The sequence below is a fragment of the Rhodococcus sp. FW305-130 genome (genome assembly GCF_058788335.1).
The window spans coordinates 115344-173014 of the sequence record NZ_JBYTAP010000010.1 but is presented as its reverse complement, the minus strand read 5'-3'; the positions used below and the strand labels follow the sequence as shown (position 1 = coordinate 173014).

The window sequence follows — 57671 nt, the reverse complement described above, 5'->3', positions numbered from 1 at the left end:
TCCGGATGTAGGGGATGGTAGAAATCATCGACTCCCGATCACCGCCCGTTCGCGCGACTAGACCTGCGGGATGGGTGAAACTGTTTTGGATGTCTATAGCAAGGACAACCGTGCGAGCAGCATCCAGGGTTAGAGGTGCAGTCTTGGGCATGATCGTCACTGTCCCATTCCTGCCGACGTGGTGGTGGTGGTGGAGAACTGGATGCCGAGACGCTCCATCTCCGGCTTTACCTCCAGATCCATCCGCCGCAGGCCCTCCATGTAATCCGGGAACGTCAGCAGTAGTGCGTCGATCTGACCGTCCAACGCGATCTTGGCTAGCTTCTCGGCCACCGTCTTTGGGCTTCCGTAGACAGGTAAAGCTGCGTAGAAAACGTCGTTCTTCGCCTGTTCGAGGAGTGCCTGCGCCATCTTCCCATCCGAATCCTCGGCGTAGACTTGCGTGAGGTTCTGCCAACCCGCAACGTCTACTCCGTCCCTGTAGTACTGAACTTCAGCCTCAGCCGCTTCGTCGGTGTCAGCGATGATGATGACGAGGACTGTTGCTGTTTCGTTGAGCTTTCCTACTCGACTCGAAACGGCCTTCGACTGCAACGCCACTGCTGTGAGGTCGCCAAAGTTCTTCCCGGCGAGGAAGTTCATGTCTGCGTTCTTTGCGGTGAAATCCATGCCGCGTTCCGACATGCCTGCGCAGACCAAGAGCGGCCTCGGCTTCTGGATTGGTTTCGGGCTGCATTGGCAGTCCTCAAGTTGCCAGTAATTGCCCTTGTAGGTGACGCGCTCCTCGGTCCACGCAAGGTTGACGATGTCGAGCCACTCCTGGAGTCGATCGTACCGTGTGGTCGCATAGTCGTCCGGGAGAATCCCCATCTGCGCGAACTCACCGAAATACGTTCCACTGACAAGGTTTACGCCGAATCGTCCGTCGCTGATGTCATCGATCGTCGCCACCATCTTCGCTGCAACCACCGGATGCAAGTAGAGAGGCACCATTGATGCAATGATCTTGATCCGGCTGGTAACTGCCGCGATTGCGCTCATTTCGGTCACTGGTTCCAGGGTGTGGTTCCAGTGCTGTGTCTCGCCGTCGAAACCGCGCCACTTCACTGCCGAGAACAGGAAGTCGAAGCCGATCGACTCTGCATACCTTCCGATACGTTGGTTCATCTCCCAATTCGGCATGAACTGTGGAGCGTTCTTGGAGATGATCCAGCCATTGTTGAAGACGGGCATGAAGACGCCGAGTTGGACGGTATGGGACATGGGTTCGCATCCTTTTCTGAGCCATCGCGGCTCGTCATGAAATCGGAGGTGGCAGGCCGTGTTCGGTTCTTCAAGTAGAGACTTGGTGTGCCGAATTGAACTCCACCGGAAGCAATTTGACGGGATTCGCCCAACCGGTGGTTCTTGCCGATATCAAGCAAGGGAGCGGAAACGGAGCGATGCCAGTCTGTTGAACTGGTAGGCGGGTGCGTTGATGTGACGGTGCATTCGGAGTTGGTAGCTATCTTGCTGTGCTCTACTTCACACTGCGCCACCTCGGGTGGGTGGTTTGGAACCGCGATTCTGGTCACCCGTATCACCCAATTGAGGTGATACGCATTGCGTCGCGGTTTGTGCATGATGTGGTGCGTGCGCTGTCCTCGCCGCCGCGCGCCTTGTGACGGGCTCAATGACGGATTCGGCGTCTACAAGAGCCACAGCCTCTGGCAAGTATTGCCAATGACGGAACGGAAAAGTGTAGTGCCTATTCCTCTCGAAGGTGTTCGCGTCGTGGACTTCACGCAAGCCCTGTCCGGCCCATACTGCACATTGTTGCTTGCAGACTTGGGTGCTGATGTGATCAAGGTGGAGCGCACCGGAAGTGGCGATGATTCCCGGCGTTGGGGGCCACCCTTCGTTGGCGACACCTCCGCTTATTTTCTATCGGTAAACAGGAACAAACGCAGCATCGAACTTGACTTGAAGAGTGAACATGATCAGAAACTCGCAGTCGATCTGATCGACTCAGCCGACGTTGTCGTGGAGAATTGGCGTCCGGGAACCGCAGACCGCTTGGGGCTTGGCCAAGAGCAGATGCGAACGATGAACCCGGGTCTGGTGTACTGCTCGATTTCAGGATTCGGGGATAAGTCTGAACGCCCCGGGTATGACCAGGTTGTTCAAGGAACATCCGGATGGATGAGCATTACCGGAACGCAGAGCGGGGGACCAACCAAGAGCGGTATCCCCATCGCGGACATAGCATCCGGAATGTTCGCCTCGCAGGCAATCCTCGCCTCGTTGGTGCGCCGGGCGGGAACCCACAAAGGATGCTATATCGACCTTGCGATGCAGGACTCACTTGTCTCGATGCTCACATACCAAGCCGGGGCTTTCTTCGCGACTGGACAGAGCCCAAGAAGAAACGGAAATCAGCACACGACGCTTGCGCCATACGGCACATTCAACACCGCGAACGGCCAGATAAATATATCGGTTGGGAATGATCGGCAATGGGAGCACCTCTGCGAAGCAATCGGCATGCCTGACTTGGCCACTGACGCGCGTTTTGCGAGCAACGGTAGTCGCGTCGTAAACGTCGATGAACTTCGTGGAGCCCTCGAATCGAAATTGATGTCCATGGAAACGGAGGAGGTGCTTGTCGCCGCCGGCCTTGCCGGCGTTCCCGCAGGAGCAATTCGGAGCCTCGCGGAAGTATTGACTGACACGGACTTACGCAACCGCGGAATGATTTTAACATCTCGCCATCCAAGGTTCGGAGAACTGAATTATCCTGGCTCGCCGTGGCATATCGACGGAGTGTCCTCAACGGCCCGAATGGCGCCGCCTGACTTAGGACAGCACACCGAGGAGGTGATCGAGGAACTGCGCCAGCTCCGGATTTCCACATAGCGATCCCGATCACGGTAGGGAATGCGAACATGCAGATTCAGCGTGGGCTGTCGACCGGTGTTGCCGATGGTCGCGGTGTGACGGTTGCTATTGCCGATGTCGATGCCAATCCATCCGAATTCGATTATTCTGTCGCAGAGGCACTTTCGCTGAAGATGGACTCCCGCCGAGATTTCTCTAAGTAGCGACTTTGTCGCAGATGTACGTGTCTCAATCAGCGGCCGGGGTGCCCGCGGCGGACGAGGTGGCCACCCCAGACAAGTCACAAGTGCGGCTGGTGATTGTCTGCCTCGCCTCGAACGTCGTCGGGCGCCTGAAGTGATCACCTCCGGGTGGTGATTGTGGGGTTGATGGCTGTTCACGCTGAGCCTGAACTAGCGAACTGTGTGGCGTGTGCTTGTTTTATGCGCCCTGAGGGGGTGATGGCGCGTGGTGGATGTCGGCGTGGTGTTTGTTTGGTTGGTGCGGGTGTGGTGCCGTCGGATTTAGGTGCCGGCGGGTGTTCGGGCTCGGCGGGCGGGGGAGTGGTGTGCCGGCGGGGGGCGGTGTGTTGCCTGATGTTGAATGATTCTGAATATAGTTGTGTATCAGTAAGTGTCGAAATTCTTGTGGTTTGGACTGTGTTCGGCGGGTGTTCACGGTGTTGTTTGGCTAAACGTCAAATGTTGTTGCAGCAGTGCTGGTTTCGGTGTCTTGTTTTCGAGTTGGTTTGTCGTTTGGCGGGTGGATGCACAGTTGGGAGCAGGGGGCGCACTTTCTGCCCCTCCTGTCTGGTCTCATTCGGATGTCGGGTGCCGATTCAGATGTTGCGATGAATTCAATCGTCAATAAGCAAGATTCGGAACTCTTAGGAGCAAACCGGCGAGATCGACCGCAACGGCGCTCGATCCACTGCGAGCTGCACAGCGGCTCTGCGGCGCGAGCGAAGCGACCTAACCTCCAATCCGGACGAGCGCCGGTGCTCGCGGCGGCGAGTTTGAACATCAGCACGGCGACCTCGTAGGAGAGGCCAGCGTTGCCACGTTCTAGTATGGTCGCGCAACGGGAATGGCCCTTCCCTCCTCAGCAGCGACGCACCTTTCAGTTGGCGCCTGATCGTACGCGCTGATACTGGACCAAGCCCACACTTGCGCTTCGCAATTCTCTCAGCTGTTGCTAATAAACCGAAGATTCTTCGAACTAGGGGCCTCTCTTTGCGTAATTGGTGAAACTTCGAGAGAGATGTACGCGAATGTCAAGCTAATCTTCCTAAGGGGCATTGTAGCGTCAAAGGCGTGAGATCTTTGCACTGCACTTGAGTGGTTGGGATGTTCGCGGCGCTGAGCGCGCACCAATGCGATGACTGGGAGGAGGGCGCCGTAATCGACGCTCACGGTCGAAATCCTTGTTATTGGTTGAGATTTCGCACCGCTCGCGGGAAGCTATGTCGAGGTCAATGTGTTCAGCTGGGGTGACATTTTCGTCCTGATTACCTCGTGATGATCTGCTATTCACCCCGAGTAGATCTCTATCGCCTTCGCTGGCTGAGAACGAAAGCCTCTCTTCGCACTGTAATTTCGTGAAATCAACCACTCATCAGACTGTGATCTATTCAAGTCATAGTCGGAGTTTTCCGGGGTAAGGAGAGAGTCGGCACAGTGGATAGAAGGTTGGTCGATATTCATTTGTCCATGACTGCAGTGTCGGTCGCGGTTTGGTGCCGACGCTTCCGGTGAGGACCTAGTTGAAAATGGAGTGTGAGCGCATGAGTGAAGTGGTAGCGATTGGTGAGACCTCGGTTCCGAGCACACCAAGTACGCGTAAGCGCTGGTTCGTCTTGGGAACATTAATCGCGGTAAATCTCGCCATGTGGCTGGACGAGCTGAAGTTCTCCGCGTTGTCGGCATTTTGGTCGGAATCTCTTTCGCTGAATTCCGCACAAACCGCAACTATTCTGTCGTCGTATTACATCGGTTACGCTCCAATGCTGTTCTTGGCTGGCGTTCTGGCGGACCGCTTCGGGCCCCGGTTACTTCTACTCGTTGCCTGCGTCGGTGTGACCGTGTTATCGGTCAGTATGGCCTGGGTAACGACATTCTCCGAGATGTACATTCGAAACATGATTTTCGGTGCGTTCTTCGGACTGGTTTGGGCGCCGAGCAATCGGATGATCGCGAACTGGTTTCCTCTCCACGAGCGCACCAAGGCAACCTCGTACTGGATAGCATCGGCAAACGCTGCAGGCATCGCGACTCCTCTGATTGCGCTGCCTATTGCAAACCACACGACGTGGCAAACTGCGTTTATCGTAATCGCAATCATTTGTGTACCTGCTTTTGTGGCGCTGATTAAGGTCACGGACCGTCCGGTCGACACCAAGGCGGGCGCCGAATCGGTTGCGTCCTCAGTTGAGAGGGAGGAGTCGCTGCCACTCGGCGAGCTCTTGTATGTCTTGCGCAACAGGAATGTGTGGCTGGTGTGTATGGCCGGCTTTTGTGCGGCGTCCTTTTCGCTGCCGCTCGCCTGGGTGAGTTATGGATTGATTAAGCTAGACAAGATCGATCCTGATGTGGTCGCTACGGTGTCCTCCTTGACGTTCGCAGTGCCCTTCCTGTTTGCGTTCGTCAACAGCCCGATACTAAGTAGGGTGTTCCGGGGCCGAATCAACCTCTACATGAGCACGGGGCTGGTATTCGCGGGGCTGTGCTTTAGCATCTCTGCGGTCCTGTCGGTCCACTGGATCGTATGGGCGGCCCTCACCACGTCGTCGATGGTCGTTGCTAACACCATCTTCTACGGTTCACTTACCGCGTACTCCACGCAGATCGTAGGCGCGCGTGCCACCGGAACGGTGGTCGGCCTGGCGACCTGTCTGCAGATTCTCTGCAGCCTCGTCTTGATCCACCACAGCGGCGAGTGGTTCGACGAGAGCGTGTCAGGCCATCACCAACTCAACTTGGTCTTCCTCGTCGGCGCTGGGTTGCTCTTCATCGGCGCATGTCTGGTCATGGTTGCAAAGCGGGTAACGATCGATCCCGATGTCAAAGTCGTCGCACGTACGTATTGAACGTCGCTCGACGAAATCTTGCACGATTGAATGGAGTAGAAATGTCTCAAGTTTCGCTAGCCGGTTACCTGGACCGGATGTCCTACGAACCAGGTCAACAGATTGCTGTGCATGCCAGCGGTCATGCGTCCTCCGTCGAGGTAAGCCTAGTCAGAATCGGACGTGGTCCAATCCCCGGCCGCGACGTCAGTGGAGCAGTCGAAACCATACCTTGGACTGGGGCCGGGTCTTATCCGCTGTCTAGTCAGACCGGCTGTATCGGAAGTTTCTTCGTTGCCGAATTGCCCATGCCAGTATCCGCGCACGTGGGTTTCACAATTGGTGCTTGGGTACACCCCACCGATCTTGGAGCAGGTAGTGCGCAGACGATCGTCGAGGTCGTTGGAGAAGGCGGCCGGACTGTATTGTTGGAAATGGTTGGTGGCACCCTGGTTGCGTGCGTTGTCTCGCCAGAGGGTCGCACCCACGAGGTTCACTGCCCGGATGTCATGTGCGAGCGAGCCTGGTCATTCGTCGGCCTACAAATCTCTCGAGATGGAATCGAGGTGGCAGTCGTCGGCCGAGATCCAAGCTACGCGCCAAGTGACCGAACTGCCTCCCGCGCAGACGAAATGGTGTCGTTCACTGGTCAGCAAGTGACTTTCGGGGCGCGAAACTCACGCGATATCGTTGATCGCAAGGGTTACTCGCGGGGCCGCGCCGACAACAATTTTGAGGGAAAGTTGTCTGCTCCCGTCGTGGTTTTCGGAAGTCACCTCGATGACCTCTGTGGGAAGGAACTCCACGAGATCGCCCTGGTCGTTCGCAGCGCCGGCGGTGCGGTCTGGGATCTCGCGCCGCAGCGCTCCGGGGCGACCAGGTACTTCTGCCCTGCGCTGGCGGGAGCCGCGTCACCCGGCCGGTTGGTGAACCTGCCAAACCAGGGTGTCACTGGACCAAACTGGGACGCCACGACCGACTCGTTTAGGGAGTGCCGGGATCAATATTCCGCCGCGCACTTTCATTCAACCGACCTCATAGACAGTGGGTGGGATCCGCTGTTTATCGATGCGCTTCCATCCGATCTGCCGAGCGCGGTCTATGGAATCGAGCTTCGGACGGCGGCGGGAGACAGTGACACGGTGCCACTCTTCGTTGTACCTGGATCAGGAACACGCCGAAGCCGTATCGCTTTCCTTGCGTCCACTTTCACCTATCTCGCGTACGGCAACGAGAACCTCATCGAATTCTTCGCTGCTGAAGGTGCATTCGGGCTTACGGACCCCGAAGCCGTCGCCACCGCCCGTAGTCAGCATGTCCCTGTTGGGCGAGAGTTTGGTCTATCTCTATACGATACGCACCCCGACGGAAGCGGTATTCACTACTCGTCCGGGCTTCGCCCGTTGCTCGACTTTCGGCCCGAATACCGTACCTGGACATTCGGTTGCGGACGCGGGTTCGGCGGGGACCTCTATTTGATCGAATGGCTGGAGTGGGCGGGCTACGAGTACGACGTACTGACCGATCTCGAGTTGCACAACGGAGGGGCAGCCGTACTCGACGACTATGACGTAGTTATCACTGGTTGCCATCCTGAATACCACACAAGTCAGATGCTTGACGGTCTCCAGGCATTTCGCGACAATGGCGGCAAGCTTGCTTACCTCGGAGGAAACGGGTTCTACTGGGTAACAGGGCTGATCAACTCCGAGTCGCCAGTGGTGGAGATTCGGCGCGGGCACGCAGGAATCCGTACTTGGGCCTCCGAACCTGGAGAAGTCGATCTGGTGAGCAGTTGGGAAGCAGGCGGTCTTTGGCGACTACGGGGCCGCGCTCCTCAGAGGCTTGTCGGCGTCGGTATGGCGGCCCAGGGCGGCGGCTCCCGGCCGTTTGTCGTCAATCCTGCGGCCAAACGGATTCTGCCCTGGTTCTTTGAAGGGATTGAGGGTGACCTCATCGGAGAACGAGGTCTGCTACTTGGCGGCGCAGCGGGCGACGAGCTCGATAGAGTAGACGCGAGACTGGGCACACCGCCTGGCACGGTAGTGCTGGCGTCGTCGGAGAATCACCCTGAGGGCACCCAGCGGGCTATCGAGGAGTTGCTTCAGGTCTACCACGGCTCCACAAGCGGCCCGAACGACACGGACATTCGTGCGGACATGGTCTACTTTGACGTGCCGGAAGGCGGCGCAGTGTTTTCGGTGGGCTCGATTGCCTTCATCCCATCGCTGCTTGTCGACGAGGGGGACAACACTGCGTCAAAGGCTCTTCACAACGTGCTGGATCACTTCCTGCTCACCGAGTGCAAACGCACCTAGCACTGCGAGATTTCGCGGCAATCGGGCCCGGACACTCGGCGGTTAGTGGAGACGAGCATCGGGACCTGAATCGCACCGGCGAGTCCGGAGACTTTGATGTACCCCGAGTTTTCCGGAGTTCGTTTTGTCTAGTTCAGGCATTGATGCACCGAGAGAGGTTGACGATGCTCCGACGTTATCCGCCCGAGGTTCGCCGAAAGTCCTCGGTTTCCAGATGAAACGCTTTGTCGCGCAACCTACCCCGGAACCCTACCGTATCCCGTCAAAATAGACTGTGTGGTACGGTTTGTTCTTGCTTAAGCATCAACTCGTCCTGTTTGGGGGCTAGCTTCGTTGATTAGCCGATGTGCAGGGTGCTCAGCGAGTTCGGCTGCTCATAGGCGCTCTCCAGGGATTCGAAGACGAGCTATCGGTCGAATGGTGCCGCCGACGTCGACGCGGTTTCGAACGTGCCACTCAGACAGGCGGTCTCATGTTCTCGTCGGAAGGGCGCGCAACCCTGTAGCGGCTGCAAAGGTGGGCGGAGCACTCATCAGTTGTGGGTGATGCCGGTCAGCGCGCCATGGGACATTATTCTCGTATCACTGCTTTCTGGCCGGGAGACGATGATGCGCGGACCACAAGCACAGACGGGCCCTTCATGGCTCTTGCCGCGGGGACTCATCGTGCTGCTCGGTCTCACCGGGTTGGTCGTAACTGTCACCGGCATACGTGCATTCTCTGGGATCGTAGGACCCGTTTTCCTCGCGCTGATGCTCACCGTGGCGGTCCACCCGCTTCCGGAATGGCTGCACCGTAAGGGATTACCTCGATGGCTCTCAACCCTGCTGGCGCTCGTCGCGGTCTACGGAATTCTCGTGACGCTGGTGCTCGTTCTTGTGTACTCGGTCGCCGAACTCGGAACGCTTTTCCCTACCTACCAGGACGAATTCGACAGATTGCTGGGCTCAGCGCAGTCGGCCCTTGGCAACGCAGGGATCGGTTCAGATCAGGTCCACGCGCTGTTCTCTCGTCTGGATTCGGACGTGATAGCCAGAATTTTGACAGGCCTCCTCGAAAGCACGCTCGCGCTTGTTTCCAACCTGGTATTTCTGGTGGTGCTGCTGCTGTTCATGGCGTTCGACGGAAGCGGATACCCCGAACGCATGCGCGTCCTCGTCGTCGACCGACCGGATATCGTACGGGCCTTTACCCAATTTTCAACCGGCACAAGACGGTATCTGATCGTATCGACAGTATTCGGTGCCATCGTGGCGGTGCTCGACACTGGTTTGTTGTGGCTGCTCGGAATTCCGTTACCCATTCTGTGGGGATTGCTCTCCTTCATCACCAACTACATCCCGAATATCGGTTTCGTTCTCGGTCTGATCCCTCCGGCCCTCCTGGCACTGTTGGATGGAGGCTTCGGACCGATGGTCACTGTCATCGTCTTGTACAGCACTGTCAACGTCGTCATCCAGTCGATTATTCAGCCGAAATTCGTCGGTGACGCGGTCGGTCTTTCGGTGACACTGACCTTCTTGTCACTGGTCTTCTGGTCGTGGGCCCTGGGCCCTTTGGGCGCTATCCTGGCGATTCCTCTGACATTGTTGGCGAAGGCTTTGCTGATCGACATCGATCCCTCGACTCGTTGGATGGATGTACTCCTACGCGACACCGTCGAGTCCGGCGAGAGTTCCGGTGCATCGACGCAGTTGACCGACGCGGTGCTCCAACACAATTCGTCCGGACAGGAAGACGCTGGTGAGAAGTCGGCGACACCGGCGGATGACGGGGATGATGAGACACAGGATGTGCGCACGTAAGGGCAAGGACGCACCTCGCACCTGGATTGTCGGTTGGCGTGTATCGATGGCGTGCTGGTGGTCGCCGGCATTCGCTGTGGGCGTGTTCAACCCGGTGTGTGTTCGGCACTTCTGTCGTGATGCTTCATTTTTTCGCTGGAGCGCGGTCAGATGCCGGCATTCGTCAGAAGTGGTAGCTCATCCTGTAGGGATGATGTGCCCGTGAAGGTTTCGTTTGACAATGCCAGTGTCAGCAGGCTTTGACGAAAGGACGTTTCATGTCTACTTCCGTGGGTGCGCAGTCGAACAGTTCGGTGAAACAAGGATTTGCTGCCGGAACGTCGTTTCTTGCTGCGACCTTTCTGCTCGTTGCCGCAATGGTGTCGGTTTTTCAAGGGATAACCGCCTTGGCCGACAACGACCTGTTCGTCGTCGGCGTCGATTACACCTACGAATTCGACGTCACGGCGTGGGGCTGGATACATATCGTCGTGGGCGCCTTCGGAGTGGTGGTCGCGCTGGGGATGTTCGCGGGCACGACATGGGCCCGCGGACTGGCTTTCGTCATTGCGGCACTGTCGATCGTGGCGAATTTCTTGTGGCTGCCGCACTACCCGGCATGGTCGATGGTGATCATCGCCCTGGACGTCGTGGTGATCTGGGCGGTCGCGACCTGGCGCCCGGCTCCGTAGGGTAGAAGGTGCAATCCACCATGGATGATGTTCAGAGCGCCCATGATGAGGGCTGCGCTCTACCGTCGCCCAGTGAAGGTGGGGGGCCTTTGGATGCGGCGCGCAGTGATCGTACGAGCGACGCACGCTCGGATGCGTTACGAGAGAACCCCTCTGAAAGCTCCGGATCTTCTCAGGCGAGTAGCCAGGGCTCGGATGCGCTCATTCTCGATGCTGTGGTGTTCTACCCGATGTTGGTGCTGGTCTTGGCGATCACCACGCTCTTATTGCTCGCATGAACATGTGAGAGGACATGATCAGGCCGGTCGCTTCGTCACCGGCGACCCGCGCAGCGCGGGGAAGCCGGCAATTGTCACAGAGCCGCTCAGGCTCAGTCCGGCAAGCGTCGTAGCTCTGCCACGGTGAGTCCGAGCGCGTCGAGCCGAGCCATGATGCTGCGCATACTCGTTCGGTCGGCGACGGGACCGTAGAGCGTGGTGAAGCCACCTACGGCGTGCCCGACCTGCAGCTGCGGAAAAGCAGCTTGCACACGCTCTGATACTTCCCCGTCGATCAGAAACTGGTAACGGGTAGGAAATGTCAGTGCCATCGTCGTCCTTTCTCGCCGAAGAGACTCATGCCCACCAATTCGTGACGGCGACTCGGGTGACCGGCGATCAGGTGCCGCGACGGTATTCGACCAGTGTGCCGATAGGCCTGCCACTGCGCTTCATCCTCATGGGGTGAGTGAGGCGGATGCTCACATTTCATCCTTCACGTATGAGGCTCCGCATCCCTGGTATCCCTAGTGTCGATGCTGTCCGGCAGCCCTTCGCTGCAAGCGCCACATCGTTGGAGGCAAGTATGGCTGGCACGTTGACAGTGTGGAAGTTCCCGACCGAGCACGGAGCGCATGATGCGGTCGAGACGTTGAAAGAACTGCAAAAGCAAGAGCTGATCACCATCCGTGACGGCGCCGAAGTGAGCTGGCCGGAAGGAGCGAAGAAGCCTAAAACCCATCAGCTCAACGACGTCAAAGGTGCCGGAGCGCTCGGGGGCGCCTTCTGGGGTCTCTTTCTCGGGCTGTTGTTCTTCGTCCCTCTCCTGGGTGCGGCACTGGGAGCCGGATTGGGAGCTTTGGCTGGCGCGTTGACCGACGTCGGGATCGACGACGGATTCATCAATCGGGTACGCGAAGAAGTCACCCCCGGTACCTCAGCGCTGTTCATCCTCACCACCGACGCGACGGTGGACCGAGTGCACGAGGCCTTCGCCGGGCAATCCGGTGAGCTGATCTCGACGAATCTCTCGCATGCCGAAGAGGCACAGCTCCGCGAAGTTTTCGCGGACTGATACCGAACTGACTGTTCGAGCACCTCGGTCCGCACTGGACCGAGGTGCCGTATTCGGTAAAAGGCATCTGTTCTCGATTTGCCCTGCAGGGCAATAGGCCCCGCCAGTGCAGGTGGTCCTGTGAGGTACGTGCGGCGGGAACTGGTTGCGCTGCAGGCGGACTTGAGACCTCCCGGTGCGAAGCCTGTCTGCAGTTCGCTCACGATGCTCCGCAGGCGCTGTCAATACTCGGGTGTGTTCTTCGCTCACACAAGGCCGTGTCGGCGGCCCACGCGCACGGCATCACGGCGGGTGTTGACATCGAATTTTCGATAGATCCCGCGAAGGTGGGTCTTGACGGTATTGACCGAGACGAACAGGTCAGCGGCGATTGTTTCGGTGGTATCACCAGAGATGAGTTGTTGCAATACTTTCTGTTCACTGGGGGTCAGGAGCGCTGGCGGCGACTCAGGTGCGGCGAGTAGCTCCTGTAACTGTCGAGCGAAATCGTCGAGGTCACCGAAGTGTCCACTGAACGTGTCGAAGGCAGGGCGCAATATTTTCGCGTACCCGAGAAAGGGGCGTATGGTGCGGCGGGGTGCGGCTATCGACAGTGCCGTGGACAGTGCTGACAACGCTTGGGTTCGGTTTCCCGTTGCCAGTTCGATGCTTGTTTCGAGTACCGACCGGTAGATCGGGTGTGCCAGGGAGGTGGAGTTCGCCGATTCGGCCGCGAGGAGGTCCTTTCGGGCCTGTGTCAGGTTCCCGATCGCGAGATGGATGGAAGCGCGAGCTAAGTGGGCGCCGCCGGATGAGCTGTTCCGCGCGAGTACGTCGGAGACCAGCTTCTTCGCCCAGTCCACTTCGCCGATCTCGAGAAACGCGTTCACCACTAGCGGTACCAGCGCCTCGGTGAGGGTCTCCCACGTGTGGTTTGAGATCACCCCCGCTGTAGCGTCGCGCATTCGGGCAGCGTGAATCCGGCGATCCTCGCCTGCGGTATCGAAGCGATGCAACTCGAAGACGATCAGTGCATGCGAATCGTACGGTGAGCCGTTGTTGTCTGTGCAACCGCTCATCGCTCTCAGCGGCGAAGAGATCTCCTGTCCGCGCAGGTATGTGGACAAGATAGAAGCAGCAGCACTGAGTGCGAGTTCAGGGGACTCTGTCAGATGGTGGCCGGCGGCGTAGTCAAGTCCCGAGGCGCCGTATCGGCGCATCGCGTCGAGGTCACCGTCGAGGCCGGCAGTGATCGCCAAACGCCCTACAGCATCCAGAATCAACAGGTTGCGACTTCGCAGTTGCGCGGCGGCGATCGCCCGGCGAAATTCGACCTGGGCCTCGTCGAAGACGCCCTCGTATGACAAGGTCGACCCGAGCTGCAAATGGGAGTACGCATCGATGTCCGGGTGCCCAGTGGGCGGTAATTCGGTCAACCGAGTCGAAAGTGTCCGGTATGTCGGATCGTCGAGCGTTCGCGTCATCTCGAGTTTGAGGGCGACCAGAAGTGCCCGGTGATCGGAATCGAGGAGTGCGGCCTGTTCGGCGAATTCGAGGTAGACCGCAGCTGCAGTCGGTTCGCCGGTGGACAGAGCTTCGGCGGCGTGGAGAAGCTTCACCACAGTGCTTTCCGCTACCTCGGTTGGACTGCGCTCCAGTTTGCCGACGAACTCTTGGCCGTGACCATCCAAAATTATGCCCAGCCCACGCCTTTCGAGGAACTCTTCGATGTTTCCGTCCGGGGTATCGAGGACATGATCGAAGGCGGCGAGGTCGAGATGGTGTGATTCGTACCAGGCGGCAGCGCGCAGGTGCAGGTGAAGATAGGTATCTTTGTCAGTTCGGTACATCTCCGCTCGGAGATGTTCGCGCAGTAGCGGATGGTACGAATACCACGTGGTGTGGTATTCGTCGTGCCGATGTATGAGCGGGAAGTTTCGTCGTAACAGTGTGTCGAGCTGAGCGCTGGCGTCGGATCCACCCACGAGGGTATCGGCGAGTTCGGCGTGAAACGAGTCCACCACGGAGGTGGACTTGAGGAAGTTTTGGACTCGGCCGGAGAGGGCAGCCAACACTTCCCCGACGAGGAAATCCGACACGGGCCGGGGAGTATGAGTGAATTCGTGCAATGCCTGGGGGAGGTCGTCTCGTTCGGAGATGTACTGGGCCGCCAGTCGGATGAGCGCTCCCCAGCCTTGTGTTGTCTGTTCGATCAGCGCGAGGTGCTCTGGTTCGATGTCGATGTCGTATTGTTCGACGAGAGAGCGTATTTCGTGTAGATCGAACGCGAGATCGACGGCTTCCAGTCGTGTCAATCTGCTCTCGAGTGCCACCGTATGCAACGTCAGGGGCGGCTCGTATCGTGCGGCCATGATGATCGACAGTGACGGGGGCGCGTGCGCGAGGAGTTGGTCTAGTGCAGCGAGCGCGAGGCCGTCGTGCAGGTGGTGAACGTCGTCGAGTACCAGTACCAGGTCACGCCCGGTGGCGGCGATCGCCGCGCACAGTTGCTCGATATAGGTCTCTACGACAGTCGACGGCCGCGGAGGCGGCAGATCGATGTCGAATTCGTAGGCATCGGCCACCGCGTGGTGCAGGGTTTGGCACAGAAGAATCGAATTGTTCTCGTGTTCAACGAGATCGATCCACGCATGCGCTGTGTCGAGCGTGTTTACCCACTCCGCCAGCAACGACGTTTTTCCTGCACCGGCGGGAGCGGAGACGACAACCACCTTGCCGTGCGTGTCGGGATCGATGACGGTGGCATTCGTCAGACGTGTATGCAGCCGCTCACGATGGACGAGATTCGCCATAGACACGGGGTTGAGGGGAAGGGACACGGCATCGGCGGACGAAACGAGGAACCGCGCTGGAGTCAGCGCGCCATGTGAGTCGCTCATCTTTTGCCTTTCGCCGGCCCGGCAGGTTCACCGCCGAAATCAACAAGACAATGCCAGGCTAGGCTAAACCCGGACAATTGGTACGATTTTGTGCATCGAATTGGACGAAAGTCCCTCCTTACGCGCCGCGCACGGAAGCTCGCATCCGATTGATGACCCTCGCTCCCTTTACCGCGATAGATAATTGTCGAGGGGGTTGGGCCCGTGCCGGTTTCAGTGGATCAGCGACAGATGTGAACAAGATCGAGAGCGCTACCGCACGGCTCGTGCAGGGAGCCAACATTGTCTTCAGGATCGTTCGGGTTCCGGACTGTTGTTCCCGACAAGGGTGTTTTTGATTCCGAGTTTGTCTGCGAAAAGGTGTCGCTGCACGATCCATCCCGCGACACTGAGTGCGATCCACGCGGCGGTGGCGAAAATTTGTTGCCATCCGGGTTCTGGGCTTCGGAGGAACTCGAGCGCGTCCGTGGTCCGTCCCAGCCCGTTGAGGATCATGCTCGCGCCTCCGATCGAGGTCAGCCACAGCAGCGCTCGGGCGCGGTACTTGTCTGCCAGGAATGCAGCCGCGACCGCGACGGCGAGTATGACGATCGCACTCAACGCCCAGTCGTTGTCCCCGGGTTGAAGAACGTCGGCGGCGCGGGCGCCGGCCATGGCGCCGGTGAGCCCGCCGATGAAGTAGGCGGAGAACTTGAAGACGAGAGTAGTCACGATCCAAGCGCTGACGGCACCGATAAGTCCGAACAGCAGCAGTGCGGACAGTGAGGCGTGAAAGAGGTCCGCCATCATCCAGCCGAGCCCGAAACCGATGGCCAACACACCCAGGTGCAGGGAGCGGATACCGTAGAAGCAGAGCAGGAGTCCGACCAACAGGACCGCGATTCCGTTCATATTCACTCCTTGATCGGTATGCACATCTGCGTGTGATGGTTGGGAGCGGCTCAGACCAAGCCCAGGGAGGAACGGTGTCGGGCAGTGTGGAGCCCACCCTCCTCGCCCGGGATCTTTCGGGATGAAAGGTCTCGGGCGAAGGGTTGGTGGCTAGCTCGGGCGTTCAGGGGTGACGACAGCGAAGTTCTCGTCACCGGGATCGAGGAGCGCGGCAAGTCGGGCAAGGACAGAGCCGTCGCCGCTCACGTCAATTCCGGCGTCCGCCAGACTCTCGGTCGAGAGCCCACCGAGCGCGAGAGCAGGCAAGGTCCGACGAGTCGCGGTGAGGACGGCGTCCGCCACGTCTTTCTGAGGTCGTGGACTGTAGGTGAGTGCACCGTTCGCGAGCCGCAGCCGGTATCGCTCGTCCGTGTCAGCGAGCACGATATCGATGGTCAAGTTCTCATTCCACGCACGAGGACCGTCAATCTGAATTGCGATGGCGTCGAACAGCATTTGAGGTGTGAGTGCAGAGATGACATCTGCTGACGCTGATACAGTGGGGGTACCGAACTGCCCCTCGCGGAGTTCGGTGGCGCCGGAGAGGAAGATATTGCGCCAGGTGCCGTTTTCCGCGCCGTAACCGAGCTGTTCGAATGTGTCGGCAAGTAAAGTGCGTGCGTCCGAGTGGTCGGGCTGGGCGAACACGACGTGGCTGAGAATTTCTGCGGCCCAACGGAAGTCGCCCTCGTCGTACGATTCTCGCGCCTTGGATACGACGGTGTCCGCGCCGCCTCCGAGTTCGACGTAGCGCTTGCCTTGTGCCTTCGGGGGATGCTGCCACAGGTGCGCAGGGTTGCCGTCGTACCAACCCATGTAGCGTTGGTAGATCGCCTTGAGGTTGTGGCTTGTCGACCCGTAGTATCCGCGGGCGTGCCAGGCGTTCTCGAGGAGGGGTGGGAGCTGGAGCTCTTCGGAGATCTCGCTCCCGATCCAGCCCTTGTTGATCAGGCGAAGTGTCTGGTCGTGCAGGTACGCGTAGAGGTCACGCTGTTCGGAAATGAACTTCACCACGCGTTCGTTGCCCCACGTGGGCCAGTGGTGCGAGGCGAACACGACCTCGGCCTCGTCCCCGAACAGGTCGATGGTCTCGGTGAGGTAGTTCGACCAGGCATGCGGGTCGCGCACGAGTGCGCCGCGCAGGGTGAGCAGGTTGTGCATCGTATGGGTTGCATCTTCTGCCGCGCACAATGCCTTGTGCTCGGGGAAGTACACCAGGAACTCGGCAGGCGCCTCGGTTCCTGGTGCCATCTGGAAGATCATGCGAACGCCATCAACCGTCTCCTCCTGGCCTGTTTCGGTGATGTCCAGGGTCGGTGCGATGAGCGTGATGTTGCCTGTCGCAACCGTCTGCGCCAGGCCGGTACCGAGCCCGCCCTGCGGGCCACGTGCGAGCGCTGCCCCGAACATGTACGCCGATCGTCGGGCCATCGCGGTGCCCGCGTAGACGTTCTCCGACGCTGCATGCTCGGTGAACTCTGCGGGGGCGATGATCGGGACCCGACCAGCGTCGACATCTTCCTGCGTGGTGACGCCGCGGACGCCGCCGAAATGGTCGACGTGCGGGTGTGTGTACAGCACCGCGGTAACCGGCCGGTTACCGCGGTGCTCGCGGTACAGCGCGAGGGCGGCAGCGGCTGTCTCCTCGGTGACCAGTGGGTCCAGGACCAGCACTCCCTTGTCACCTTCGATGAATGACACGTTCGACAGGTCGAAGCCGCGAACCTGGTAGATACCGGGTACCACCTCGAACAATCCCTGAAGTGCGTTGAGTTTGGACTGCCGCCACAGGCTCGGATTGACGGTCTCGGGTGCATCTCCCTCGAGGAAAGCGTAGGTGTCGTTGTCCCACACGACACTGCCGTCCTCGGCGTGGATCGCGTTCGGCACGCGGCTACCCACCAGACCACGAGTGGCGTCCTCGAAGTCCTGAGTATCGGAGAAAGGCAGACTCTCGAGGAGCGCCTTGTGCTGGCGGATGATGGACTCGGATGCTGGGTTCGATGTCGTAGCCATACCGACAGTGTGGAATGCGGTGGGCATGTTTCACTTCACCTGTTAGGGGTGATTGACGAGTGCAGTGGTAGGCGCGATACCGCGGCAGACCACGGTCGAAGAATGCTCCGGGTCACAGGTGCGCTTCGCACGGGTTGAGGTGCGTTTCTTCGGCATCGCCGTCGTCATCTCGATACCTACCGCGTCGACGATGTGTCCATCGAGCGGCGGAACCAGTTCTGGGCGCGACCCATCAGCCCTGACGGTAGATGTGGGTGTATCGGCGGATAGATCAAGCTCAGGGTCGACCTCAAGGTGAAGTAGCTGCGCAGTAGACGGAAACACAGGTAGGCAGGCACGTATTTCACCGAGCTCGGTTGCCAGATCAAGCAGACGATGACGGTCATGATCATCGACATTCCCAGCATGGTGGCGACGATGGGTTGCCATTGCAGTGTGGTGAACGTCGAGGGAAAAGCAAATCCGGCGATGGCGGCGAAAATGAGCAGCGGTGCAAGCATTGCCCGGCGTGCGGCGTTGACCAGATTGAACGGCAGTACGAAGGTACCGATCATGGTCTGTCGATCCAGGAGCAGTGCCCGGTTCCGGGCTGCGAGGTGGTAGATACTACGAAACCAGCGGGTGCGTTGCTCGAGAAGATGGGCGTACGATGCCGGAGTTTCGCTGTAGTACACCGCTTTCGGGTCTGCCACGTTGTGGTAGCCGGCTGCGGCCAGTCGCATGCAGATGTCGGTGTCTTCCCCGTTCATCCCCTGCACCATGCCGCCGACCTCGACCACCGGGGCTCGGCGATAGATCGCGAACATCCCTGGGATGCCCATGACGCCTTGGTAGCCGTCGAGGGAGACCTGGAAGAAACCGTGCCGCATGTACACCTCGATCAGTCGGCACTTGTCGATCCAGGTCTTTTGCTCGCGCGGCATGGGAATCCCGCCGACGCAGCCGACGTTTGGGTCGGCGAAGTGGCGCATCGCGGTCTCGAGGCAGCCTGCGCCGATGACGGTGTCGGCGTCGATGCGGACGACGAATTCTTCTTCGATGTGGTCGATACCCATATTGAGTGCGATGGCTTTGCCCGGGGTGGGACAGTCGAGGACCGTCCCTGTGATGTTGAGGCATTCACCGATGATCTGCTCGGCGACCTCGTGTGTGTTGTCGGTGGAAGCGTTGTCGACTACGTACAGGTGAATCCGTCCGGGGTAGGTTCCGGCGGCCTCGTCGACGGCGGCGATGGTGTCGCCGATGTCGTGGGCCTCGTTGTGCGCGGGTACGAGAACCGCTGCCGGTGGGGCGAAGTCGTGGCTCCGCGATTTTCTCAACGCGCGGATGCCCAACAGGGCAGTGGAGGCGGCGAGGAGTTGTTGCATCAGAAATACTCCGGCACCGATACCGCCCAGGATCGCCCAGTGTTTGAGAGTGTCGACGAGGTCATCGAGAAGGTGCAGGGCGATCGCTGCTCCCGCGATCGCGAGCACGAGGCAACCCGATAGAGCGAGGAACGCTTTCACAGGTATGCCGGGGCTCGAGGGTAGCGGGCCCTGCGGGGGAAGTTGGGCTTGGCGTAGGAGGGTGTGGGGGAAGATGGCGAGGGCGATCAGGCCGGAGATCATCTGGGCGCCGAACACCGAGATCGAGATGATCCCGGCGTCATGGAGCAGCCACGCCGCAGTGTCGATGGCAATGCAGAACACCGCATACTTTCCCAGCAGAGATATTCCGATGAAGACTCTGCGCCAGATGTTCGAGTAGGCGTGGATTGCGTAGGTCAAAAAGAACATGACCAGGAACAGTCGCAACGGAAATACGACCTTCCCTCGCCCTTCGGACAAGATGACCAGGTCACGTGGCATATCGGTATATCCGGAGTGCACGAGGAATGTTCGCAGACACATCGCGAGGATCGACAGTCCGGCGAACGTGATCAGGAATCCGTTGGTCCCGCTCGGTGGCCGATCGACGGCGTAGTCGGCCGGCGCGCTGTCGACCGAGCGGAAATGGTCGGCGACGGCGGAGCTCTCGTGTGCCGCGTGCTCGGTGTCGGTCACTGCCACGTCCAGATCATCGGGGTGCGTTCGCACGTGGTGGGCTCGCGGGCGCGATGGTGCCGTCCCCGTTGACGACGAAGCTGCCCTGCGAGGTGACCACACGCGCGGATTCGGTGCCGAATGTCGGCAACGGGATCTGTCCGGGTGCTCCGGCGTAGTCGAGGACGAGTCCGCCGGCGCCGCTTGCACTGGTGGCGGTTTCTATGATCATTCCGTCACTGAACGAGGACAGATCAAGCGTTGGACTCGGTGCTCCTGCCAGGAGACGGCCGTCGTCGATGCGGACCGGTGTTGTGACCTCAGGGCTTTGTCCGATCAGCACGAACGGCCTACCTGCTTCGGGCGCAGCACCCCACAGGAATTGGGGAACATAGTGTGCAGGAACGAAACTCGCCAGTGATTGGACGGTGGCGTTGAGTTCGTTGACAGCGCTCGCTGCGTCAGCGTCGGGGACGTAGACGGCGAACCCGGGCGCCAAGGTCCGAGGCACGGAGGTGAATCCGGCACCGGGGTCGTCTCCGAGAACAAGAGCAGAACTCGCTTCGAGTTCGATCGGGTAGGTCGTTTCCCGCACATCGCAGCCGCCGAGATTGCGGTCGCGTTGGACGGTCAGCGTCAACGTGTTCTCGAGAAGTTGTGCTGTTGCCGGGAGGGGGATCTCTGCGAGGGCCGATGTCGTGCGGTCGAGTCGGCGACTCTCGATGAGTTGGCCGTTGAGCTGAACATTGAGGATCCAGGTGAGATCGTCCGGGGATGCGGGAAGCTGCATGACGACCCGGATCGATTGCGGAAGACGGCCACCTGGCAGATCGGCGAGGGAGTATCCGATCCGCCAGCGATGGTTGTCGGTGATCTGCACGGCCGTGGTGTCGGCGCCGAGTGAGTCCACGGGAACTTCGTTGCCGGTGATTGGCGCCGTGCGTAGCGCCTGTGGGTCGCTGCGATCGGAATCGGACGTGGACACCACCGGGCTGGTCAGAAACCGGGAAATGAGATCACCGTTCGGTTGGGTGATCGCCACGACCGGCGAGCCCTCGACCGTTCCGAGGGCTATGGCCTCGTCCGGTCCTTCGGGGGCGGACCATCCGAGCCCGGTCACCGCATCGCCGGGACCGACGATCACGGCATTCTCCGCGCCGGAGTCCGGCAGAGTATCCGAGTACGTCACCAGGTAACCGGCTCGCGTCAGTGCGATGCCCAGTTGCGCTGCGGCGGTGCGCCATTCGATTCCCGTGTCGGCGAGTACGATGGTCAGATCACGATCCCAGGAGACGACCGCATCCCGGACGGTGTGGACTCGCTCGGTCAGGGCTGCTTCGACGACACTGGCCGGATCGAGGTGAACCTGCATGCCGGCGGAATGATCAGGGGTGCAGGTTCGGTTGTCCAGGGTTCCCTGAACTTGCACTTGCACGCGGAGGTTCCCATCGCTCGACAACTCCTCCGGAACGTCGACCAGGACGTCGAGTGCATTCTGGCCTTCGGCCAGTTCACTCTTGTAGACCTGCTGACCATCCATCCGCACGATCAGGAAAACGACACTGTCACGGGCCACCTGCGTCGTCCCCGTCAGCTGTAGCCGAGTCTGCTCACGTGCGGAATCCGCCGGGAACGTGACGTCGAAACTTGTCGACGGAGAATCGTCGGTGAGCCAGACCCCGTCGCCGAAACCTGCCCCCGCCAGCGACTTGACGTAGTGACGGTCGGCCGGCACGTCGAGAGTGGTGTCGTCGACATCACGGGTGAACCACGCGGGCCGCACCACGACGAACACCAGCAGTACAACCAGCGCGCCTGCCAGAATCCACCACGCGGACCGAGGGACGGTACGTCCACGTTCGCCGGAAAAATACTCCGCGCGCGGCGGCGTCGACTCCTCGGCGTGATCATCGCCGCGGCTGCGACCACTGTCTTCGGGATCAGTGTCATCACTCATGCGCGTGCTCCTGTGCCGAGGTGCGTCGGTCTCTGTTCCAATACGACGTGCACGGGATGCGGCTCACGTCGACCCGGGCAGCGTATTTCTGGGCGATCTCCACCGACTCGTGCAACAGGCCCGAGGCCAACCGGGTCGGCTCGAGACCGAGACCGAGCAGGTGATCGTTGCGCGCGCTGAGCTGGTTTTCGTCGGCTTCCGCCCGGGGGTTGGACACGGCACTGATCTGAGCGCCGACCGTCTGCGCGACGAGATGGGCAAGATCGGAGACCCGGTGTGTTTCGGTCACCTGATTCATCACCCGCACTCGGCCTTGAACGTCGGCGCCGGATTCGGCAGCCAATCGTATGCACCGCACGGTGTCACGGATGTTGATGAACGCCCGGGTCTGCCCTCCGGTCCCGTGCACGGTCAAGGGATGACCGACAGCCGCCTGCACCAGAAACCGGTTCAAAACGGTCCCGAAGTCGCCGTCGTAGTCGAAACGGTTGATCAAACGGGAATCGAGCGCTGTCTCGTCCGTCTGGGTGCCCCAGACGATGCCCTGATGTAGATCGGTAATCCGCACACCGTCGTTGCGGGCGTAGAACTGAAACAGCAACTGGTCCAACGACTTCGTCAGGTGATACACACTCCCCGGTGAGGTGGGATACAGGATGTCCCGTGTGTGTAGATGACCGTCTCGGTCGGGATAGCTCACGGTCAGATAGCCTTCGGGCAGATCTACCGGCACCGACTCGTAGCCGTAGACCCCCATCGTCCCGAGATGCACCACATGAGCGTCGAGGCCGGTCTGAACCACGGCGGCCAGCAGGTTGTGCGTTGCGTTGAGATTGTTGTCGACGGTGTAGCGCTTGAGGGCGGGTGATTTCATCGAATACGGAGCAGCACGCTGTTCCGCGAAATGCACGATCACCTCCGGCCGGAGTACCGTGAGCAAGTCGGTGAGGGCATCGTAGTCGTGGGCGAGATCGAATTCGGCAACGTCGATCTCGCGTCCGGTCACCTCCTCCCACGCTGATACACGTTCGGCGAGTGAGGAAATGGGGGTCAGTGACTGCACGCCGAGGTCGTCGTCGATGCGGCGACGAACAAAACTGTCGGCGATTGTCACCTGATGTCCGTGCGCCGAAAGATGAAGCGCGCTCGGCCATCCGCAGAAGCCGTCGCCGCCGAGGATCAGTATGCGCATGGTTTACTCCTTGCCTCGAAGGAATTCGCGGCCGGTGGTGCGCTGCCGGATCCACCTATTGCCGCAGGTAGGGCGGTATGAGTCGCATCCAAACCGGACATGCCGGGCACGGCGCGGGTCGAGTGGCTTTTCGGTACCACCGAACCCGAAGTTCGCGAGATCATCGGCCGTTCGACCTTCCAGACTTCGAACGATGCAACGAGATGCTGTGAATAGTGCTGGACCGAAACGCACTTCGAATCGGGTTGTTCGCTGGAGAGGGCGACGGTACAGACCCTGACATGAGCCGACGACTTCGGCGCTGGTGCGGATTCCGGTCCTCGGACACGGTGCGGACATGCCGTCCGTCCGGCGCGGCCGACCACCGGCGAGATCATTTGGTACCGATCCGGGTACCAACCGTGTGCACGACCTGGATATCCGGGTTCCAGGGGACCAATGCGTCGATCGATCGTTCGAGCTCGTCGAGCGGTGGAAGGGTTTGTGGTCCGAGAACCGTGATGGTGGCGGTATGTCCTTGCCAGGTGACATCGGTGACCGAGGCACCTGGGGTTTCGGCGAGCCACTCGTCCGCCGCGACTGCGATCTGCCGAGCCCACAACGATGTCAAGGAGTTCAGGAGCATCGGAACGGTCACTACGATCAGCACCACAGCCAGCACCGCATACGCCCGGCGCCGCGATCTGGTTACCAGTCCGGCATCCCTGGCATATCCGGCCGCGATGAACACCACGGTCGCGGTGATCACCATGGCGACGACGTTCGAGGCGAACAACACGAAGGCTCCCACCGCCAGGGCTGGGGCACCCGATCCCAGGCATACCCCGACCACAGCCAATGGTGGGACCAGGGAAATGGCGATCGCGACGCCGGGGAGAACGTCCCCGACGTCCTTGCGTGCGATCGCGATGGCGCCGGCCAATCCGGTGGCCAGCGCCGCTGCTAAATCCATCAACCGAGGTGAGGTACGTCCGAGAACCTGAGAATTGGTCAGCACACTGGTCGGGTTCGGAACCACCTGCGCGAACAGTGCACCGAGTGCGACAACGAGGCAGATTCCAGCGAGCACGTAGAGCAAACTTTGCCCGACCAACCGACCGTTACCGGTGGTGACGCCCAGACCGACCCCGAGAATGGGCGTCGACAGCGGTGCGACGATCATGGCGCCGATCACCGTGGCGGTCGAATCGCCCACCACACCCGCCACAGCGATCACCGCCGACAATGTCAGCATCACCCAGAACGCCGACCGCTTGGCTTCTCGGTCACCTGCCGACAGGTTGAGCCGCTCGTCCAGTTCCGCCAACGACCGCCTTTGCTGCTCGGGCACTACTGCATACATAGAACCTCCACCGTTGGCTGCGGATGAACCTGTCCCGTTCGGCTCAGCTGGGCACCGTGCTGCGTTGTCTGACTGCGCTGGCGGTCCTCAGATATCGAAGGTCCGCCTCCCTTACACGCGGTTCTGGGCCGAAGTTCGCGCCGACGCGGCGACACCGGTCAGTAAGGTGACGATCGCGATGCCGATGGCGAAGTAGATTGCGGCACTGCCGATTTTCGAGGCCAGTGTGGCGGTGTTGACGAACGGCCACAGCGCGGCAGCGATCGTAGCGAGCACGCCGATCCAACCGAAAAAGTTCGATGCGCGAGGGGTCGAGATCATCAAGACATGCAGCAGCGCGGTCGCAATCAACGCCGTGATGGCGGCTCCGAGAGCAAGTGCACCAGCCTGCGAATTACCTATCCCGGTTGCAGGTGTGATGACCGGGGTATCGAGAAGACCACGGACGATCAGTAATCCGACGACGGCAGTCAACGCCGCGACCAGCGCCGTGGCAACTCCGCCGGCCCAGAGTCGTTTCGAGTCGACAGTTGGGGCAGCCGGACTGCTGGGTGGGATCTGGCTCATCGAATGACTCCTTCACCAACTGCTGGGCATTCTCGCGTTCGGTCACCGTAACCCGTTCGAGGCAGGTCGCTTTCATCCTTCGTGGGTGAAATCCGGGCACCCCGCTGTGTCAGCCGCACGGGCCGATCGGTGCTCGACGGCACTCCCGCGGAGCCGGAAGATGGCACGGAGATAAGCATTGATCGGCCCGCTAACCAGGATTTGGAAGCGACGATCGGCAAGTGCAGCTCCGGGACCGATCACGCGTTCAGATAAGGTTCGTGATTCCTCGGACCGTGAACTGCGCGCCGAAGCAGTACAACATCGCCAGGGTCAGGATTCGGGTGTGACCGAGCATCCACGCCTCAGCAGTATCGAGTGCAATGCGGGCACGCTCGCCGGCGGCGAGGAACGCTCCGATCGGGATCAGGAAGTCCAGCGAAGCGGAGAGCAGCAGCAAGAGCGAAGCCAGCAGGGCGTTGACAACTCCGACGGGTGAGCTGGCGATGATGCTCAGGCCGGACATCATGATGAACAAATTCGGGTTCACGACCCCGAGCACCACCCCGATGGCGAAGGCACGCCGCGGCCCCGCTGTTTCGAGTTCACGTAACACTGTGGGGCGCTCGGAGCGTTGCCGTCGGGGCCGAACGGAAAGCCACACAGCGGCAATCAGGAAGAGCAGTCCCACGACCAAACCCGCGCCGTGTGAGACTTCGGGCGCGGTGGCATCGGGCTCCGAGGCGCCGCCGAGCAGCGCTGATACTGCGATGAACACGTATACCAGGCAGAACCCTGCACCGAATGCGCCCGCACTGGCCGCGGGGCGCTGCGAGCGAAGCAGCAGAATGCCCCGAGTATCGCCCCGGGGGTGAGGATCAAACCGATCATTTCCGGCAACAACTGCGCCAACAGTTCACCCATGGTCGCCTCTCAGTGCGTGAGTCTGGCTGTTCGTCTGTCAGCCTTGTCGCCTTGGCTGCGCGGTGATGTCGGGTCGCGGTGCAATCTGATCGTGCACCCGGCGCATCCGGAAAGTGGGTTTCATCGGCCTTCACCGCCGAGTTCGCCGCCGCTGTCGCGGGCCCGGATCCTCGCCTCGGCGTACGCGGCAAGTGTCGATTCGCCGATGGTGGCGGTGGCGGGGTGAAATTCGATGCTCACCCCGTGCGCGGCGAGGAGCTCGTCCGTCCAGAGGTCGCGGATGCGCGGGTCGATGCCGCTCAGATGCAACTGACCGCCGACCGCGTCGAGGCGCCGGGCGTAGTCGGCGACCACGGTGAAAAACGTTGCGCTCACCGTCGTGCGCCCCCGCAGACGCAGCACAACCACCGGCGCCGTCGCGCCGCCCGGATCCGGCAGCCGCGCCTGCAGTGTCCGTGCTCCCGCGTAGAAGAGGCTCCCGTACACATCGAGGATCACGATCTCGTTGTCGGGGAGCCGTCTCGGAGCGATCACCTCGACCAGTCGATCGCCCTCGACTCGCAGACGGACTACCTTGAGGTCGATGGCCTCCTGGTTGATTTGCAGCAGCAGCGAGAGTGCAACCCCGATCCCTACTGCAGCGGTGACGGGCAGCAGTAGTGTCGCCACCAGCGTGGTGGCGAACACGATCCGCGAGGTGTATCCGCTGCTCCAGATCGCCGAGACCCTGGCCGGATCCAGCGATCCGATCGCCGCCACGATCAGCACAGCCGCGAGGGTCGGCATGGGTACCTGTCCGACCAGTCCGGCGAAGGCAGCGAGCACGACCAGTAGCCACAGGCCCGACCAGATCGCCGCCCAGCGGGTTTGCGCACCTGCTGTGCGATTGAGCGCAGTCTGGCCGACCGAGCCTCCGACCGGCATTCCGTGAAACATCGAGGCGGCGACGTTACCGACGCCTTGTGCAGTGAAGTCCCGGTTTGCGGAGGAGTGAGTTCCGTCCGGATTCGGAGCGGACTCGGCGACCCCGGCCCCTTGAACGAGCACGATGACTGCCACCGTCAACCCGCCACTGATCAGAGAAGGACTCAGCACCGTCGGATCGGGAAGACCCGGAATAGGGAAACCGGAAGGAATGGTCGCCACATCGGAAACCCGGCTCACCGAATCCCATCCCAACGCCACCACCAGCACGGTCGGCACCACCAGCGCACCCAAGGACGCGTACAACTGCAACCGGGTCCGCGCCAGCACCCACATCAGCGCCAACGCGCTGACACCGACCACCGCGGACCGCCAATCGACCTGGCCCAGGTGAGTGAACACGTCCACAGCTTTGGCGATGGCGGACCCACCTTCCGCGTCCACCCCCACCAATGCGGGGATCTGACCGAAGGCGATATTTGCCGCGACACCGAGAAGAAACCCGGTCATCACCGAATGCGAGACGAAGCGTGTGTACCGCCCCAGCCGTAGAACCGCAGCCAGCATCATCACACCGCCGGCGATCAGAGTGAGCATCACCAGAGCCGCGGACCGATCCTCGTCCGCGACATCCGTCAACGCCGACCCGGCAGCCAAAGCCGATGCACTCGTCGTGGTGACCACCATCAACCGCGTACTCGTCGACAGGCCGCCGAACACCCGGCCGGCCATGCTCGCGTACAGACCGTGCAACGGGCTCACTCCAGCCAGCACGCCCGAAGCCATACCGTCAGGCACGCTGCCGATCGCGCCAGGTAGTCCCGCGATCACGTCGGACCGAGTCATCCGTTCACGCGGCAGCAACGCACGTAACCGGCCCAGAATCCCGCTCATCGCTTCCCGACATGCATGTCTCGCGCCCTTCACCCGGCAGGTAATCCGTGATCTCATCGTCGACCACCCAGCCGCCCTCTCACCTCATCCAGCCCGGGTGAAAGCGACAAGTGAAACGATCGAATACGGGGATGAACGAAAGACGACTCTGTGAAGTCGTCTGTATGGCCCGTCAGCCTTTCGACTGCTTATCACCCCGTCTCTTACGGCGCAATCACTGCTGTTGCCGGTTGCCTCGAAGGAACGATGGTTGGACTGGCTAAAAAGACCAATGCCGACGCGAGTTGGCGCCACGATGTGTGGCTAACGGTCTGGCCGACGAGTCGTCGACCGCAGCGAGTCCGCGATCGTATTTTCAGTTTTGGCTGCATGTGCTCTGTGCGCACCGAGAGATTCTCTCTGGTGAGCCCTGCCGGCTGACGAGTTCATTGCCGCGTATGTACCGTGTCGTCACAAACTCGCCGCAGCGGACTCGATCAGTTTCGGTCGTGGCTGTGGCGCTTGCCCTGGTCGAGAAGCCCTGCCAATCCGACGAGAACCGCACCTACGAGAAGGATCAGGGATACCCCCCACGTTGCGTGGGTGGCGCTGGCGCCGACAATGGCGAGCGCAGCGAGAGGTGCGAGTCCGCCCGAGATCGCCCCGCCGAACTCGCGGCCTGTTCCGACGCCACTGACTCGCACACTCGCCGCGAACTGCTTGCTGAGGAACGCCCCTTGGGGAGCGAACATTGCGGGGGCGAGGATGCCGGTCGCGATCACGAGACCAAGGATGATGCCGACGGTGCCGGCGTGCATGAACGCGAAAAAGGGAAAGGCGAACAAGGCTGAAGCGAGGGAGCCTGCCAGGATCACCTTGCGGCTGCCGTATTTGTCGGAGGCGCGCCCGAACAGTGGCACGGTGACAATGGCAACAGCACTGGCGATAGTGATACCGATGGCACCGACGTTCGCGGCGACATCACGGAACTTGGTCAGATAGGCCAGGGAGAAGGTCTTGAAGATGTAGCTCAGCGCGTTATAGCCCAACGCGAGGCTCATCACGACGAGAAGACCGCGCCAGTCAGTGCGAATGAGTTGGATGAAGGGAATCTGAGTCTTCGTCGCCGTGGTTTCGCTGGCACGCTTCTTGGCGAGTTCCTCGAATTCCTCAGTCTCCGGTACCCGACCTCGGACCCACATGCCGACGCCGACGAGCGCGAAGCTGGCGATGAACGGGATCCTCCAGGCCCATCCTAGAAGCACGTCCTCGGGCAATGTAGTGAGGGCGGCGACCGTCAGGGACGAGGCGAGCAGGCCGATGTTGAGCCCGAGGGCGGGCCATGCGCCCTGGCGTCCGCGGCGTTCAGCTGTCGCGTGTTCGTAGGCTACGACGGCAGCGCTACTGTATTCCGCGCCCGAGCCGAGCCCCTGGAACACACGAAAGATCACCAGCATGATCGGGGCGAGCATCCCGATCTGCGAGTAGTCGGGCAGCAGACCGATTAGCCCGGTCGACACCCCCATCAGCGCAAAGGTGATCACCATGACCTTCTTGCGCCCGATACGGTCGCCAAGGTGACCGAAGAGAATGCCCCCGAAGGGGCGGGCGATGAAACCGACCGCGAAGGTAGCGAAGGCTGCCATCGTTCCCGACGCCGAGGCCGACTGCGCGAAGAAGATGTCCCCGAAGACCAGTGCGGCCATCGCGGCGTAGAGGTAGAAGTCGTACCACTCCAATGCCGAGCCGATGATCGTCGCAGCACCAACACGGCGGCGGATGGCGTCCTCGGACAGAGGGGCGTGCTCGGTCGGATCCTCGAGCTTGGTGTGAGACATGCTGTGAAAGTCCTTCCAAGTTGCATGTTGCATGCAACGCAGGGTGGCATTGATCACTCAGGATGAAAATGCCTGGGCGGGTTGGGTCCAACGGTTGAAGTGGACTGCGCGGCCGTCGCGCTGGACAGACGGCGGCGTAAGCCTCCATGCATGCGAGGAGGCGATGGACCCGGCGCTACTCGCGCAGGGTCGAGAGGGTGGTTCCGAACGAAGCCAGCTTGGCTTCGAGATCGCTGGGGTCTACCTCCGGATGATCCTGAGCCTCCCGCCGAATCAGCAAAGTGGCGGTGTTGAGGATGTGGCGTCGCATTGCTTCGCCGGCCCTGACAGGGTCCTTCATTCGCACTGCCTCGAGAATGTCGCGATGGTCATCCACTAGTTCCTGGCAGCTGCGCGCGTTGGGTGCCGTGGCGATACCTCGGGTGAGGACGAGGTTACGCAGATCCGCAAGCACACTCACGAGTTTTTTGTTGCCGGCCAAGGCAAGAAGTGCCAGATGAAAGTCGCGGTCAGCTCGCAGGGTGGCGTCGGCGTCGTTGAGATCCGCCGCCTTCTGCATGTCGTCGAATCGGGCCTGGACCTCTTGAAAGGAGATGTCGTCGACGACCTCCGCGGCCCGCGCTGCGGCGGGTGATTCGAGCATCAGGCGGACCTGGAAGCACTCGACCACTTCATCCAGTGCTGTCGGGATGATTCGAACACCGCGGTTCTTGTCGATTCTGAGCATTCCCGCGCGGGCCAGTTCGAGAAGAGCTTCTCGAACTGGCGTGCGTGAGACGCCGAACTGCTCGGCGAGACCGCTGGCACTGTATTGCAGGCCGGGGACGAGTTCACCGGACAGGATGGCCGAACGCAAACGCAGAGCGATTTGATCGGTCAACGTTTGGGCGGTCGTCACAGGCTCCATGCCCCGATTATCCACCGCAGCCGGTATGTAGCATGCAGCAGCGGTCCGTGGGGCCCCTATCCAGACAGGCTGGCAGAGGGGTCGCCGGGTTGAAGAGGACGCGCCGTGCACGACGCTCGCGTCGGAGCCCGTCATGACAGGCCCGCTCGATCCAGCGCTTCCTGCACCACATGTTCCGCGATTGCCAGCGATGACGTTGCTCCCGGAGACGGGGCGTTGCGTACGTGGACCACGCGGTCGTTGCCGCTGATGACGAAGTCGTCCTCAAGGCTGCCATCGCTGTTCATTGCCTGGGCTCGGATTCCGCGAGGACCGCGGTGTACATCCGCCATCGTGATTCCGGGGACGTACTTGCAGGCTTCGTTAACGAAGGATCGAGTGCTAAGTACCGTCCGAGACTCGCGAGCCGCGGCCGGTAGGTTCTGGGAGGCGAAACGCCAGAACCCACCGAAGCCGATGGCGTCGGCGATATCGCGGAACGAGTAGTCGCGTGGCCGGTAGGCCTCGCGGCCCAGGGACAGGAAAGCGTTCGGTCCGAGCATGATTGCTCCGTCGAACCGCTTCGTCAGGTGCACGCCCAGGAAGGGGTACTTGGGGTCGGGAACTGGGTAGATCAGGCCGTTGACCCAGGACGCCTTCTCAGGCGAGAGCAAAAAGTAGTCCCCGAAGAAGGGAACGATCTTCGGGAAGATGGTGTCGCCGGCCGTCGTGGCTACTCGATCGGACTGCAGGCCGGCGCACGTGATGACGAGATCGAAACGCTCGGTGCCCGCGCGGGTGGTGACCGCGACCTGGCGGGTTCGGCCGGCAAGGGCGGTTTCGGGGGTGATGGACGTAACCTCGTGTCCGAGTAGCACTGTGCCCCCAGCGGTCACGATATCGGCAGCGAGGGCCTTTCCGATGCCGACGTAGTCGACGATTGCCGTGTGCGGCGAGTGCAATGCCGCCACCCCGCGGGCGTGCGGTTCGATCTCGGCAATCTCTTTAGCGTCGATCATCCGAATGTCCGGGACGCCGTTGGCTTGCGCTCGAGCATGGATGGTGTGCAGTCGATCTAGCTCGGCCATGTTCTGAGCGACGACGATCTTGCCGCATTCTTCGTAGGGGACGCCCTTGTCTGCTGCATACTTTGCGAGCAGTCCCACACCGCGCCGACACAGTCGAGCTTTCAAACTGCCCGGCTCGTAGTAGAGACCGGCATGCACAACGCCGCTGTTGTGGCCCGTCTGGTGAGAAGCGACGAGATCTTCCTTCTCGAACACGACGACTTCGGCGTTCGGCACTTCGATGAGTAGCTGGCGTGCCACCGCAAGTCCAACGATGCCTCCGCCGACCACCGCGGCTCTGATCTTTGTCATAGTGGGTGCTTCTTTCCGTGGTCTAGAACATGATGTCGGCCGATGCAGCCCCCAATCGAGACCCGCATCACATGCATATTGTTGATGAATTGCATGTTACATGCAACTCCTCTGTAATCGTCTCCCACTCCTATGCGTGGTTACGACGTTCCGGGTTCGAGGCGATCGCGCGGATGACCGGAACCCGTAGGCGGCGGGACGGTCGGTGGCGTGCGTCGCGGCGTAGGTTGTCGTTCTCGATGGTCAGGTGCAACGCGCCATCAAACGGTTCGCTGGTGCGACGGTAGCGGTTACGTGCGTCTCGCAGCGCCTGGCCGGTCTTCTGTAGGGTGGCGATCTACTCGCGGAGCTCTACCTCGTTGTCGGGTATTTCGCGGCGGGTCCACTACTTTGTCGCAGCTCGTCAACTCCGCACGCCCTCAGGGTACGGTGAGGACCAGGGATGAACGAGGGCGAACACGATGCCGGGCAACTGCATTACCACGCAGCCGGCTGGGAAGACATTGGCGCCGAAATATGATGCAGCCCAACAATGATCGCCAACCCTCGCCGCCGTCTACGAGAACGCACCGGCACAGCAGCCCACAACGCGCAAAATACCCTGACCGGTAGACGCTGCAATCTCTCGGACAGGCACGCACGGCGCACTCGCCGACAATAGCACTTACGAATCACCCACCAGGAGGAGGACGACCGCATGGCTACGGCCGTGATCAGCCCAGTCCTGCATCTCCTCGATCGCCTTGTCAGTGATCCGCGAAATCGTCTCTGTCGAGACCGAGGCGCCGTAAATTTCGGCGAAGTGAGCGCTGATCTCGTCGGTCGTTGGGCCTTGGCGTACAACGACAACACGTTCTCATCGACACCGTTCAATCGCCGTTGGCGCTTCACTGGCGATCTGCGGTTCGAACGTCCCTTCCGGTCTCTCGGGACTTCGATCGGGACGTGGCCGCGGGCCCTTGGTCAATACCGTTATCGATCTGGTTCGTTACGAATGTTCGTAGAGTCTCGATCCGGCTGCGCCTGGTTCTTGTCGTGCCCGAGGTGTTCGGGTCATCTCCTCGGGCGACGCGGTTTCAAGGCCGGTTTTGGTGAACTGTTGTTGAGCAAACCGTCCGGCCCGCTCAACAACAGTCCATGTTCGTTCGCCAACCTGACCAGCTCGGCCGCCGCCGCAGCAGCGTCAGCGGAGGGCTCGGTCGTCCTGTCCGCCCGCATCTTCCAGCGTCGTCATAACGGCACCTCCCTCGCTGGCCGTTCACTCAGCGCTCGGCCCGAAACGCCGAGTAAGAAGCTGTCCCGAGCAACTATACGGAGATGGTACGAAAACCACGTGGTGTGGTGGGCGTCGCGCCGATAAATCACACGAAGGTTGCTTCGTAGGAGTGCGTGGTGCTGAGTGTTGGCGTCGGAGCCACCCCTACCTGGGATGAGATCACTATTTGTCGAGCATGTTGGTCGCGGTGCGTCGGGCGAGGGCCATGACGGAAATCATCGGATTGACACCAGAGCAGGTGGGCATGCCGCTGGCGTCAGCGATCCATACTCCTGGGGTGTCGTGGAGTTCACCGGTGGGGTTGGCGACCGAGGTGTGTGGATCGGTGCCCAGTTTTGCGCTGCACATCTGGTGGGCGCTGAAGACGGGGGTTCCGCCCGGTCCGATCGGGATCTGGTGCACCTTGTCGATGAAGGCCTCGAGGTCCTCGCCGCGGGACCAGGGTGCGAATGGCTGGCCGGCCAGGAATATCTGTTGGGCTCCAGCGGCTTCCTGCATGCGGATCAGGGTCTCGGCGCCCTCGCGGAAGTGGCGGCGGTCGAGTTCGTCGGTGAATGGGTACCGATGTGTTGCGTGGCCGTTGTTGTCGATGGTGACGCTGCCGGTGCCGCGGTCCTTGACGATGAACACCCAATCGGCGCGGTGGCGGTACTTGTGGGTCAGTTCTTTGTGCTGAGCACCGTTTTTCCAGGGAACGACCGTGGTGAACAGGCCGGGCAGGTGTTGCACACCTTCGATGATGTAGCCGTACCCGTCGGTGGCCTCGGCGAACTCGTCCACGATCCCGGCCATGGCCGGCCCGAACCATGGGTCCTGTGGCTGGTCGTAGATACCGGTGACGAGGCTCGCGGGATGCAGTCGCAGTGAGGTGCCGACTGCGGGGCCGCCGATCCCTGAACGCAGAAGCAGCGCTGGGGTTTCCAGGCTGCCGGCGGCCGAGACCACCGACGGCGCGTTGATGACGACGCGGTGCGATTGCTGGGTCTGGGGGTCGGTGTAGACGGCGTCAACGCCGGCTGCGGTGCCGTTGAGGGTGCGGATGCGTTCAGCGTGGGTGTTGGGGAGGAGTTCGGCGCCTGCGTCGGAGGCGTCCTGCAGGAAGGTCCGCATGGTGCCCTGTTTCGCGCCGGTCTGATCGCCCATACCGCTGTAGCCGGCCAGAGTTGGATCGTATTTTTCGGGGTCGATGTTGAGTGTGGCTACCTTGTACGAGTAGCCCAGAGCGGCGGCGGCATCAGAGAGCCGTTTGTGTGGTTCGTTCTGAGTGGCGACCTCGTCATTGCAGCCGATGCGCTCGGATACCGCAGCGAGGTGGTCGTCGAACGAGGGGTCGGCCACGTCGGTGAGGCCGAATTCGTCGGCCCACTGCGAGCGCACTGTGGCAGGGGTCTGCAGGGAGTTGGACCAGTTCACGGTACTGCCGCCGCCGACGGTCGAGCCCGCAGCGAGACTGACCATGCCGTCAGCGGTCGGGAAGAAGCCTCCGCGCAGGAACAAATTTTGGTAGGCGGCGAGTTCGGTTTGCACGAAGTCCGATTCGTTGCGGTAGCCGCCGGCCTCGAGCACGATGACGCGTCTACCGGCTGCGGCGAGTACGGCTGCGGCGACGCCGCCGCCGCTGCCGGACCCGACGATGACGACGTCCGCGTCGAGGGTGGTGTCACCGCTCGGGGTGATCACCGACAGGGTTTTCGGCGAAGGCGGGGGAGTCTGCGCCGGGCCCGGGTACCCCATTCCGGTCCATAGCGGATTGTTGCCCGCGGCGTCTGACAGTCCGTACGCGAACATCACCGATAGTTGATACAGCGCTGCGACGGCGCTCTGTGTTTCTGCAGAGATCCGGGCGAGGTTGCCGACGATCGCTTCGCGCACCGGCTGAGGTTGGTTCTTGAGCCCGACGAGTGCGGCTGTGTCGAGCAGTTGCCGCAGGCCCGCGAACTGCTCGGGTGGAAGGTGAGTGAGAAGATATTGCTCGGTCGCGAGGTCGGCGCCGACGTCGCTGCCTTTCGTGGCGTAGAACCCGGCCGGATCGTCGTCGCGAGGGACGGCGGCGACGAAGGTGTCGACGATCGCGGTCAATGTCTTGCGCTGGCCCGCGCTGAATTCCATGGACACGGTGGTCACCTTTCTGAAAAATTAGGGGAAGGAATAAGTTTCAGGGAAGTTGCAGTGATTTGGTTTCGAGGAATTCCTCGAGGCCCCACGTGCCGAATTCGCGGCCGTTGCCGGATTGGCGGTAGCCGCCGAATGGTGCGTGGATGTTGAACGCACCGTCGTTGATCTGGACTTGGCCTGCCCGGATCCGACGTGCGACGGAGATCGCGCGTTGTTCGTCGCCGGAGAAGACTCCGGCGTTCAAGCCGAAGATCGAATCGTTGGCAAGTGTGATCGCTTCTGCTTCGGTGTCGTATGGCTGGATGACCAGCACGGGCCCGAAGACTTCCTCGCGGACAATCGCCATGTCGGGAGTGACGTCGGAAAACACGGTCGGCCGGACGAAAAAACCGGTCTCCAAACCCTCGGGAGGGGTCGGCCCACCGGCGACGAGGCGAGCGCCGTCGGCGATGGCCTGTTCGATGTAAGTGACGACACGGTCGCGTTGGGTGGACGACACCAGCGGCCCGAGGACAGTAGCAGGGTCGAACGGATCACCAACGACGAGCGAGTCGGCACCGACTTTCGCGATCGCTTCGACCTCAGCGAGCTTTGATCGCGGGACGATCATTCGGGTGAGTGCGATGCACGTTTGACCGGAATTGAGGTAACACGCTGAGAGTCCGTGGCTGACGGCCGCAGTGATGTCGGCGTCGTCGAGCACGAGCAGCGGTGACTTTCCGCCCAGCTCCAACGAGACACGTTTGATCGTGTCCGCGGCCACCGCGCCGATCCGGCGCCCGGCGGCGGTCGATCCGGTGAGCGAGACCATGTCGACCTCGGGGTGTGCGACCAAGGTCTCACCGACACCGGTTCCTGTCCCCGTGACCAGGTTGAACACCCCTGGTGGTAGGCCGATCGCCTCGAAGACCTCGGCGAGAATGTAGGCGTTGAGCGGCGCTACTTCGCTCGGCTTGAGCACGATGGTGCACCCTGCGGCCAGAGCTGGTGCAACCTTGGCGACGATCTGGTGCAGTGGGTAGTTCCACGGGGTGATCGCGACGACGACGCCGACCGGTTCTCGGACAACCAACGAGTTGTACACCTTCTTTTCGAACTGGAATGACAGCGCGAGGTCGGCGATCGAGACAAGGGACTGCACCGGCAGACCGACCTGGACCACGTTGCTGTAGGCGAACGGCATCCCGACTTCCTGGCTCACTAGCGACGCGATCTCGCTCTGTCGCAGCTGGAGCTGTTCGGCGGCCAGCTTCAGATATCCGGCACGCTGGGCCGGCGAGGTCGTTGACCACGATTCGAACGCCGCGCGAGCGGCGCGGACAGCAATGTCGGCGTCCTCAGCGTTGCCAGCCGGAATCGAGCCCATGATTTGTTCGGTGGAGGCATTGACCACCGGTATGGTCTCGGTGCCGATCGACGGCTGCCATTGGCCTCCGATGTAGTGGGCGGTGCGTTCGATCATCGAATTCTCCTGTGTCGGAAATGGTTGTGATCTGCTGGTCACGATTCGGTGACCTGCAGTGTCCTTATCGCTCTCGCCGAGAGGCGTTGGCGTGTGGGCGTAAGAACGGTGCGCTGGAGCTGACGCAAGTGATGGTCAGCGTCTGGCCCGCGGTCGAGGTGGACGGAGAGCCAATGCGGATTAAAATCGAGAGTTGTTGACCGACAACATGTTGCGCTGTGTGGGGCTCGCAGTCGGACGACAGGTGCTGGGCAGCCAAAGGGAGTGTGTGATGGCTGGTGCTGTGCCGTTTCACTGAGCGGACGGCGCATCCGCGAACATTGCTGTCGCCGCGAAGAGCGTTATTCCACACGGATTTCGCGTTTGAGGATCTTTCCGGTCGGTCCCTTCGGCAGTGCACCGATCACCCGCACGATCCGCGGATACCTGTACGCGGCGACGCGGTCCTTGATGAAACGGAAAATGTCGACTTCGGTTGCGGTCGATTCGGGCTTCAGGGCAACCACCGCGTAGATCTCCTCACCCCACTGGGCATGCGGGACACCGATGACGGCGACCTCGGCGACGGCCGGATGTTCGTAGGCGACTTCCTCGATCTCGCGGGGATACACGTTGTAGCCACCGCGGATGATCATGTCCTTCTTGCGGTCGACGATGAAGAAGTATCCGTCGTCGTCTTCTCGCGCCAGATCGCCGGTGTGAAACCAGCCGTCCTTCACTGCCTCCTCGGTAGCGTCCGGTCTGCCCCAGTAGCCCTTCATTACGTTGTGTCCGCGGATCGCGATTTCTCCGACGTCGCCAGCAGGGACGTTCGCCCCCGCCTCGTCGACGATCCGAAACTCCACTCCAGGTATCGGCGTGCCGATCGATCCCGCTCGACGCCGGTCAGCCCGGTTGAAGGTTGCGACCGGCGATGTTTCAGACAATCCGTAGCCCTCGAGGATGGCGGCTCCGAACACTTTCTCGAACCCGGTCAAGACCTCGAGTGGCAGTGCTGCGCCGCCGGAAACACATAATCGGAGGCTGGAGACTGCGTACTCGTCGCGGTCGGGATGGTTCAGCATTGTCGTGTACATCGTGGGCACGCCCTGAAGGATCGTGACCTTGTCGCGCTGCACGATCTCGAGTGCCTTGGCTGGATCGAACCGAGCCAGCAGGGTCAGTGTCGCGCCGACTGCGATCGCGACATTGAGTCCGCACGTCTGTCCGAACACATGAAACAACGGCAGCCCGCCGAAAATGACGTCATCGCAATCGGAGTCGAACAACTCGTGCGCGCAGATCTCGACATTGCGGGTCAGATTCTCGTGCGTAAGCTCGGCGCCTTTCGGCGAACCCGTCGTTCCCGAGGTGTAGAGCAGCACGGCAGTGTCGTTCGCGGCGCGGTCGACGACGTCTTCGACCGGGAGACAGGCCGCGAGTTCACCGCCGAACTCGGCCGGGTCGATCAGCACGACGTCGGCATCGGCGACCTCGGCTCCCGCCAACACCTGATCTCCAAGGTCATGCCACGCAAAGAGCAGTGCCGCACCGGAGTCGGATAGGTAGTAGGCCACCTCACGTGACTTGAGGAGAGGATTCATCGGCACCGCGACCGCACCCGCCCGAAGGATGCCGTAGTAGACGATCGCCCAGTGCGGGACGTTCGGTGCCATCAGCGCAACACGATCCCCGATCTGTACACCACGACGCTGCAGCAGACCCGCGACGTGCTTCGTCGCACAGTCGAAGTCGGCGTAGGTCAAGGCGACGTCGTCGAATCTGATCGCGACCCGGTCGGGGTGCGCGCTGACCGTCGCGGTCAAATTGTCAGCCAGATTCATCGTCGACTCCAAGTACTCGAGGTGGGTGGCGCAGGTGGCGTGCCACGGTGCCGTTCACTATGTGAAACAAACCACTTCGAGGATGCAGGGTGACTGTAGTCATATTCTTGGGTCCGTTCGACAACAAAGTTCGGCCATACTGTTCGCGGGAACAAACGAAGTATGGAGGGGTTCATGGGTACCGAGTCGCCGAAGGCAATCCGATGGCTGGAACAGTTCGCCCGTGCCTCCGAGGACCGCGCGGTACTCGACCAGCTGGTCGAGCTCGTCGACGGCCGGATATTCGAGTCGCTGCCCCCACTGGCGGCGGACCCGACACTGCGCACCGAACTGCACGCAAGCACACGCGCCCACTGGCGGGGTTTCCTGGCGATCGTGGCCCGCGACACGTTCGAGGTGCAACTGGCACCCGAGGCTGTTGACCTCGCCCGCACTCTGGCGCGGCGCGGTTTCGACCTGACCGTGCTGCTGACGGTGTATCGGGTTGCGCAACGGGCAGTGTGGGACTACCTCACCGCGACCCTCGACACCCAGGTGCCGGACGCCGATGTGCGCTCGGCGGTATTGATGCAGTTCTGGACCCGCGTCTCGCACTGGCTCGACTCTTCGATCGAAGCCCTGATCCTGGCCTTCACCACCGAACGTGAGCAGTGGCAACGTGGGTCGCTCGCACGTCGGGTCGAGACCGTGCACGCCATCCTCTCCGGACGATCGCTCGACACCGACATGGCCAGCATCTCGCTTTCGTACCCGCTGAATCAGATGCATACCGCATTCGTCCTCTGGGGCGATGCCGACGCACCGGATGCCGAAGTGCAGCGACATCTCGACGCTGCCGCAAACACCGTAGGAACAGCCATCAGCGACCGCAGCCCACTCGCAGTCGGCAGCGGCACCCGCGCCTTGTGGTGTTGGGCCGCCACCACCGGACATCCGCCCCAACTGCCCGAAGATGTGTTCTCAGCACTGCCGAGCACCGTGCATATCGCACTGGGCACCTGCGGTTCGGGGGTTCGCGGCTTCCGAGAAAGTCACCACGAGGCACTTGCGGCGCAGACCGTTGCCCTGCGCCGCATTCCGAGCCCCGCTATCATGCGGTACGGGGACGTCGAACTCGCCTGTCTGGCAGCAGGACTGAGAGACGAGGAGGGCATGAACAAGCTCGTTCGACGCGAACTCGGCGCACTCACCGCTGACGACGAGGGCACACGACGGCTGCGCGAGACCCTCCGGCTGTACCTGTCTCATGCCGGCAACGCGCACATCACCGGCGAACTACTCAACATCCACCCCAACACCGTGCGCTACCGTATCCGTCATGCCGAAGAACTCCTCGGCCGCCCCGTGGAGCACCGTCGGATGTACCTCGAGGTCGCGCTACACATCGTCTCAGCCTTTGCGTAATACGGCCTCACAGCTGACCGTGGATAGCCTTCGGCCGGAAAGGCGACGGGTCACATACCGCTGAAGTGCGGCGAGGAGGACTAGTAGCCCCCGCAGCGGCACGAATTCGGGCATCCGTTCGGTGGCGGCCAACAGGGATCTGGCGCTGTCGACAGGAAAATGCTGAAACAATCGCCGTTGCGGGCACGCCGTGGCGTGAGGTGCGAGCTTTCGGAGTTTCACCGATTCAGACGGCGATCCACGGGACCGCGACACTGTCACTCGGGCCAGCCTTGGGAACCCACACCGTTCCACAAATCGTCCGCATGTCGAGTGGTCCAGGTGATTGATCGTATCTCCCTATGCCTTCGAGTCGAGTTGCGTCATGGTTTTCCGGTCGACGAGACGATGTGATGGGAGTCCCAATTCGAAGGAGACTTCAGTGACTACGAACCTTTCCGGCAAGACGTTGATGATATCCGGTGGCAGTCGCGGGATCGGTCTGGGTATCGCGCTTCGTGCCGCCCGAGACGGAGCGAAGATTGCACTGCTGGCGAAAACTGCAGAACCCCATCCCAAGTTGGAGGGAACCGTTTTCACCGCGGCGCGTGAGATCGAGGCGGCAGGCGGTCAGGCACTGCCGGTGGTGGGCGATGTCCGCAACGACGGCGATGTGGCCGCAGCAGTAGCCAAGGCCGTCGCCGAGTTCGGGGGCATCGACATCTGTGTGAACAATGCAAGTGCCATCGACATATCCAGGACTGAAGCCCTGGATATGAAACGCTACGATCTGATGCAGGATATCAACGTGAGGGGGACGTTTTCCCTCTCGCGTGCCTGCATTCCACATCTCCGTCGGGCGTCGAACCCGCACATTCTGACTCTCTCACCACCGGTGAACCTGGCACCGCATTGGTTGGGTAAGCACGTTGGCTACATGCTCTCCAAGTACGGGATGTCTTTGGGTGCACTGGGATTGGCCGAAGAACTCCGGCCGGACGGGATCGCGTCCAATGCGCTGTGGCCCCGGACCCTGATCGCCACTGCCGCCGTCCAGAATCTGCTCGGTGGCCAAACCCGCGCAGACCGCGGTCGAACAGTCGAGATCGTGGCCGATGCCGCCTACGAGATGCTGAACCGACCAGCTCGTGAGTACACCGGCCACACAGCGATCGACCAGGACGTCCTGAGGGAAGCCGGGGTTACCGATTTCGGACGCTATGCGGTGACTCCCGGCCTGTCGGACCTCGAAGTGGACATCTTCTTGGACTGACCAGGTGCGTGGGTGCGCTACCTTGCCAACATGGATGTGCGGCAGATGGAGTATTTTCTCGCGGTTGTGGACAACGGTGGCATCAACCGGGCTGCGGTAGCGCTGCACGTGGCGCAGCCGTCGCTCTCGCAGTCAATCCGCAAGCTCGAAAGCGAACTGAAGACGCAACTCTTCCACCGCGTTGGCCGAGGGCTGGTGATCGCACCGGCCGGGGAGGCGTTGGTCGGACCGGCCAGGCAGGTTCTGCGGGATATGGAAGCAGCCCAGGCGGCGGTGCGTGAGGTTCGGGAGGTCAAGCGGGGACGGATTGACATTGCCGCTCTCGCGGACATGTCGACGGATCCGCTGTCGGTGTGGGTCGCACGGTTTCGTGTCCGCCACCCGGACATGCGGCTCCGGGTCGAGGAACGTGACGACGTCGCAGGGGTTCTGGAGTTGGTGCATTCCGGGGCCTGCGAACTCGGCGTCACCACGCTGCCGCAGTCGCAGCACGAGTTCTTCGGAAGACGACTGGTGACACAGAATTTCGTGCTTGTCCTGCCCCCCGGAACAGAATCCGAGCTGCCCGATACCGTCCCACTCGAAATGCTGGCCGGGATCCCGCTGGTGATGGGTGAACGACGCACCGCCAGCCGCGATTACATCGAGCAGGCGCTCCGCGGCAGAGGCATCGAACCGCACGTGGTAGTGGAGGTTCCGCAGCGCGGCGCCGTGCTGCCCATGGTTGTTTCGGGGGCCGGGGCGGCAATTCTGCCGCTTCGGATGGCGCTCGAAGCGCACCAGCGGGGCGCAGTGGTCAAGGAAGTCGCGCCGACCCTCACGAGGGAAGTAGGGGCGGTCCACCGGGTGGGCAGAGTCAGCGAGGCAGCGGTGGAATTTCTCGACTACTCCGCAGAGATTGCCCAGCAGTGGGAGAGCGCCGTCGCACGCCGCCAGGCCGGTGGTCACTCATGGATCGAAGCGGCCGCGCTGACCGTGGCCGCCATGGAACGCCACAATCTCGCGGGCTTTCGCGACCAGTCTCCCCTCCGGCGCGACGGCTCACGCACCGCACCGTAGATTGATAGGCAATTGCAGTCGATATAGGAAGTTTCCTGTCTTTGACGCTGTCAGTTGTTCGACCTTAAATGTGATGTAGGCCATCGCCTCAGTGGATTGGGACCTGGCCGACACCTATAGGAGGTCTTCGATGTCAGCCCACGTCCAATGCGCCATCAGCGGCGCAACTGCCACGGTCACGCTCGTTAATCCCGAACGTCGCAACGCACTGTCGATTCGAATGTGTGACGAACTCGGCGCCACGCTCCGCGAACTGGAAAGCTCCACCACAGTCCGGGCAGTGGTCCTCACCGGCGCGGGTTCGTCGTTCTGTGTCGGCGCCGACCTTGCCGCCCCCGCGGAGAATCGTTCGTTGCGTGGCGATTCCATCGAAGGGGACACCGCTCGCCTGCGCGCAGCGACCCAGGTGGCGGAGCTGCTCTACCGGATGCCTCAACCGACCGTGGCCGCGATCGGCGGTGCCTGTGCGGGCGCAGGATTGTCCCTGGCAGCTGCCACGGACTTCCGAATCGCCGCGGACACCGCGGTATTCAACACCGCATTCCTATCCGCCGGGCTCTCCGGCGATCTCGCCGGCATCTGGTTCCTCACGCAGGCACTCGGGGGAGCACGGGCCCGGGAACTGTTCCTGCGCCCTGCCAAGTTCGATGCTCGCCGAGCCGCGGAACTCGGTCTGGTCGGTGCTGTCGTGCCCGCGGATGTGCTCGGCAAGGCCGCTGCGGACCTTGCCGACGGACTGGCTGCGACGGCGCCCCTTGCCATACGTGCGATGAAACAGAACCTGATCCAGGCGCAGACCGCACCCCTGGGCGACTACGTCACCGCCGAGGTCGACCGCATGGTCCGCTGCTTCCACACCGAGGACGCCACGGAGGCGGCATCGGCCTTTCTGGACAAACGCCCGCCGGCGTTCATCGGCCGATGATTCCTCTCGCATGCCTGATCCAGACCTGGAGTTGACCCCATGACCATCACGAAACCTCGACGCCCCACGCTCACGGGGACGTCGTTCACAGCGGGACGGGCATGGACCGTCACCCTGTTGCTACTGGCTTTCATGCTCTTGAACTTCGCCGACAAGGCCGTACTCGGATTCGCCGGCGTCCACATCATGAAGGACCTCGGAATCACCCCCCAACAATTCGGACTTCTCCAGAGCGCATTCTTCTGGTTGTTCGCCGCCGGAGCCATTATCGTCGGCGCCCTGACTGCGAAGATCAACGTCCGCTGGCTGCTCGCAGCCGTGATGCTGGTGTGGATCTTGACTATGCTGCCGCTGCTCAGCCCCGTGAGCTTCGGCGTGCTGCTGGCCTGCCGCATCGTGCTCGGATTCGCCGAGGGGCCCGCCTACGCGCTGTGCACCCACGTCGTGCACTCGTGGTTCCCACCGGAGAAACGGGCACTGCCCGCCGGCATCGTCACTGCGGGCGCCTCTATGGGACCGCTCATTGCCGCGCCCGTCCTGACCTGGGTGATCGTCACCTGGTCCTGGCATGCGGCGTTCGCAGTACTGATCGCGACAGGTGCGGTGTGGCTGGTCGCGTGGGGACTGCTCGGCAAGGACGCACCCGAACAGAAGATCCTGGACGATGAGTCGACGGCGGAGACAGAGAAGGCGCTGCCTCCGCAAGCTCCGTACCGAGTGTTGTTGACCACCGGCACCATCATCGGCATCGGGCTCCTGACCTTCTTCGCGTACTGGTCGACCACGCTCAAGGTCGCCTGGCTGCCGCTCTACCTCTCCGACGGCCTTGGCTACGACACCATCACCGCGGGAAAGCTCATCACGTTGCCCTATGCTGTCGCCGCCGTAGCCGCAATCGGCGCGGGACTGCTGTCCAACCGCCTTACCGCACATGGCGTCTCGCGTCGAATCACCCGCGGCTACCTGACCGGCGGGCTCGTGATCGCAGCCGGCCTGTCGATGTACCTGTTCACGACGATGAGCGCCGGCCCGGCCCAGATGGTCCTGATCACGCTTGCTTTCTCCATGAACTCCGCAGCCTACGCGGTGGCCTTCGTCGCGGTCGGGGACCTTGTCAACCCGAAGCAGCGCGGCACGATCCTCGGCCTTCTGGTGGCGTTCTACAGCATGGCCGGGGTCATCGCGCCGCTGGTGCTCGGCTACTTCGTCGGCGAGGCCACGGACAAAGCCACCGGTTACGGGCAGGGTTTCGCGATCACCGGAGTGCTCATGACCGTTGGTGGACTCATCGCCACGTTCCTGGTCCGCCCCGAGCGTGACCTCGTCAAGATTTCCAACCGGGTGGAGGTTTCCCAGTGAACAAGCCGCTCGAAGGTGTCCGGGTCGTCGACTTCGGTCAGTTCATCGCCGCCCCTGCCGCAACACAGGTCCTGGCAGACCTCGGCGCCGAGGTGATCAAGGTCGAAGCCGTCGACGGCGAGGCGTGCCGCATCATCGGCATCTACGGCGAGGCCATCATCCGCACCTACAACCGCGACAAGAAGGGCATCGCCCTCGACCTCAAGGACCCCCGCGGCCTACAGATCGCCCGCGAGCTGATCGCGAGCGCGGATATCGTGGTGCAGAACCTACGACCAGGCGTGATGGACCGACTCGGACTCGGTGCGGACGCGGTCCGCGCTGCCCATCCGGAGATCGTCTACGCGACGGTCAGCGGCTTCGGACTACACGGTCCGTCCAAGCAGCGGCCCGGCTTCGACATCGCGGCCCAGGCGGAGAGCGGCATCATGTGGGTGACGGGCGAGGCGGACGGCGAACCACAACGCGTCGGCTTCCCGGTCGTGGACGCGGCTGCGGCGCACGTCTTCGCGCAAGCCATCCTCGGCGCCTACATCCGCCGACTCCGCTTCGGGGTCGGTGACGAGGTGGAGGTGTCGCTGCTCGAAGTAGCGGTGCACCTACAGGGCCCGAACTGGGGCGAATACCTGATCACCGGCACCGAACCGATACGCAGCGGAAACGGCCAGCCCGCCGTCGCACCCGCCGCCGACATCATGCCCACCCTCGACGGTGACATCGTCGTCTCCGCCTACTCCCCACCACATTTCACCGCACTCTGCCGCCTCATCGACCGAACGGACCTGCTCGACGACCCGCGTTTCTCGGACAATCAAACCCGGGTAGCGAACCGCGCAGCGCTCCTGGCGGAACTGCGCCCGGCCTTCGGCCGGATGACTCGCGAGACGGCACTGGAACAGCTCGCCCGGCGCGGCGTGGTGGCCGGCAGGATCAGCAGCTACGGAGAGGTCCGCAAGAACCCCGACGTGGAGGCATCAGGTCTGTTCATCGACGTCTCCGGCACGGACGGCGCGCCGTACACCTCGCTCAAGTCGCCGTGGCGCCTCGGCAGCATGGTCGAGCAGACAGGCCTGGGCGCACCAGAGCTCGGGCAACACACCGCGGAACTGCTCACCGAACTCGGATACACCCCGCAGGACATCGTCGACCTCGACGCCGCCGCCGTGGTCCGCGCCGCCCACTGACAACCTCCACATCACTCAAGGGATCGGCACTGACGCCGAATCCCCGCTTTCGCGAACACGTTTCAGGAGAAGGATCATGATCAGGGACATCTACACCGAGGATCACGACGCGTTTCGTGAGTCCGTCCGGCAATTCATCGGCAAAGAGATCGTGCCGAACATCCCCGAGTGGGAGGCAGCCGGCATCGTCCCGCGAGAGCTGTTCACCAAGGCCGCCGAAATCGGCATCAACGGATTGCAGATCCCCGGGGAGTACGGCGGCGGGGGAGTGGACACCTTCAAGTTCAATGCCGTCGTCCTCGAGGAGAACGGCTATGCGGCAGCGACACTGGGCGGACTGCAAGTCCACCTGAGCACGGTCCTCCCGTACTTTCTGGAGTTAGCCAACGACGAGCAGAAGGCGCGCTGGTTCCCGGGCTTCGCCAGCGGCGAGCTGGTCAGCTCCATTGCAATGACCGAGCCCGGTACGGGATCGGACCTGGCCGGCATGGCCACCACCGCGGTGCGCGACGGAGACGACTTCATCCTGAACGGCGCCAAGACCTTCATTACCGGCGGCATCAACGCCGACCTGATCGTGGTCGTCGCCCGAACCTCGAAGGGACACGAGAATCGGAGAAAGGGCCTGTCCCTGCTGGTCGTGGAGGCAGGGATGGACGGGTTCTCGCGAGGCCGCAATCTCGACAAGATGGGTCTCAAGGCACAAGACACCGCGGAACTGCTCTTCGACAACGTCCGGGTGCCGGCTGCCAACCTACTCGGTGCCGAGGGCGAGGCCTTCTCGATGCTCACCGCCAACCTGCCCCAGGAGCGTTTGACCATCGCCGTCACGGCTCAGGCGACGGCGACCGCGGCGCTGAACCTGGCCATCGAATACACCAAGGACCGTAAGGTCTTCGGCAAGTCGGTATCCGATTTCCAGAACACCAAGTTCGTGCTCGCCGACTGCGCCACCGATCTCGAGGCCGGGCAGGCGCTGGTCGACCGCGCCATCGTTGCGCTCGACGCCGGGACCCTCACCGACGCCGATGCCGCCAAGGCCAAACTGTTCTGCACCGAGATGCAGTCCCGTGTCATCGACAAGTGTCTGCAACTGCACGGCGGCTACGGCTATATGCGCGAGTATCCGATCTCGCGCCTCTACACCGATGCACGCGTCTCCCGCATCTTCGGTGGCACCAGTGAGGTCATGCGCAGCGTCATCTCCAAGTCGTTGAAGCTCTGAGAAGAAGGACGAAGAACGTGCGTATCGAAGGTATCAACGCGGTGGTGACCGGCGGGGCGTCCGGACTGGGCCGGGCGGCGGCGGAACGGCTCCTCAAGGAGGGGGTGACGGTCACCCTCGTCGATCTTCCGAGCTCCAACGGAGCCGCCGTGGCAGCCGGCTTGGGTGAAGCGGCATCGTTCGAGGCCGTCGACATCACCGACTCTGAATCCCTGACTGCAGCATTCGATTCGGCTGCTGATCGCGGACCAATCCGGGCCGTCGTGCACTGTGCAGGGCGCGGAAAACCGATGCGAGTACTCAACAGGGACGGTGCAGCGGCAGATCCCGACCCGTTCGAAACCGTCGTGCGGCTGAACGTGATCGGATCCTTCAACGTGCTGCGCTTGGCCGCGGAACGGATGGCGACCAACGAACCACTCGACGGCGATCGCGGTGTCTGCGTCCTGACCGCGTCAGTAGCGGCATTCGAAGGCCAGATAGGTCAGGTCAACTACGCCAGCGCCAAAGCGGCCGTGGTGGGGATGACGTTGCCCGCGGCACGCGACCTCGCAAGCGTCGGTATTCGGGTGTGCACCATCGCCCCCGGCACCTTCGACACACCGCTGCTCGCCGGCCTTCGTGACGATGTCCGCGAATCGCTCGCCGCGACCGTGCCGCACCCTCGCCGGCTCGGTGACCCTGCCGAGTACGGAGCCCTCGCTGCTCACATCATCGAAAACGGGATGCTCAACGGGGAGAGCATCCGCCTCGACGGTGCCCTGCGGATGGCGCCCCGATGACCCTGACCGGCGACACCGAACAAGTGATCCTCACCGAACGGGTCGGCCGCGTCCTGATCGTCACCATCAACCGCCCCCGCCTCCGCAACGCGATCAACCTCGCCGTCGCCGAGCAGTTGTCCGCGGCGATGGATGTGTTGGACTGGGACAGCGGCCTGTCGGCTGCAGTGCTGACCGGTGCCGGCGACTGTTTCTGCGCGGGAATGGATCTTAACGCCTTCCTGCGGGGGGAACGGCCGGTCGTTGCCGGACGAGGGTTCGCCGGTCTGGTCGAATCCCCGCCGGCCAAACCGTTGATCGCCGCGGTGGACGGTCCAGCGTTGGCCGGCGGCTTCGAGATCGTGCTCGCAGCAGACTTGGTGGTGGCATCGACCGCGGCACGGTTCGGTCTCCCTGAGGTCACCCGCGGTCTGGTCGCTGCCGGAGGCGGCCTATTTCGATTGCCCCGCGCGTTGCCTCGGGCGATCGCACTCGAAGTGGCGCTTACCGGCGGCGAACTCTCAGCGGAGGCTGCGCACCGTTTCGGTCTGGTGAATCGCCTCGTCGCACCCGGTGACGCCACTGCCGCAGCGCTGGCATTGGCCGAACAGATCGCGGCCAACGGGCCGCTCGCCGTTACCGCCAGCAAACGCGTCGTGGTGGAGTCACCGGGATGGCCGGCACAGGAATTGTTCGCCAGGACCCGTGCGATAGCAGAGCCGGTGTTCGGCTCCGCCGATGCACGGGAGGGGGCAGCAGCCTTCACTCAGCGCCGCGCACCACTGTGGTCCGGAATCTGAAACACCCTGAAACACTTCTGTTGAACAAAGGAATACACAATGCGTGAGGCAGTGATTGTCGACGCCGTCAGGACACCGATCGGACGGCGCAACGGCACACTCGAAGACGTTCATCCCGTCGACCTGTCGGCGACCGTGCTGCGGGCACTCGTCGACCGAACGGGCATCGACGCCGGCCTCGTCGACGATGTGATGTGGGGCTGCGTCGGCCAAGTGGGGGGAGCAGTCGGCGAACATCGCGCGCAACGCCGTGCTGGCCGCTGGTTGGCCGGAATCGGTGCCCGGCACCACCATCGACCGACAGTGCGGCTCCAGCCAGCAAGCGCTGCACTTTGCGGTCGCCTCGGTGATCGCCGGCCACTGCGAAGTGGCAGTGGCCGGCGGGGTGGAGTCGATGAGTCGTGTTCCCATGGGGTCGGCGAAACGACACGGACCGGGCTTGCCCTTCGGACCTGCTGTGGCCCAACGTTATCCGGGCGTCGAATTCAACCAGGGTCGCGGTGCCGAGATCCTTGCCGACGAGTACAACCTTTCGCGGCGTACGTTGGACGAATACAGCCTGCAATCGCACTCGCGGGCCGCCGCAGCAATAGACGCGGGGCGATTCGTCAAACAGATCGCCCCCGTTACACTGCCGGGCGGAGCCGTGTTCTCCGTCGACGAGGGAGTCCGGTGGAGCGGCACCGTGGAATCCCTCGGCCAGCTCAAGGCCGCATTCGCCGAAGACGGAGTGGTCACCGCAGGCAATGCGTCACAGATCTCGGACGGCGCAGCCGCACTGCTGATCATGACCGGCGAAAGAGCGGGCCAACTCGGACTTGCGCCACTTGCACGAGTCCACACGGCCACAGCAGTCGGCGACGACCCCGTCCCCATGCTGGCGGGACCGATCCCCGCGACCGCGAAGATACTGCAGATGGCAGGACTGCGCATGGACGACGTCGGCGCCTTCTGGGTCAATGAAGCTTTTGCCAGCGTGGTCGGAGCGTGGCTTGCCGAGACCGGGGCGGCGCCAGAGCTGGTGAACCCCAACGGCGGAGCGATCGCTCTCGGGCATCCGTTGGGCGGATCCGGTGCTCGACTCGCCACCACCTTGCTGCATCACATGCAGGACGAAGGTATTCGATACGGGCTGCAGACCATGTGCGAAGCCGGGGGAATGGCGAACGCCACCATCTTTGAACGACTGTGACCAACAACCTGACAGGTAGGGTTCTCGAGCCGGCGGTGGCCACACCCATTCCGGCTCTAATCGACAGCCTCCAGCACGCCCCGACCTAGGTCGGGGTCGGGGTCGCTTGCAACCGGAAATGAGCTGCGATGAATCACGTTCGGGACCGGATCGTCGAGAGTGAGTGCGGGTCTGATCGCGTCAGACGTTGCGGTCGGTTTTGGATGCCGGAGGACTGCACTGCACGGCTTGAGCTCTGGATATAGGCAGAACCGTATGGTCCAGCCGCATATTGCCGGTTGATCCCGCACTGGGACTTGGATGTGATGTGAGTACCGCTTTGTGGTCGCAGTCACAGATATTGCGCCACTGAATGAGCGCTTACATTTTCCGGAGGATAGTCATGGTGACGACCGAAACCCAGCCCGGCGACGTCGGAGTACGACCTCAGCGCCAAGCCAACCGGCGTGCCTGGGGCATCGTTGTGTTGCTGTTCCTGTTTTTTACACTGAACTTTGCCGACAAAGCGGCAATCGGGTTGGGAAGCCAGCAGATCCGTGCGGACCTCGGCCTGACCGCGGGGCAGTACGGTTTGCTCAGCAGTGCCTTCTTTTGGCTGTTCGCCGTCGGCGCAGTCACCCTCACCGCGGTGCTCCGCAAGATCTCGTACACCTGGGGGGCCGGCTTGCTGATGATCACCTGGATCGTCAGCATGCTGCCGCTGACTGTGCCGACCTCCTTCGGTGTACTCCTTGCATGCCGAATTGCGTTGGGCTTCTTCGAAGGTCCCGCACATGCACTGTGTCAGTCGATCGTCGCCGACCGTTTCTCGCCCGAGAGGAGAGCGACGGCCGGGGCAGTGGTCAACGCCGGCTCCTCGGTGGGCCCGCTGGTAGCCGCACCAGTGTTGACCTGGGTGATCCTGACCTGGTCGTGGCACGCAGCCTTCATGGTCCTCATCGCCCTGGGGGTGATGTGGGTGATCGGATGGTTCTGGTACACCGAAAAGCTGCCCTTCAAACGAAGCGACATTGCAGCGGTAGGCGCTGCGAAGATCGAAGACCCCAACGGCGCGATCATGGTTCCCTTCCGCCGACTGCTCACGTTGCAGAGTTTCTGGGGGCTGGTTCTCCTCTCCTTCGCCGGCTACCTCATCTCCTCGCTCAAGGTGGCATGGCTGCCCGCGTACATGAACGAGGGGCTCGGGTACTCGGCGAGCACCGTCGGCATGCTGGTGACGCTGCCATACATCGTCGCGGTCGCGGTTCTACTCTCGGCAGGAATGCTGTCGGGCCGACTGCTCCGCAAGGGATACAGCTCACGGGTCGCGCGCGGCTACCTCACCGGCGCCTACCTGCTGGTCGGGGGCACCTCGATGATGATCTTCACCCAGCTTCCGGCAGGTCCGGCGCAATTGGTTTTCGTGATTGCCGCTTTTGCGGTCAACAGTGTCGCATTCTCCGTCGCCTTTGCCGGAGCATCCGACTTCCTGCCCGCCCGACAGCGGGTGGCGTTCTTCGGCTGCATCATCGCCGCCTACAGCGTCGCGGGCATCGTTGCGCCGTACGCTCTCGGGTTGATCGTCGAACACGCACCCACTGTCGCGCAAGGCTACTCGACCGGTTTCATGCTCGTCGGCCTCGTGGTGTGCGTCCTCGGTGTCGTCGGCGCCCTGATGCTCAATCCGGAGAAATCCAAGGCCAGACTCGAGAAGCTGACCGCCGAATACGCTGCACGAGGGTCAAGGTGTGCATCATGAATGGACCCCTGACCGGAATCCGAGTCCTCGACCTCGGTCAATACATCGCCGGCCCCAGCGCATGCCAGACCCTCGCAGATCTCGGCGCGGACGTCTTGAAAGTAGAAAGCGTGCGAGGCGACCAAGCACGCAGCATCGGTACGTTCGGTCAAGCGATGGTGCAGGCCTACAACCGGGACAAACGCAGCATTGCCGTCGATCTCAACCAAGAAGGCGCCCGGACGATTCTTCACCAGTTGCTAGCCGAAGCCGATGTGCTGGTCCAGAACTTCCGCAACGGCTCCGCCGAACGCCTGGGAATCGGCGCAGACGAACTGAGGCGGCGCTACCCCCGACTCGTACACGGAAGCGTGACCGGGTTCGGAGTCAACGGGCCCTCCAGCAACCGTCCGGGACTGGACATCGCAGCACAAGCCGAGTTCGGACTCATGCACGTGACGGGGGAAGCCGACGGCGACCCGCAACGGCTGGGACTGCCAGTCGCCGACGTCACCGCGGCCAACGCACTCGCGACCGGCATCCTCGCCGCGCTGTACCAACGAACCTCGACTGGACGAGGCGCACATGTCCAAACCTCGCTGATGGAGGCGACACTGTCGATGCAAGCGGCGAATTGGGGGGAGTACACCCTCACCGGGCAAGCCCCGCGGCGCAAGGGCAACGGCCAGGCGCACGCTGCACCGGCCGCTGATGTCATCACCCTGACCGACGGAAAGATCGTGCTTTCGGCCTACACTGACGAAAAGTGGTCGGCCCTATGCCATCTCATCGATCGACCTGACATGATCGACGATCCGCGGTTCGTCGACAACCCGGCGCGCGTCGCGCACCGGCGCGAACTACTGGCAGCCCTCTCCGAGGCGTTCGGCACGATGACGCGTGATCAAGCCGTCGAGCGGTTGCTTTCCGCCCAGATCGTCTGCGGCGCAATTCGATCCCTCGCCGACATCGCAGAAGACAAAGATGTGGCCGCTTCCGGGGTGCTCGTCGACGTCGCCGGAACCGACGGTACGTCCTTCACCAGTCCCGGGCTGGCATTCACCCTCGACGGCGGTCGCCGCACCACCTCCGTCGCCGCCCCGAACACCGGCCAGCACACCTCAGCCGTTCTGCACGAACTCGGCTACACGGAAGACGACGTAGCCGGATTACTCGACCGCGGAGTCATCAGAGACTCCGCACCCAACCGACAACCATTGCGAAAGGTTCTTCCGTGATCGACCCAGAGGTCCTCGACTACGATTTCCCCACCTACCTGAAGACAATTGCCGACTTCACCGACAACGAACTCGTCCCATCCGAGAACGAGATGGTCGCGGCAGGAGAGGTGCCCGCCCGCATCCTCGACCGGATGGCAGCACTCGGCCTGTTCGGCATCTCCCTCCCCCGCGCCTACGGCGGACTCGAATGGACCATGGAACAACAGGTGCAACTCACCTTCGAATTCACACGCGCATCGTGCGTGTACCGGTCCCGCTTCTCGACCGTGATCGGCTTGTGCTCACAGACCATCCTCGATCACGGCACCGAGGAACAGCGCCGACGGATGCTTCCCGCGATGGCCGCAGGAGAGTTGGTCACGGCATTCGCACTCACAGAAGACGCTGCCGGATCCGACGCAGCCCATCTTCGCACCACCGCCGTACGCAAGGGCGATGTGTACGTAATCAACGGCAGCAAGCGCTACATCACCAACGCCGCGTGGGCGGACGCGTTCATCGTCTTCGCCCGTACCGACGAAACCGAACACGGCGCCGCCGGAGTGTCTGCCCTCATCGTGGACGCACACTCTCCCGGCGTGCGCACGGTCCTGCCCACGATCATGAACGGACATGCCGAGGGGCCGGTCGGCGAGATCTACTTCGACAGTGTCGAGGTGCCCTCGGCGAACCTTCTCGGAGGCACCGAAGGTTCGGGGCTGACGATGGCACTGCGCGGTATCAACCACGCGCGTCTGCATGTCGCCGCGACTTGTGTCGGTCAAGCGACACGAATGTTGGAAGAGACGACTTCACATGTCAACGGTCGCAGACAGTTCGGTGCTCCGCTATCAGATCTCGGTGCAGTTCAGGCGACACTCGGAGCTAGCTTCGCCGATCTCGAGGCAGGGCGAGCACTGACAGTGGAGAGCGCGCGAACCTTCGACGAGGGCGACATCCCACGCCACCGCATTGCTTCTGCAAAGTTGTACAGCTCCGAGATGGCGAGCCGGGTCGCCGACCGTTGTGTTCAGCTACTGGGAGGTGAGGGCATCGTCGGCCCGCATCCCGTCCCCCGGATGTGGCGTGACGTTCGTGCGCTGCGCATCTACGAGGGGTCCTCTCCGATCCACGAGCGGAACATCGCAAAAGCCATGATCAGACAGGTCAGCGTCGACGGCAAACTGCCCGACTCCTATCGCGTCTGACCCGGGCAGGCGGAATTGGTTGTCGGGACAGCCTCGGACGGGACCCGCACAGTGTCACTACTACACGGCCCCCGTCCGAGGCGAGAGGGAAGATGGTACTCATGGACCTGCGACAACTCGAGTATTTTCTGGCCATCGTCGAGAACGGTGGCGTCAATCGAGCGGCTCAGAATCTCCACGTCGCCCAAGCGACCCTCTCACAGGGCATCCGTCAGCTCGAACGTGAACTGAAACTGTCCCTGTTCCACCGAACCGGGCGAAATCTCGTTCTCAATCCGGCGGGCCAACTGCTGGTGGAGCCCGCTCGTAGAGTGCTTGCTGACGTGGTTGCTGCGCAAGACATCATGCGGGGGACCCGTGACGTACAGGTAGGGTCCATCACGATCGGAACGATGCCGGAGATGTCCAGCGAAGCGGTCGCCGCATGGAGCGCGTCGTTCACCCGATTGTACCCCGACATACGAATCGACCTATCGGAGTTCCCCTCTGCCCGGGAACTGTGTGACGAGGTACTGGCCGGACACTGCGAACTCGGATTCACGACCTTCCCAGTCCCAACGGAGAACCTCGAGCGGGTGGAGCTGGGCGTCCAACGGCTACTACTCGTGATGCCGCCGGGCACCGCCGTCGATGCCGCCGGGACTTTCGAGCTGACTCGTCTCCGCGACGTTCCACTGGCGGTGAGCAATTCGGCGCGCCGAGAGAACGACATCGTCACCTCGATACTACGGCGAGAATCGGTAGTTCCCGTGATCCGAGCGCAGGTGCCGAATCGCCACGCGCAGATGACCCTGGTTCTCAATGGCGCCGCCAGCGCCTTTCTTCCCTTACGGATGGCAACCGCCGCATACCGACTCGGTGCGGTCGTCGTTGAAACCAGCCCCGCAATCCGGACGCCCTTCGGAATCGTGCACCGCCCCGGAGCCTTGAACCCGGCGGCCCGCAGCTTCGTCGTACAGAGTCATTCTGACCTGGCTCGGCGTAACGCACGGATCACCGAACTTCACGCCGCCGGGGCGGCTCTGCTCGACGCTGCCTTGACTGCGGACCACGAACTGGACTCGAGAAACCACGCCAAGCCGAAAGGGCCTGTCGATTGATGCCGAATTGGACGCGGTTCCGCTCCGGAGAGGATCCCGACCCGCGCTTCACACTTGCCAACGAACGTACCTATCTGGCCTGGATTCGGACAGCCACGGCGCTCGTCGCGTCAGGTCTCGGGCTGGAGGCATTCGGTGGCGACCTGCTTGCTCCTGCGGTCCGTGTCGCTCTGGCCGCTCTGCTCCTCGTTGCCGGCGGTGTGATCGCTGTCCTCGCGTTCGTGCATTGGATCAGCGCCGAGCGAGCATTGCGTGCGGGTCGTGCTCTGCCGGTACCGGTGATGGCACCGGTTGTCGCCGTGATATTGGTCATCTGCGCGATTGTCTTGTCTGTTGAAGTGATGAACTCCTGAAATGAGTACGTCTCACTCATCTGGCGGGGGCCTCCAGCCTGAACGCACCTCGCTGTCCTTCGTACGAACAAGCTTGTCGATACTCGGGCTGGCAGCGGCATGCCTGCGTTGGCTTCCGCCCAGCAGCTCCATAGCGCTGATCGGTCCGGCGATGGCCGGCGCGCTTGTCGTCGGGGCGACGGTGCATGAGCATCGCTCACGGACCCTCCGGGTGGCACGATTCGCCGCAGAAGCCGCAACACCGGCCATTGTCACCGGAACCCTCCTAGTAATGAGTGTTGTAATTCTGGGCTGCACCGGACTGTGGATTGCGTTGTGGTGAAGGATATCTCGCTGATCGTTTGTGGCTGCGACGGAATCGTCTCCCCGAGGGTCGGCCTACGAACTGTGGACGAATGAGTCGACCTACTTCCGGCTTCCGGTGACCGTCCTACAAAAGGGCTCAGGCTCGTATGACGGAACAGATGACAGGGCATGAGATGTGGTTCGAGCGTGCCGGATTCGGAGCCTGTAGCGTTCGGCGCCGGCGGTATCCGCTCTCGGCGCCGGTATTGGTGAGACGCGAAATCTATTGTTGTGTAAATCATTTCGAATCGATGGCTCAAAACTTTGCTAGCGTCGGGTGATGGTAGTGTGTCGAAGCGTGCCCGAATACTTCGATCCGAGAATTGATTTGATGGCCTGGACCTCCTCATTGTCGATTTCGCGAGGTATCAGGTGATCGCCACCATTCTGATCGAGTATCGCTGGCTTGCCCCGATCCTGCTCGTTCTCGCACTTGTGGTGGGTCCGTTGGTTGGTCGTTGGTTAGTCGATCATCGGCGGAAGGCCATTACATTGACGATTGTTTCATGGCTCTTCGTGGCAGCGCTCACGCTCGCGCCAAACGGTCGGTCCGCTCGAATCGGATGTGAGGTGCAGTGGATGCTCCCTACGTGGGGCCGCGTAGAACTCATTGCCAATGTTGCGCTTTTCGCTGTCTCCGTTATGTTCCTCGGCGTTGCGATAGGTCGTCCGCTCATCGCGTTCGCTGCTGGATCGGCTGTCTCTGCGACAATCGAGACGTCGCAGGGGCTCGTTGTCTGGCTCGGTCGGTCCTGCGACACAACGGATTGGCTTTCGAACACGATCGGGAGCGGGGTAGGTGCACTGCTGGCATCTCTCGCACTTTGCCTGGCTGGATATACTCGCCGGAAGTCGCACCAGTCACGCCGTAAGGCGCGCGCGTAGCGGGTGATTTCCAGCGCCGTGTGGATCTATCCTCGACGGCGAAGTGCGTTGCCCAGCAATATTCTCAGGGAATGCGCCAGATGTCGTCAGAGTTTTACTTGTGTTCTCACGCAACAATCTTCGATCTCTCTTGGTTAAGTCGGAATGGTCAGGCAGCGCCGACAGGGCGCGATCTTCTCGCTGGGTTACTGCCCAGAAGAGTCCGGCGTGGCCGGTGTGGGGCGCGGAGCGTTTGTGCTGAGTTCAGCTGCAATCCTCCGTAAGGCTTCGGCGCGTTCTACATTCCATCCGTTCCGAAGGGCTTCCACCATGATTCCATCGGGTGTAAATGCGATGCCTTGCTCGAGCAGGCCCGTTAACACTTGTATTGAGCGGTAGGGCACCATTTGGTCGATTTCACCCTGACCGCCCGGTCCACCGGAAATTCGTGCAACGGCCGCCTTCACGGACGTTGATGCCTCGGGCAAGTGCGCTATCGCATCGCCCCCTAGATGCTCGACGTCGAAGGCCGAGATCCATACCGCATGGCTGGGGGTATCTGAATCGTGTTCTAGAGGTGCGTGAGCCTGCACGACGACGATGGAACCAACATGGGGATTGGTTTCGACCTGAAGCACTTCCTGCACATTGAGGCCGCAACCGATGACGGCTCCGCGTGGTGATCCATGGAAGCGGGATTGAGAACACGGGGAAGTTATCGGGAGAGCTAGCTCCCGGATCCACCGATTTTCGTCGACAATCTCGGCGGTGCCCACGTGAATTACGGCGTGGTTTCGAGACCACTCCAAGGCGGCTCGAACTGCTTGTCTGAGGGGAACACGAGTGTCAATGTATGCACGGCGTCTCATGGACTGGCGGCACCGCAGCGGGCGCGTCTGCCCCGTCGTGATGTTGGGTCAGGGGTGCCGGGCATTTGCTTCGAGAGTGTCCTTGTGCGCGAAATCCGCCGGGTGAGGCTGCCGTAGGGGAAATTTCGTTGGCGGCAAGCGCGAGGAGGCGTGACGGACTGCGTGGAGGAGGAAGTCACCCGTGAGCGTCCTCGGATAGCCTCGCGAGGACGGTTGTTCGGCCGGGCAATCTGCCGAAGGCAGGGGCACCAATGTGGCCGCGATGGGTGCCCCAATGGTGGGGGAGTTGGGGAGTGGCCATCATCTTCCTAGACGTGGTATGTGCATCACGATCAGAGGGGCAGGCAGGACATATTCGGTGTCAACGGTTTGGAATTCTCCCATGACGGTGGTCTCCCACGG

General features: G+C 61.9%; 44 protein-coding genes and 2 pseudogenes (1 of these 46 only partly in view). 25 read left to right on the top strand and 21 right to left on the bottom strand.

Annotation, left to right across the window (positions count from 1 at the left end):
• Both AC3WQS_RS27580 and AC3WQS_RS27575 read right to left on the bottom strand, forming a co-directional pair.
• Window positions 1–151, bottom strand: the start of a protein-coding gene (locus AC3WQS_RS27580) for a cysteine hydrolase family protein (RefSeq protein ID WP_492713167.1). Its footprint begins 521 nt before the window's first position; 151 of the gene's 672 nt are visible here — the first part of the coding sequence; it begins with the start codon at window positions 149–151; its stop codon lies beyond the left edge, outside the window.
• Window positions 152–156: 5 nt separating this feature from the next.
• Window positions 157–1263: an LLM class flavin-dependent oxidoreductase gene (locus AC3WQS_RS27575; protein ID WP_492713168.1), complete on the bottom strand. Its 1107-nt coding sequence runs from the start codon at window positions 1261–1263 to the stop codon at window positions 157–159.
• Between the two features lie 357 nt (window positions 1264–1620).
• Here AC3WQS_RS27575 and AC3WQS_RS27570 point away from each other — a divergent pair, with 357 nt between their 5' ends.
• The 7 genes from AC3WQS_RS27570 (at window position 1621) to AC3WQS_RS27540 (ending at window position 10992) form a co-directional block, all read left to right on the top strand.
• On the top strand, window positions 1621–2895 hold the full coding sequence (locus AC3WQS_RS27570; protein WP_322742299.1) for a CaiB/BaiF CoA transferase family protein: 1275 nt from the start codon (window positions 1621–1623) through the stop codon (window positions 2893–2895).
• A 29-nt stretch (window positions 2896–2924) separates the two neighbouring features.
• Window positions 2925–3080, top strand: coding sequence for a hypothetical protein (locus tag AC3WQS_RS27565; RefSeq protein ID WP_153212837.1), 156 nt, complete (start codon window positions 2925–2927; stop codon window positions 3078–3080).
• A gap of 1559 nt (window positions 3081–4639) precedes the next feature.
• Window positions 4640–5941 carry an MFS transporter gene (locus AC3WQS_RS27560; protein ID WP_158024842.1) on the top strand — a complete coding sequence of 434 codons (1302 nt, stop codon included), beginning with the start codon at window positions 4640–4642 and terminating at the stop codon, window positions 5939–5941.
• A gap of 611 nt (window positions 5942–6552) precedes the next feature.
• Window positions 6553–8238, top strand: coding sequence for a N,N-dimethylformamidase beta subunit family domain-containing protein (locus AC3WQS_RS27555; RefSeq protein ID WP_153212087.1), 1686 nt, complete (start codon window positions 6553–6555; stop codon window positions 8236–8238).
• A 608-nt stretch (window positions 8239–8846) separates the two neighbouring features.
• A complete protein-coding gene (locus tag AC3WQS_RS27550) occupies window positions 8847–10043 on the top strand; it encodes an AI-2E family transporter (RefSeq protein ID WP_492712903.1) in 1197 nt (398 codons plus the stop codon).
• Window positions 10044–10300: 257 nt separating this feature from the next.
• Window positions 10301–10714: a DUF7144 family membrane protein gene (locus AC3WQS_RS27545; protein ID WP_492712904.1), complete on the top strand. Its 414-nt coding sequence runs from the start codon at window positions 10301–10303 to the stop codon at window positions 10712–10714.
• A gap of 20 nt (window positions 10715–10734) precedes the next feature.
• Window positions 10735–10992 carry a hypothetical protein gene (locus tag AC3WQS_RS27540; RefSeq protein ID WP_492712905.1) on the top strand — a complete coding sequence of 86 codons (258 nt, stop codon included), beginning with the start codon at window positions 10735–10737 and terminating at the stop codon, window positions 10990–10992.
• A 92-nt stretch (window positions 10993–11084) separates the two neighbouring features.
• On the opposite strand, the gene AC3WQS_RS27535 is transcribed toward AC3WQS_RS27540, so the two are convergent.
• Window positions 11085–11303: a DUF8691 family protein gene (locus tag AC3WQS_RS27535; RefSeq protein WP_492712906.1), complete on the bottom strand. Its 219-nt coding sequence runs from the start codon at window positions 11301–11303 to the stop codon at window positions 11085–11087.
• Between the two features lie 254 nt (window positions 11304–11557).
• Here AC3WQS_RS27535 and AC3WQS_RS27530 point away from each other — a divergent pair, with 254 nt between their 5' ends.
• On the top strand, window positions 11558–12046 hold the full coding sequence (locus AC3WQS_RS27530) for a DUF1269 domain-containing protein (RefSeq protein WP_492712907.1): 489 nt from the start codon (window positions 11558–11560) through the stop codon (window positions 12044–12046).
• 245 nt (window positions 12047–12291) lie between these two features.
• Here the strand turns inward: AC3WQS_RS27530 and AC3WQS_RS27525 are convergent, their stop codons facing one another.
• The 17 genes and pseudogenes from AC3WQS_RS27525 to AC3WQS_RS27445 form a co-directional block, all read right to left on the bottom strand.
• On the bottom strand, window positions 12292–14925 hold the full coding sequence (locus tag AC3WQS_RS27525) for a winged helix-turn-helix domain-containing protein (RefSeq protein WP_492712908.1): 2634 nt from the start codon (window positions 14923–14925) through the stop codon (window positions 12292–12294).
• Window positions 14926–15213: 288 nt separating this feature from the next.
• Window positions 15214–15816, bottom strand: a complete 603-nt coding sequence (locus tag AC3WQS_RS27520) for a DUF4203 domain-containing protein (RefSeq protein ID WP_492712909.1) — start codon at window positions 15814–15816, stop codon at window positions 15214–15216.
• 150 nt (window positions 15817–15966) lie between these two features.
• Window positions 15967–17871 (bottom strand): alkyl/aryl-sulfatase, encoded by a 1905-nt coding sequence (locus tag AC3WQS_RS27515; protein WP_492712910.1) that lies wholly within the window; start codon window positions 17869–17871, stop codon window positions 15967–15969.
• A gap of 176 nt (window positions 17872–18047) precedes the next feature.
• Window positions 18048–19922 carry a glycosyltransferase family 2 protein gene (locus tag AC3WQS_RS27510; protein ID WP_492712911.1) on the bottom strand — a complete coding sequence of 625 codons (1875 nt, stop codon included), beginning with the start codon at window positions 19920–19922 and terminating at the stop codon, window positions 18048–18050.
• A gap of 7 nt (window positions 19923–19929) precedes the next feature.
• A complete protein-coding gene (locus AC3WQS_RS27505) occupies window positions 19930–21852 on the bottom strand; it encodes a hypothetical protein (protein WP_492712912.1) in 1923 nt (640 codons plus the stop codon).
• Window positions 21845–23044 carry an NAD-dependent epimerase/dehydratase family protein gene (locus AC3WQS_RS27500; RefSeq protein WP_492712913.1) on the bottom strand — a complete coding sequence of 400 codons (1200 nt, stop codon included), beginning with the start codon at window positions 23042–23044 and terminating at the stop codon, window positions 21845–21847. Before AC3WQS_RS27500 ends, AC3WQS_RS27505 begins: the two co-directional genes overlap by 8 nt.
• 373 nt (window positions 23045–23417) lie before the next feature.
• Complete coding sequence (locus tag AC3WQS_RS27495; RefSeq protein ID WP_492712914.1) at window positions 23418–24386, bottom strand: TIGR00341 family protein; 969 nt, start codon at window positions 24384–24386, stop codon at window positions 23418–23420.
• A 111-nt stretch (window positions 24387–24497) separates the two neighbouring features.
• Entirely contained in the window at window positions 24498–24953 is a 456-nt protein-coding gene (locus AC3WQS_RS27490; protein WP_492712915.1) for a DUF6069 family protein, read from the bottom strand.
• 247 nt (window positions 24954–25200) lie between these two features.
• Complete coding sequence (locus AC3WQS_RS27485; RefSeq protein ID WP_492741602.1) at window positions 25201–25776, bottom strand: GAP family protein; 576 nt, start codon at window positions 25774–25776, stop codon at window positions 25201–25203.
• A gap of 200 nt (window positions 25777–25976) precedes the next feature.
• Window positions 25977–27674 (bottom strand): SulP family inorganic anion transporter, encoded by a 1698-nt coding sequence (locus tag AC3WQS_RS27480; RefSeq protein WP_492712916.1) that lies wholly within the window; start codon window positions 27672–27674, stop codon window positions 25977–25979.
• Between the two features lie 476 nt (window positions 27675–28150).
• Window positions 28151–29491: an MFS transporter gene (locus AC3WQS_RS27475; RefSeq protein WP_070797374.1), complete on the bottom strand. Its 1341-nt coding sequence runs from the start codon at window positions 29489–29491 to the stop codon at window positions 28151–28153.
• A gap of 175 nt (window positions 29492–29666) precedes the next feature.
• Window positions 29667–30398 (bottom strand): GntR family transcriptional regulator, encoded by a 732-nt coding sequence (locus tag AC3WQS_RS27470; protein WP_194273599.1) that lies wholly within the window; start codon window positions 30396–30398, stop codon window positions 29667–29669.
• Window positions 30399–30529: 131 nt separating this feature from the next.
• The gene (gene lhgO, locus AC3WQS_RS27465; RefSeq protein ID WP_153212108.1) at window positions 30530–31756 is read right to left on the bottom strand and encodes an L-2-hydroxyglutarate oxidase; all 1227 of its coding nucleotides are present in this window, start codon (window positions 31754–31756) and stop codon (window positions 30530–30532) included.
• Between the two features lie 718 nt (window positions 31757–32474).
• A pseudogene (locus AC3WQS_RS27460) lies at window positions 32475–32974 on the bottom strand (transposase); the annotation flags it as partial.
• Window positions 32975–33194: 220 nt separating this feature from the next.
• A complete protein-coding gene (locus tag AC3WQS_RS27455) occupies window positions 33195–35141 on the bottom strand; it encodes a GMC family oxidoreductase N-terminal domain-containing protein (RefSeq protein WP_492712963.1) in 1947 nt (648 codons plus the stop codon).
• Between the two features lie 46 nt (window positions 35142–35187).
• Window positions 35188–36609: an aldehyde dehydrogenase family protein gene (locus AC3WQS_RS27450; RefSeq protein ID WP_070797369.1), complete on the bottom strand. Its 1422-nt coding sequence runs from the start codon at window positions 36607–36609 to the stop codon at window positions 35188–35190.
• Window positions 36610–36950: 341 nt separating this feature from the next.
• Entirely contained in the window at window positions 36951–38432 is a 1482-nt protein-coding gene (locus AC3WQS_RS27445) for a long-chain-fatty-acid--CoA ligase (protein ID WP_492712917.1), read from the bottom strand.
• A gap of 174 nt (window positions 38433–38606) precedes the next feature.
• On the opposite strand from AC3WQS_RS27445, the gene AC3WQS_RS27440 reads away from it, so the two are divergent.
• From AC3WQS_RS27440 to AC3WQS_RS27360, 17 genes and pseudogenes are all read left to right on the top strand, one after another.
• Complete coding sequence (locus AC3WQS_RS27440; protein ID WP_194273600.1) at window positions 38607–39836, top strand: PucR family transcriptional regulator; 1230 nt, start codon at window positions 38607–38609, stop codon at window positions 39834–39836.
• A gap of 421 nt (window positions 39837–40257) precedes the next feature.
• Entirely contained in the window at window positions 40258–41088 is an 831-nt protein-coding gene (locus AC3WQS_RS27435; RefSeq protein WP_492712918.1) for an SDR family oxidoreductase, read from the top strand.
• 30 nt (window positions 41089–41118) lie between these two features.
• Window positions 41119–42147, top strand: a complete 1029-nt coding sequence (locus AC3WQS_RS27430) for a LysR family transcriptional regulator (protein ID WP_228118036.1) — start codon at window positions 41119–41121, stop codon at window positions 42145–42147.
• A 130-nt stretch (window positions 42148–42277) separates the two neighbouring features.
• The gene (locus AC3WQS_RS27425) at window positions 42278–43072 is read left to right on the top strand and encodes an enoyl-CoA hydratase-related protein (protein ID WP_492712919.1); all 795 of its coding nucleotides are present in this window, start codon (window positions 42278–42280) and stop codon (window positions 43070–43072) included.
• A gap of 39 nt (window positions 43073–43111) precedes the next feature.
• Window positions 43112–44431 (top strand): MFS transporter, encoded by a 1320-nt coding sequence (locus AC3WQS_RS27420; RefSeq protein ID WP_492712920.1) that lies wholly within the window; start codon window positions 43112–43114, stop codon window positions 44429–44431.
• Window positions 44428–45615: a CaiB/BaiF CoA transferase family protein gene (locus tag AC3WQS_RS27415; protein WP_322742148.1), complete on the top strand. Its 1188-nt coding sequence runs from the start codon at window positions 44428–44430 to the stop codon at window positions 45613–45615. The genes AC3WQS_RS27420 and AC3WQS_RS27415 overlap by 4 nt, the downstream gene beginning before the upstream one ends.
• 76 nt (window positions 45616–45691) lie before the next feature.
• On the top strand, window positions 45692–46840 hold the full coding sequence (locus AC3WQS_RS27410) for an acyl-CoA dehydrogenase family protein (protein ID WP_492712921.1): 1149 nt from the start codon (window positions 45692–45694) through the stop codon (window positions 46838–46840).
• Window positions 46841–46857: 17 nt separating this feature from the next.
• Window positions 46858–47622, top strand: coding sequence for an SDR family NAD(P)-dependent oxidoreductase (locus AC3WQS_RS27405; protein WP_492712922.1), 765 nt, complete (start codon window positions 46858–46860; stop codon window positions 47620–47622).
• Complete coding sequence (locus AC3WQS_RS27400; RefSeq protein WP_070797362.1) at window positions 47619–48401, top strand: crotonase/enoyl-CoA hydratase family protein; 783 nt, start codon at window positions 47619–47621, stop codon at window positions 48399–48401. Before AC3WQS_RS27405 ends, AC3WQS_RS27400 begins: the two co-directional genes overlap by 4 nt.
• A 39-nt stretch (window positions 48402–48440) precedes the next feature.
• Window positions 48441–49593 (top strand): annotated as a pseudogene (locus AC3WQS_RS27395) (thiolase family protein).
• A gap of 382 nt (window positions 49594–49975) precedes the next feature.
• Window positions 49976–51331 carry an MFS transporter gene (locus tag AC3WQS_RS27390; RefSeq protein WP_153212118.1) on the top strand — a complete coding sequence of 452 codons (1356 nt, stop codon included), beginning with the start codon at window positions 49976–49978 and terminating at the stop codon, window positions 51329–51331.
• Window positions 51328–52548, top strand: a complete 1221-nt coding sequence (locus AC3WQS_RS27385; protein WP_070797359.1) for a CaiB/BaiF CoA transferase family protein — start codon at window positions 51328–51330, stop codon at window positions 52546–52548. The genes AC3WQS_RS27390 and AC3WQS_RS27385 overlap by 4 nt, the downstream gene beginning before the upstream one ends.
• Entirely contained in the window at window positions 52545–53738 is a 1194-nt protein-coding gene (locus tag AC3WQS_RS27380; RefSeq protein WP_492712923.1) for an acyl-CoA dehydrogenase family protein, read from the top strand. The genes AC3WQS_RS27385 and AC3WQS_RS27380 overlap by 4 nt, the downstream gene beginning before the upstream one ends.
• Window positions 53739–53839: 101 nt before the next feature.
• Window positions 53840–54838 (top strand): LysR family transcriptional regulator, encoded by a 999-nt coding sequence (locus tag AC3WQS_RS27375; RefSeq protein ID WP_070797401.1) that lies wholly within the window; start codon window positions 53840–53842, stop codon window positions 54836–54838.
• Window positions 54838–55191: a YidH family protein gene (locus AC3WQS_RS27370; RefSeq protein WP_070797357.1), complete on the top strand. Its 354-nt coding sequence runs from the start codon at window positions 54838–54840 to the stop codon at window positions 55189–55191. The genes AC3WQS_RS27375 and AC3WQS_RS27370 overlap by 1 nt, the downstream gene beginning before the upstream one ends.
• Window position 55192: 1 nt before the next feature.
• Window positions 55193–55513, top strand: coding sequence for a DUF202 domain-containing protein (locus AC3WQS_RS27365; RefSeq protein ID WP_078377552.1), 321 nt, complete (start codon window positions 55193–55195; stop codon window positions 55511–55513).
• A 395-nt stretch (window positions 55514–55908) separates the two neighbouring features.
• Complete coding sequence (locus AC3WQS_RS27360) at window positions 55909–56421, top strand: VanZ family protein (RefSeq protein WP_070797356.1); 513 nt, start codon at window positions 55909–55911, stop codon at window positions 56419–56421.
• A gap of 185 nt (window positions 56422–56606) precedes the next feature.
• Here AC3WQS_RS27360 and AC3WQS_RS27355 read toward each other — a convergent pair whose 3' ends face one another.
• A complete protein-coding gene (locus tag AC3WQS_RS27355; protein ID WP_492712924.1) occupies window positions 56607–57038 on the bottom strand; it encodes a hypothetical protein in 432 nt (143 codons plus the stop codon).
• Between the last annotated feature and the right edge of the window lie 633 nt (window positions 57039–57671).

What these genes read in the sequence shown, in the direction of transcription:
- AC3WQS_RS27440 (WP_194273600.1), top strand. Translation starts at nt 38,607, where the DNA reads ATGGGTACCGAGTCGCCGAAGGCAATCCGATGGCTGGAACAGTTCGCC.
- AC3WQS_RS27450 (WP_070797369.1), bottom strand. Translation starts at nt 36,609, where the DNA reads ATGATCGAACGCACCGCCCACTACATCGGAGGCCAATGGCAGCCGTCG.
- AC3WQS_RS27410 (WP_492712921.1), top strand. Translation starts at nt 45,692, where the DNA reads ATGATCAGGGACATCTACACCGAGGATCACGACGCGTTTCGTGAGTCC.
- AC3WQS_RS27520 (WP_492712909.1), bottom strand. Translation starts at nt 15,816, where the DNA reads ATGAACGGAATCGCGGTCCTGTTGGTCGGACTCCTGCTCTGCTTCTAC.
- AC3WQS_RS27575 (WP_492713168.1), bottom strand. Translation starts at nt 1,263, where the DNA reads ATGTCCCATACCGTCCAACTCGGCGTCTTCATGCCCGTCTTCAACAAT.
- AC3WQS_RS27370 (WP_070797357.1), top strand. Translation starts at nt 54,838, where the DNA reads ATGCCGAATTGGACGCGGTTCCGCTCCGGAGAGGATCCCGACCCGCGC.
- AC3WQS_RS27525 (WP_492712908.1), bottom strand. Translation starts at nt 14,925, where the DNA reads ATGAGCGACTCACATGGCGCGCTGACTCCAGCGCGGTTCCTCGTTTCG.
- AC3WQS_RS27550 (WP_492712903.1), top strand. Translation starts at nt 8,847, where the DNA reads ATGCGCGGACCACAAGCACAGACGGGCCCTTCATGGCTCTTGCCGCGG.
- AC3WQS_RS27540 (WP_492712905.1), top strand. Translation starts at nt 10,735, where the DNA reads ATGGATGATGTTCAGAGCGCCCATGATGAGGGCTGCGCTCTACCGTCG.
- AC3WQS_RS27570 (WP_322742299.1), top strand. Translation starts at nt 1,621, where the DNA reads ATGATGTGGTGCGTGCGCTGTCCTCGCCGCCGCGCGCCTTGTGACGGG.
- AC3WQS_RS27565 (WP_153212837.1), top strand. Translation starts at nt 2,925, where the DNA reads ATGCAGATTCAGCGTGGGCTGTCGACCGGTGTTGCCGATGGTCGCGGT.
- AC3WQS_RS27475 (WP_070797374.1), bottom strand. Translation starts at nt 29,491, where the DNA reads ATGTCTCACACCAAGCTCGAGGATCCGACCGAGCACGCCCCTCTGTCC.
- AC3WQS_RS27500 (WP_492712913.1), bottom strand. Translation starts at nt 23,044, where the DNA reads ATGCGCATACTGATCCTCGGCGGCGACGGCTTCTGCGGATGGCCGAGC.
- AC3WQS_RS27445 (WP_492712917.1), bottom strand. Translation starts at nt 38,432, where the DNA reads ATGAATCTGGCTGACAATTTGACCGCGACGGTCAGCGCGCACCCCGAC.
- AC3WQS_RS27455 (WP_492712963.1), bottom strand. Translation starts at nt 35,141, where the DNA reads ATGGAATTCAGCGCGGGCCAGCGCAAGACATTGACCGCGATCGTCGAC.
- AC3WQS_RS27530 (WP_492712907.1), top strand. Translation starts at nt 11,558, where the DNA reads ATGGCTGGCACGTTGACAGTGTGGAAGTTCCCGACCGAGCACGGAGCG.
- AC3WQS_RS27480 (WP_492712916.1), bottom strand. Translation starts at nt 27,674, where the DNA reads ATGAGCGGGATTCTGGGCCGGTTACGTGCGTTGCTGCCGCGTGAACGG.
- AC3WQS_RS27470 (WP_194273599.1), bottom strand. Translation starts at nt 30,398, where the DNA reads ATGGAGCCTGTGACGACCGCCCAAACGTTGACCGATCAAATCGCTCTG.
- AC3WQS_RS27400 (WP_070797362.1), top strand. Translation starts at nt 47,619, where the DNA reads ATGACCCTGACCGGCGACACCGAACAAGTGATCCTCACCGAACGGGTC.
- AC3WQS_RS27505 (WP_492712912.1), bottom strand. Translation starts at nt 21,852, where the DNA reads ATGAGTGATGACACTGATCCCGAAGACAGTGGTCGCAGCCGCGGCGAT.
- AC3WQS_RS27490 (WP_492712915.1), bottom strand. Translation starts at nt 24,953, where the DNA reads ATGAGCCAGATCCCACCCAGCAGTCCGGCTGCCCCAACTGTCGACTCG.
- lhgO (WP_153212108.1), bottom strand. Translation starts at nt 31,756, where the DNA reads ATGACAAAGATCAGAGCCGCGGTGGTCGGCGGAGGCATCGTTGGACTT.
- AC3WQS_RS27385 (WP_070797359.1), top strand. Translation starts at nt 51,328, where the DNA reads ATGAATGGACCCCTGACCGGAATCCGAGTCCTCGACCTCGGTCAATAC.
- AC3WQS_RS27375 (WP_070797401.1), top strand. Translation starts at nt 53,840, where the DNA reads ATGGACCTGCGACAACTCGAGTATTTTCTGGCCATCGTCGAGAACGGT.
- AC3WQS_RS27515 (WP_492712910.1), bottom strand. Translation starts at nt 17,871, where the DNA reads ATGGCTACGACATCGAACCCAGCATCCGAGTCCATCATCCGCCAGCAC.
- AC3WQS_RS27420 (WP_492712920.1), top strand. Translation starts at nt 43,112, where the DNA reads ATGACCATCACGAAACCTCGACGCCCCACGCTCACGGGGACGTCGTTC.
- AC3WQS_RS27495 (WP_492712914.1), bottom strand. Translation starts at nt 24,386, where the DNA reads ATGTATGCAGTAGTGCCCGAGCAGCAAAGGCGGTCGTTGGCGGAACTG.
- AC3WQS_RS27555 (WP_153212087.1), top strand. Translation starts at nt 6,553, where the DNA reads ATGGTGTCGTTCACTGGTCAGCAAGTGACTTTCGGGGCGCGAAACTCA.
- AC3WQS_RS27430 (WP_228118036.1), top strand. Translation starts at nt 41,119, where the DNA reads ATGGATGTGCGGCAGATGGAGTATTTTCTCGCGGTTGTGGACAACGGT.
- AC3WQS_RS27425 (WP_492712919.1), top strand. Translation starts at nt 42,278, where the DNA reads ATGTCAGCCCACGTCCAATGCGCCATCAGCGGCGCAACTGCCACGGTC.
- AC3WQS_RS27560 (WP_158024842.1), top strand. Translation starts at nt 4,640, where the DNA reads ATGAGTGAAGTGGTAGCGATTGGTGAGACCTCGGTTCCGAGCACACCA.
- AC3WQS_RS27390 (WP_153212118.1), top strand. Translation starts at nt 49,976, where the DNA reads ATGGTGACGACCGAAACCCAGCCCGGCGACGTCGGAGTACGACCTCAG.
- AC3WQS_RS27545 (WP_492712904.1), top strand. Translation starts at nt 10,301, where the DNA reads ATGTCTACTTCCGTGGGTGCGCAGTCGAACAGTTCGGTGAAACAAGGA.
- AC3WQS_RS27365 (WP_078377552.1), top strand. Translation starts at nt 55,193, where the DNA reads ATGAGTACGTCTCACTCATCTGGCGGGGGCCTCCAGCCTGAACGCACC.
- AC3WQS_RS27535 (WP_492712906.1), bottom strand. Translation starts at nt 11,303, where the DNA reads ATGGCACTGACATTTCCTACCCGTTACCAGTTTCTGATCGACGGGGAA.